General features: G+C 55.8%; 53 protein-coding genes, 4 tRNA genes and 1 pseudogene (1 of these 58 only partly in view). 18 read left to right on the forward strand and 40 right to left on the reverse strand.

Translation table 11 applies throughout. The features are described from left to right. Nucleotides 1-1,231 (reverse strand): annotated as a pseudogene (locus tag DD606_RS05915) (5-methyltetrahydropteroyltriglutamate--homocysteine S-methyltransferase); the annotation flags it as partial. 116 nt (nt 1,232-1,347) lie between these two features. Here DD606_RS05915 and metR point away from each other — a divergent pair. Further along, nucleotides 1,348-2,301 carry an HTH-type transcriptional regulator MetR gene (metR, locus tag DD606_RS05920; protein ID WP_015570000.1) on the forward strand — a complete coding sequence of 318 codons (954 nt, stop codon included), beginning with the start codon at nt 1,348-1,350 and terminating at the stop codon, nt 2,299-2,301. Here metR and DD606_RS05925 read toward each other — a convergent pair. From DD606_RS05925 to pldB, 3 genes are all read right to left on the reverse strand, one after another. Next, nucleotides 2,189-3,088, reverse strand: coding sequence for a carboxylate/amino acid/amine transporter (locus DD606_RS05925; protein ID WP_045342698.1), 900 nt, complete (start codon nt 3,086-3,088; stop codon nt 2,189-2,191). The genes metR and DD606_RS05925 overlap by 113 nt on opposite strands. Nucleotides 3,089-3,170: 82 nt before the next feature. Beyond that, the gene (yigL, locus tag DD606_RS05930) at nt 3,171-3,971 is read right to left on the reverse strand and encodes a sugar/pyridoxal phosphate phosphatase YigL (RefSeq protein ID WP_003860797.1); all 801 of its coding nucleotides are present in this window, start codon (nt 3,969-3,971) and stop codon (nt 3,171-3,173) included. Nucleotides 3,972-4,002: 31 nt separating this feature from the next. After that, nucleotides 4,003-4,995 carry a lysophospholipase L2 gene (pldB, locus tag DD606_RS05935; protein ID WP_015570002.1) on the reverse strand — a complete coding sequence of 331 codons (993 nt, stop codon included), beginning with the start codon at nt 4,993-4,995 and terminating at the stop codon, nt 4,003-4,005. A 111-nt stretch (nt 4,996-5,106) separates the two neighbouring features. Here pldB and rhtB point away from each other — a divergent pair, with 111 nt between their 5' ends. After that, the gene (gene rhtB, locus DD606_RS05940; RefSeq protein ID WP_003860798.1) at nt 5,107-5,727 is read left to right on the forward strand and encodes a homoserine/homoserine lactone efflux protein; all 621 of its coding nucleotides are present in this window, start codon (nt 5,107-5,109) and stop codon (nt 5,725-5,727) included. Here the strand turns inward: rhtB and rhtC are convergent. From rhtC to pldA, 3 genes are all read right to left on the reverse strand, one after another. After that, nucleotides 5,724-6,344 carry a threonine export protein RhtC gene (gene rhtC, locus DD606_RS05945; RefSeq protein WP_023323988.1) on the reverse strand — a complete coding sequence of 207 codons (621 nt, stop codon included), beginning with the start codon at nt 6,342-6,344 and terminating at the stop codon, nt 5,724-5,726. The genes rhtB and rhtC overlap by 4 nt on opposite strands. A gap of 61 nt (nt 6,345-6,405) precedes the next feature. Then, nucleotides 6,406-8,235: an ATP-dependent DNA helicase RecQ gene (gene recQ / locus DD606_RS05950; protein WP_003860800.1), complete on the reverse strand. Its 1,830-nt coding sequence runs from the start codon at nt 8,233-8,235 to the stop codon at nt 6,406-6,408. 90 nt (nt 8,236-8,325) lie between these two features. Beyond that, nucleotides 8,326-9,195 carry a phospholipase A gene (pldA, locus tag DD606_RS05955; protein WP_003860803.1) on the reverse strand — a complete coding sequence of 290 codons (870 nt, stop codon included), beginning with the start codon at nt 9,193-9,195 and terminating at the stop codon, nt 8,326-8,328. Nucleotides 9,196-9,355: 160 nt separating this feature from the next. Between pldA and yigI the strand changes: the two genes are divergently transcribed. Both yigI and rarD read left to right on the forward strand, forming a co-directional pair. Further along, nucleotides 9,356-9,823 carry an acyl-CoA thioesterase YigI gene (yigI, locus tag DD606_RS05960; RefSeq protein WP_006812366.1) on the forward strand — a complete coding sequence of 156 codons (468 nt, stop codon included), beginning with the start codon at nt 9,356-9,358 and terminating at the stop codon, nt 9,821-9,823. 51 nt (nt 9,824-9,874) lie between these two features. Continuing rightward, on the forward strand, nt 9,875-10,771 hold the full coding sequence (rarD, locus tag DD606_RS05965; protein ID WP_017694744.1) for an EamA family transporter RarD: 897 nt from the start codon (nt 9,875-9,877) through the stop codon (nt 10,769-10,771). An 83-nt stretch (nt 10,772-10,854) separates the two neighbouring features. Here the strand turns inward: rarD and corA are convergent, their stop codons facing one another. The 8 genes from corA to DD606_RS06005 form a co-directional block, all read right to left on the reverse strand. After that, on the reverse strand, nt 10,855-11,805 hold the full coding sequence (corA, locus tag DD606_RS05970) for a magnesium/cobalt transporter CorA (protein ID WP_032608220.1): 951 nt from the start codon (nt 11,803-11,805) through the stop codon (nt 10,855-10,857). A 150-nt stretch (nt 11,806-11,955) separates the two neighbouring features. Next, on the reverse strand, nt 11,956-12,012 hold the full coding sequence (ysgD, locus tag DD606_RS26180; protein ID WP_212743980.1) for a YsgD/CorL family protein: 57 nt from the start codon (nt 12,010-12,012) through the stop codon (nt 11,956-11,958). Nucleotides 12,013-12,161: 149 nt separating this feature from the next. Further along, a complete protein-coding gene (uvrD, locus tag DD606_RS05980; RefSeq protein WP_017383586.1) occupies nt 12,162-14,324 on the reverse strand; it encodes a DNA helicase II in 2,163 nt (720 codons plus the stop codon). A 79-nt stretch (nt 14,325-14,403) separates the two neighbouring features. Further along, nucleotides 14,404-15,120, reverse strand: a complete 717-nt coding sequence (yigB, locus tag DD606_RS05985; protein WP_129258356.1) for a 5-amino-6-(5-phospho-D-ribitylamino)uracil phosphatase YigB — start codon at nt 15,118-15,120, stop codon at nt 14,404-14,406. Next, complete coding sequence (gene xerC, locus DD606_RS05990; protein WP_015570006.1) at nt 15,120-16,022, reverse strand: tyrosine recombinase XerC; 903 nt, start codon at nt 16,020-16,022, stop codon at nt 15,120-15,122. The genes yigB and xerC overlap by 1 nt, the downstream gene beginning before the upstream one ends. After that, nucleotides 16,019-16,726, reverse strand: a complete 708-nt coding sequence (locus tag DD606_RS05995) for a DUF484 domain-containing protein (RefSeq protein ID WP_003860814.1) — start codon at nt 16,724-16,726, stop codon at nt 16,019-16,021. The genes xerC and DD606_RS05995 overlap by 4 nt, the downstream gene beginning before the upstream one ends. Further along, nucleotides 16,723-17,547 (reverse strand): diaminopimelate epimerase, encoded by an 825-nt coding sequence (gene dapF / locus DD606_RS06000; protein ID WP_022646661.1) that lies wholly within the window; start codon nt 17,545-17,547, stop codon nt 16,723-16,725. The genes DD606_RS05995 and dapF overlap by 4 nt, the downstream gene beginning before the upstream one ends. A gap of 35 nt (nt 17,548-17,582) precedes the next feature. After that, nucleotides 17,583-17,786, reverse strand: a complete 204-nt coding sequence (locus DD606_RS06005) for a lipoprotein (protein ID WP_003860815.1) — start codon at nt 17,784-17,786, stop codon at nt 17,583-17,585. A 135-nt stretch (nt 17,787-17,921) separates the two neighbouring features. On the opposite strand from DD606_RS06005, the gene cyaY reads away from it, so the two are divergent. Continuing rightward, nucleotides 17,922-18,242 carry an iron donor protein CyaY gene (gene cyaY, locus DD606_RS06010; protein WP_003860816.1) on the forward strand — a complete coding sequence of 107 codons (321 nt, stop codon included), beginning with the start codon at nt 17,922-17,924 and terminating at the stop codon, nt 18,240-18,242. Nucleotides 18,243-18,333: 91 nt separating this feature from the next. Here the strand turns inward: cyaY and cyaA are convergent, their stop codons facing one another. Further along, on the reverse strand, nt 18,334-20,877 hold the full coding sequence (gene cyaA / locus DD606_RS06015) for a class I adenylate cyclase (protein WP_022650172.1): 2,544 nt from the start codon (nt 20,875-20,877) through the stop codon (nt 18,334-18,336). Between the two features lie 350 nt (nt 20,878-21,227). Between cyaA and hemC the strand changes: the two genes are divergently transcribed. From hemC to DD606_RS06045, 5 genes are all read left to right on the forward strand, one after another. Next, nucleotides 21,228-22,169, forward strand: a complete 942-nt coding sequence (hemC, locus tag DD606_RS06025; protein WP_032628002.1) for a hydroxymethylbilane synthase — start codon at nt 21,228-21,230, stop codon at nt 22,167-22,169. Continuing rightward, nucleotides 22,166-22,906, forward strand: a complete 741-nt coding sequence (gene hemD, locus DD606_RS06030; protein WP_045332949.1) for a uroporphyrinogen-III synthase — start codon at nt 22,166-22,168, stop codon at nt 22,904-22,906. Before hemC ends, hemD begins: the two co-directional genes overlap by 4 nt. Before the next feature lie 20 nt (nt 22,907-22,926). Beyond that, nucleotides 22,927-24,120 carry a uroporphyrinogen-III C-methyltransferase gene (gene hemX, locus DD606_RS06035; RefSeq protein WP_006812379.1) on the forward strand — a complete coding sequence of 398 codons (1,194 nt, stop codon included), beginning with the start codon at nt 22,927-22,929 and terminating at the stop codon, nt 24,118-24,120. A gap of 2 nt (nt 24,121-24,122) precedes the next feature. Then, the gene (gene hemY / locus DD606_RS06040) at nt 24,123-25,322 is read left to right on the forward strand and encodes a protoheme IX biogenesis protein HemY (protein WP_026080629.1); all 1,200 of its coding nucleotides are present in this window, start codon (nt 24,123-24,125) and stop codon (nt 25,320-25,322) included. 167 nt (nt 25,323-25,489) lie between these two features. Further along, on the forward strand, nt 25,490-26,701 hold the full coding sequence (locus tag DD606_RS06045) for a hypothetical protein (RefSeq protein WP_050871032.1): 1,212 nt from the start codon (nt 25,490-25,492) through the stop codon (nt 26,699-26,701). Between the two features lie 505 nt (nt 26,702-27,206). Here the strand turns inward: DD606_RS06045 and DD606_RS06050 are convergent. The 17 genes from DD606_RS06050 to trxA all read right to left on the reverse strand — a co-directional run bounded on the left by DD606_RS06050 (nt 27,207) and on the right by trxA (nt 42,363). Further along, nucleotides 27,207-27,283: transfer RNA gene (locus tag DD606_RS06050), tRNA-Pro, on the reverse strand. Between the two features lie 44 nt (nt 27,284-27,327). Next, nucleotides 27,328-27,414 (reverse strand) — tRNA-Leu (locus DD606_RS06055). Nucleotides 27,415-27,435: 21 nt separating this feature from the next. After that, nucleotides 27,436-27,511: transfer RNA gene (locus DD606_RS06060), tRNA-His, on the reverse strand. Between the two features lie 67 nt (nt 27,512-27,578). Beyond that, a tRNA-Arg gene (locus DD606_RS06065) sits at nt 27,579-27,655 on the reverse strand. A 102-nt stretch (nt 27,656-27,757) separates the two neighbouring features. Continuing rightward, complete coding sequence (locus DD606_RS06070) at nt 27,758-29,143, reverse strand: amino acid permease (RefSeq protein ID WP_017693946.1); 1,386 nt, start codon at nt 29,141-29,143, stop codon at nt 27,758-27,760. A gap of 198 nt (nt 29,144-29,341) precedes the next feature. Then, entirely contained in the window at nt 29,342-30,082 is a 741-nt protein-coding gene (wecG, locus tag DD606_RS06075) for a lipopolysaccharide N-acetylmannosaminouronosyltransferase (protein WP_022646653.1), read from the reverse strand. 12 nt (nt 30,083-30,094) lie between these two features. After that, entirely contained in the window at nt 30,095-31,447 is a 1,353-nt protein-coding gene (wzyE, locus tag DD606_RS06080; protein WP_023323983.1) for an ECA oligosaccharide polymerase, read from the reverse strand. Beyond that, nucleotides 31,444-32,523: a TDP-N-acetylfucosamine:lipid II N-acetylfucosaminyltransferase gene (locus DD606_RS06085; RefSeq protein WP_022650167.1), complete on the reverse strand. Its 1,080-nt coding sequence runs from the start codon at nt 32,521-32,523 to the stop codon at nt 31,444-31,446. Before DD606_RS06085 ends, wzyE begins: the two co-directional genes overlap by 4 nt. Beyond that, a complete protein-coding gene (wzxE, locus tag DD606_RS06090; RefSeq protein WP_129258358.1) occupies nt 32,520-33,770 on the reverse strand; it encodes a lipid III flippase WzxE in 1,251 nt (416 codons plus the stop codon). The genes DD606_RS06085 and wzxE overlap by 4 nt, the downstream gene beginning before the upstream one ends. Nucleotide 33,771: 1 nt before the next feature. Continuing rightward, nucleotides 33,772-34,902: a dTDP-4-amino-4,6-dideoxygalactose transaminase gene (gene rffA / locus DD606_RS06095; protein WP_129258360.1), complete on the reverse strand. Its 1,131-nt coding sequence runs from the start codon at nt 34,900-34,902 to the stop codon at nt 33,772-33,774. A gap of 4 nt (nt 34,903-34,906) precedes the next feature. Next, on the reverse strand, nt 34,907-35,584 hold the full coding sequence (gene rffC / locus DD606_RS06100) for a dTDP-4-amino-4,6-dideoxy-D-galactose acyltransferase (protein WP_022650165.1): 678 nt from the start codon (nt 35,582-35,584) through the stop codon (nt 34,907-34,909). Further along, nucleotides 35,581-36,843 carry a UDP-N-acetyl-D-mannosamine dehydrogenase gene (wecC, locus tag DD606_RS06105; RefSeq protein WP_022650164.1) on the reverse strand — a complete coding sequence of 421 codons (1,263 nt, stop codon included), beginning with the start codon at nt 36,841-36,843 and terminating at the stop codon, nt 35,581-35,583. The genes rffC and wecC overlap by 4 nt, the downstream gene beginning before the upstream one ends. Next, nucleotides 36,840-37,970 (reverse strand): non-hydrolyzing UDP-N-acetylglucosamine 2-epimerase, encoded by a 1,131-nt coding sequence (gene wecB / locus DD606_RS06110; RefSeq protein ID WP_006812390.1) that lies wholly within the window; start codon nt 37,968-37,970, stop codon nt 36,840-36,842. Before wecB ends, wecC begins: the two co-directional genes overlap by 4 nt. 56 nt (nt 37,971-38,026) lie before the next feature. Continuing rightward, on the reverse strand, nt 38,027-39,073 hold the full coding sequence (gene wzzE, locus DD606_RS06115; protein WP_017383601.1) for an ECA polysaccharide chain length modulation protein: 1,047 nt from the start codon (nt 39,071-39,073) through the stop codon (nt 38,027-38,029). 13 nt (nt 39,074-39,086) lie between these two features. Beyond that, the gene (gene wecA / locus DD606_RS06120; protein WP_001050933.1) at nt 39,087-40,190 is read right to left on the reverse strand and encodes a UDP-N-acetylglucosamine--undecaprenyl-phosphate N-acetylglucosaminephosphotransferase; all 1,104 of its coding nucleotides are present in this window, start codon (nt 40,188-40,190) and stop codon (nt 39,087-39,089) included. A gap of 242 nt (nt 40,191-40,432) precedes the next feature. After that, nucleotides 40,433-41,692 (reverse strand): transcription termination factor Rho, encoded by a 1,260-nt coding sequence (gene rho / locus DD606_RS06125; RefSeq protein ID WP_001054528.1) that lies wholly within the window; start codon nt 41,690-41,692, stop codon nt 40,433-40,435. Between the two features lie 341 nt (nt 41,693-42,033). Further along, nucleotides 42,034-42,363, reverse strand: coding sequence for a thioredoxin TrxA (gene trxA, locus DD606_RS06130; RefSeq protein WP_006812392.1), 330 nt, complete (start codon nt 42,361-42,363; stop codon nt 42,034-42,036). A 144-nt stretch (nt 42,364-42,507) separates the two neighbouring features. On the opposite strand from trxA, the gene rhlB reads away from it, so the two are divergent. Beyond that, nucleotides 42,508-43,776: an ATP-dependent RNA helicase RhlB gene (rhlB, locus tag DD606_RS06135; RefSeq protein ID WP_045894620.1), complete on the forward strand. Its 1,269-nt coding sequence runs from the start codon at nt 42,508-42,510 to the stop codon at nt 43,774-43,776. Between the two features lie 6 nt (nt 43,777-43,782). After that, nucleotides 43,783-45,267 carry a guanosine-5'-triphosphate,3'-diphosphate diphosphatase gene (gene gppA / locus DD606_RS06140; protein ID WP_032661064.1) on the forward strand — a complete coding sequence of 495 codons (1,485 nt, stop codon included), beginning with the start codon at nt 43,783-43,785 and terminating at the stop codon, nt 45,265-45,267. Between the two features lie 50 nt (nt 45,268-45,317). Here gppA and rep read toward each other — a convergent pair whose 3' ends face one another. Next, on the reverse strand, nt 45,318-47,342 hold the full coding sequence (rep, locus tag DD606_RS06145; RefSeq protein WP_003860830.1) for a DNA helicase Rep: 2,025 nt from the start codon (nt 47,340-47,342) through the stop codon (nt 45,318-45,320). Nucleotides 47,343-47,427: 85 nt separating this feature from the next. On the opposite strand from rep, the gene ppiC reads away from it, so the two are divergent. Next, on the forward strand, nt 47,428-47,709 hold the full coding sequence (ppiC, locus tag DD606_RS06150; RefSeq protein ID WP_006812396.1) for a peptidylprolyl isomerase PpiC: 282 nt from the start codon (nt 47,428-47,430) through the stop codon (nt 47,707-47,709). A gap of 54 nt (nt 47,710-47,763) precedes the next feature. On the opposite strand, the gene cysE is transcribed toward ppiC, so the two are convergent. The 5 genes from cysE to DD606_RS06175 all read right to left on the reverse strand — a co-directional run bounded on the left by cysE (nt 47,764) and on the right by DD606_RS06175 (nt 50,873). Then, nucleotides 47,764-48,585 carry a serine O-acetyltransferase gene (gene cysE / locus DD606_RS06155; protein WP_022646641.1) on the reverse strand — a complete coding sequence of 274 codons (822 nt, stop codon included), beginning with the start codon at nt 48,583-48,585 and terminating at the stop codon, nt 47,764-47,766. Nucleotides 48,586-48,660: 75 nt separating this feature from the next. After that, nucleotides 48,661-49,680: an NAD(P)H-dependent glycerol-3-phosphate dehydrogenase gene (gene gpsA / locus DD606_RS06160; RefSeq protein WP_006812398.1), complete on the reverse strand. Its 1,020-nt coding sequence runs from the start codon at nt 49,678-49,680 to the stop codon at nt 48,661-48,663. Further along, entirely contained in the window at nt 49,680-50,147 is a 468-nt protein-coding gene (secB, locus tag DD606_RS06165) for a protein-export chaperone SecB (RefSeq protein ID WP_003860835.1), read from the reverse strand. The genes gpsA and secB overlap by 1 nt, the downstream gene beginning before the upstream one ends. Before the next feature lie 31 nt (nt 50,148-50,178). Then, complete coding sequence (grxC, locus tag DD606_RS06170) at nt 50,179-50,430, reverse strand: glutaredoxin 3 (RefSeq protein ID WP_003860837.1); 252 nt, start codon at nt 50,428-50,430, stop codon at nt 50,179-50,181. Nucleotides 50,431-50,441: 11 nt separating this feature from the next. Further along, complete coding sequence (locus DD606_RS06175; protein ID WP_003860840.1) at nt 50,442-50,873, reverse strand: rhodanese-like domain-containing protein; 432 nt, start codon at nt 50,871-50,873, stop codon at nt 50,442-50,444. A gap of 248 nt (nt 50,874-51,121) precedes the next feature. On the opposite strand from DD606_RS06175, the gene gpmM reads away from it, so the two are divergent. The 3 genes from gpmM to DD606_RS06190 are packed head-to-tail and all read left to right on the forward strand — an operon-like array spanning nt 51,122 to nt 54,895. Beyond that, nucleotides 51,122-52,666 carry a 2,3-bisphosphoglycerate-independent phosphoglycerate mutase gene (gene gpmM, locus DD606_RS06180; protein ID WP_022650159.1) on the forward strand — a complete coding sequence of 515 codons (1,545 nt, stop codon included), beginning with the start codon at nt 51,122-51,124 and terminating at the stop codon, nt 52,664-52,666. A 33-nt stretch (nt 52,667-52,699) separates the two neighbouring features. After that, nucleotides 52,700-53,959, forward strand: coding sequence for a murein hydrolase activator EnvC (gene envC / locus DD606_RS06185; RefSeq protein ID WP_232933837.1), 1,260 nt, complete (start codon nt 52,700-52,702; stop codon nt 53,957-53,959). Between the two features lie 3 nt (nt 53,960-53,962). After that, the gene (locus tag DD606_RS06190; RefSeq protein WP_032634365.1) at nt 53,963-54,895 is read left to right on the forward strand and encodes a divergent polysaccharide deacetylase family protein; all 933 of its coding nucleotides are present in this window, start codon (nt 53,963-53,965) and stop codon (nt 54,893-54,895) included. An 11-nt stretch (nt 54,896-54,906) separates the two neighbouring features. Here the strand turns inward: DD606_RS06190 and DD606_RS06195 are convergent, their stop codons facing one another. Continuing rightward, a complete protein-coding gene (locus DD606_RS06195; protein WP_023323978.1) occupies nt 54,907-55,707 on the reverse strand; it encodes a glycosyltransferase family 2 protein in 801 nt (266 codons plus the stop codon). A 205-nt stretch (nt 55,708-55,912) separates the two neighbouring features. Here DD606_RS06195 and DD606_RS06200 point away from each other — a divergent pair, with 205 nt between their 5' ends. Both DD606_RS06200 and DD606_RS06205 read left to right on the forward strand, forming a co-directional pair. Continuing rightward, a complete protein-coding gene (locus tag DD606_RS06200) occupies nt 55,913-57,118 on the forward strand; it encodes a glycosyltransferase (protein WP_023315174.1) in 1,206 nt (401 codons plus the stop codon). A gap of 15 nt (nt 57,119-57,133) precedes the next feature. Continuing rightward, nucleotides 57,134-57,159: the 5' end (the start) of a hypothetical protein gene (locus DD606_RS06205; RefSeq protein WP_032608204.1), read on the forward strand. It continues 889 nt past the right edge of the window; only the first 26 of its 915 coding nucleotides appear in the window; its start codon is at nt 57,134-57,136; its stop codon lies off the right edge, out of view.

The raw sequence follows: 57,159 nt of genomic DNA on the forward strand, positions 1-57,159 counted from the left end.
CATACGGGCTCTGGCGCTGGCTGTCCCGGGCGGTGATGGCCGCCAGACGTTTTTCCACCACAGGGTTATGCACGCGCGTCGAGTGACGGCGCGCCTGGATCGGAGCGCTCCAGTCGGTAATCGCTGCCGTGTCGCCGCTGTTTAGCGCGTCGCGCAGCAGAGCCAGCTCCTCACACTTTTGCAGAGCAAAGGCAAACCAGCTTTTCACCTCAGGGTCGAGTCGGGTCTCCACGCTCAGGTCGATCGGGCTGTGCAGCAGGGAACAGGAAGAGGCTACCCACAATTCACGTTTACCGACAATGTCCTTAATTTGTGCATATTTCTCGGTGAGATCGGCACGCCAGACGTTACGACCATTCACCAGACCGGCAGAGAGCAGCCACTCCGCAGGCAGACGCTTGTGCAACTCTGCCACATCGTCTTTGCCGTGAACGAGATCAACGTGCAGACCCTGAACCGGCAGCGCAGTAATGGTGTCGAGGTTAGGCGTTACGCCCTCGAAATAGGTGGTCAGCAGCAGCTTCACCTGGCCCGTGAGCGCGTCATACGCCGGTTTGAAGGCATCCAGCCACGCCTGCGGCAGCTCAAGCACCAGCGCCGGTTCATCGATTTGCACCCACTGAATACCGCGCTTACCCAGCTCAATCAGCACCTGCTTATAAACCGGCAGAATATCGTTCAGCAGGCTGAGGCGGTCGAACTGCTCACCTTTCACTTTGCCCAGCCACAGGTAGGTGACCGGCCCCAGCAGCACGGGTTTCACCTGGTGACCCAGCGCCAGCGCTTCGTCCACTTCATCCAGAAGCTGGGTCCAGGTCAGTTTGAACTGCTGGCCCTTAACGAACTCCGGCACCATATAGTGATAGTTGGTGTTAAACCACTTGGTCATTTCCGCCGCTGCCGCTGGCTCACCCGTTGGCGCGCGGCCACGGCCGATGCGGAACAGGGTATCGATATCCACCGATCCATCGTTGTTCTGATGACGAGCCGGCACGTTGCCAAGCAGCAGGCTGGTGGTCAGAACATGGTCGTACCAGGCGAAATCGCCCACCGGCAGCAGGTCTACGCCCGCCTGTTTTTGCTGATCCCAGTGACGCGCGCGCAGCTCGCGTCCCACCGCCAGCAGTTCTTCGCGGGTGGCGTTACCCGCCCAGTAGCTTTCTTGCGCTTTTTTCAGCTCGCGACGCAGACCAACGCGAGGGAAACCGAGAGTGTGAGTGCGGATTGTCATGGCATACCCCTTGTAGAAATTCGTTATTTAGACGTCCAGATGTTTACACTTCTATAATTGGCAGGTACTGTATATTCCTCAAGCGCAAAATGTTCATGCCGAAGTGAAGGACTTTCATGATCGAGATTAAACACCTGAAAACGCTACAAGCGTTGCGGAACTGCGGTTCTCTTGCGGCGGCAGCGGCCACGCTGCACCAGACTCAGTCTGCCCTTTCTCACCAGTTCAGCGATCTGGAACAACGCCTCGGCTTTCGTCTTTTTGTGCGTAAGAGCCAGCCTTTGCGCTTTACGCCGCAGGGCGAAATTTTGCTTCAGCTGGCGAACCAGGTGCTGCCGCAGATTGCCAGCGCGTTGCAGTCCTGCAACGAGCCGCAGCAGACCACCCTGCGCATCGCCATTGAGTGTCACAGCTGTATTCAGTGGCTGACCCCCGCGCTTGAGAACTTCCGCCAGAAGTGGCCGCAGGTGGAGATGGACTTCAAATCCGGCGTCACGTTTGATCCGCAGCCGTCGCTTCAGCAGGGTGAGCTGGATCTGGTGATGACCTCAGATATTCTGCCACGCAGCGGTCTGCACTATTCGCCAATGTTTGATTTTGAGGTGCGTCTGGTGCTGGCCCCGGACCATCCGCTGGCCGCCAAAACGCGTATCACGCCGGAAGATCTGGCAACGGAGACGCTGCTGATTTACCCGGTACAGCGCAGTCGTCTGGATATCTGGCGCCATTTCCTGCAACCCGCGGGCATCAGCCCACAGCTGAAAAGCGTGGATAACACGCTGCTGTTAATTCAGATGGTGGCGGCCAGAATGGGGATTGCGGCGCTGCCGCACTGGGTGGTCGAGACGGTTGAACGCCAGGGTCTGGTGGTTACCAAAACCCTGGGTGAAGGACTGTGGAGCCGGCTGTACGCCGCCGTGCGCGATGGCGAGCAACGTCAGCCAATTACGGAAGCGTTTATTCGCTCAGCGCGGAACCACGCGTGCGACCATCTTCCGTTTGTGCGGAGCGCGGAGCGACCCAGCGGCGATGTACCCACAGCGAAGCCAGGATCACCGTTCCCCCAATAAGGAAACTCGGCCAGTGCGGCTGCTCCTGCCAGATGGCGAGGTTCACCAGTAGCCCCGCCGGCACGTGCACGTTGTTCATGATCCCCAGCGTTCCGGCGTCTACCTGCGTAGCGCCGTAGTTCCACATAAAATAGCCCAGCCCCGACGCCACCACGCCCAGCCAGACCAGAACGCTCCACTGCACGGAGGTTGTCGGCAGCTTTTGCGGATTGCCGAGCATAAACCATGCCGCAATCGCGACAATCGCCGCGCCCATATAGAACCACGCAAACGCGTTATGCTGCGGCATCGGGCGGGTCTCCATCAGGCGTTTGTAACCCACCATCCCGATGGCAAAGCTGATATTAGCGAGCTGGACGAACATCAGCCCGGTCCAGAAGTGATCGCTTACCTTGTCATAGCGAATAATCGCCGCGCCAATGACTGCCAGCGCAGCGCTCAGCAGATATCCCCAGCGCAGGCGGCGCCTGCTGAGCAGGTCATAAATCAGCGTGATGTAGAGCGGCGTCAGCACGGTGAAGAGCAGAAATTCCGAGACGGACAGGTAAACGTAGGCCCGGAAGCTGAACAGGTACATGATGCCGAGCTGCATCGCGCCTACCAGCATGTACAGCAGAATAGTTTTTAGCGACTGCCCGCGGGTACGCAGGAACGGCAGGAACACCAGCGCCGCCAGCCCCACGCGCATCAGCACCGAAAAGTAGCTGTCGACCGATCCGGCAAGGTATTCGCCAATCAGACTAAAGGAGAAGGCCCACAGGATAGTCGTGATAATGAGTAGCGCCACAATGCTTGTCTCTCAGAAAGAAGGAGAGGCATTGTAGCGAACTCTTTAGTTGACATCTGAATAATAAACAATCAAATGAAGATTATTCAAGGAACAGTTTGCGCAGATACTTAGGTACCGCGTTGTCTGCGTTCGTGCCAATCACTTCCAGCTCCGGGTGCAGATCTTTCAGGCGCTGGTGCGCGTTCTGCATGATGCAGCCTTTACCCGCCATGGAGAGCATCTCGGCATCGTTCATGCCATCGCCAAAGGCGATACAGTCTTTCAGATCAAAACCCAGCCGTTTCGCGACCGCTTCCAGCGCGTGACCTTTGGACACCCCGCCCGCCATCACTTCCAGACAGGTCAGCGTGGAGAAGCTCACGTTCACGCGGTCGCCCCAGCGGGCGTTGATCGCCTGCTCCAGCGGCAGTAACTCCTCATGATTTACACAGGTGAAGAACACCTTACTGATCCCTTCCGGCTCCAGCAGACCCGGCTCGTACAGTGAGTACTGGAATACGGCTTCCTTGAAGAAGCGCATCTCTTCCGGGCGATGGCGGTTCATAAACCACTCGTCGTCGCGGTAAACGTTAGTCACGATATCCGGGTTGTTATGCACAATGCCGAACAAATCGGTGGCGATGTCACGATCGAGATTATGGGTAAAAATCAGGTTGCCGTCCGTGTCATGTACGCGCGCACCGTTAGAGGTGATCATGTACGACTTGATCTCCAGGTTATCGCGGATCTGCCCCACGTCCACGTGGTGGCGACCGGTGGCGAACACGAAGTTCACGCCACGGGCAGTCAGGAGTTTTAGGGTCTCTTTCGCATAAGGCGACAGGGTGTGGTCGGGGGAAAGCAGCGTGCCATCTAAATCAGATGCAACAACCTGGTACATAGGGATTTCAACCTCTGGTGGAAAACAATAATCAGTTATGCCTGTTGAAAAATTCAACAATGGCGTTGAGCGCGACTGAGCGCATAGCGTCCTTTTCAAAAAGGATCTCATGGTACGCACCGTTGATGACCAGCGGTTTACCCCCTTCACAGGGATGGCCCGCAGCGGCGCGAAGTTCACAATAGCGGTCATGCATGCGGTTATCCACCACACGCTCTTCTTCCGCCTGGATCAGGAGCGTCGGCGTGTCATCATCGCCTACGCCTGCCAGCACCTGTTCACCGGCATGAATACCTTCCCGCACCCAGTGCCAGGTGGGGCCGCCGACCCGCAGACGCGGTTCATCGGCATAAAAACGCAGGTTGCGCCGATAACGCTGCCGACTGTGGGTTAACACGTTGATGGCAAACGGTAACGCCCGCCAGCGTCCTGTTCCGATGGCATAGCCTTCTCGAATGCGCTGATGGCCCTCAGCCCAGTCGAGAAGATGGCGCACCATCCAGTCAGGAAAACGTATCACAATGCCGTACATCGGCGCGGTCAGCGCAATGGCGTCGCACTGGTGCTTATGGCGCTGCAAAAACAACGTCGAGATCGCGCCCCCCATGGAGTGGGCAAGAATATAACGCTTGCGCCACGGTCCGGGCTGCACTTCCTGCTGCCAGAACGCGGCCAGATCGTCGACGTAATCGCTGAAGTTATCCACGTGGCCGCGATGGGTATCCGGTAACATCCGGCCAGAAAGCCCCTGCCCGCGATGGTCGATAATTAACACATCAAAGCCCAGATGGAACAGGTCATACGCCAGCTCGGCATATTTGATATAGCTTTCGATGCGCCCGGGGCAGACCACAATCACCCGGTCATTTTTTTCATCACGGAAACGAACGAAGCGTACCGGGATTTCCCCGACGCCCATAAACTCATCTTCCTCACGCTGGCGCCAGAAATCGGTCAGCGGCCCCATGGAGAAAGCAGCAAATGCGTTTTCTCGTGTTTCCCAGTCCTTTTTCTGCTGAAACATTGGGTTTCCACCCCCCGTAATTCAGGGAATATCGTTTTTTTCGTCACCGGTCACAAAATGACTCAACAATAGCGTATTGTGGCATAAAAACAGACGATCCGGGAGTTTCAAATGACCTTCGAGTGGTGGTTCGCCTACCTGCTGACATCCATCATCCTCAGCCTTTCACCTGGCTCGGGCGCAATCAACACCATGACTACCTCCATTAATCACGGCTATCGCGGCGCGGTGGCGTCAATCGCCGGTTTACAGACCGGGCTTGGCATTCATATTGTGCTGGTGGGGATTGGTCTGGGCACGCTGTTCTCCCGTTCGGTGCTGGCCTTCGAGGTGCTGAAATGGGCTGGCGCAGCGTATCTTATCTGGCTGGGTATTCAGCAGTGGCGCGCCGCAGGCTCGATTGATCTGCATACGCTCTCCCGGACGCAAACACGCGGCCACCTGTTTAAGCGCGCGGTGTTCGTTAACCTGACCAACCCGAAAAGCATCGTGTTCCTCGCCGCCCTGTTCCCGCAGTTTATCGTGCCGCATCAGCCACAGGTGATGCAGTACGTGGTGCTGGGCGCAACCACCATTATTGTCGATATCATTGTGATGATTGGTTACGCGACGCTGGCGCAGCGAATTGCGGCGTGGATCAAAGGGCCTAAGCAGATGAAGGCCCTGAACAAAGTCTTTGGTTCGCTGTTTATGCTGGTTGGCGCGCTGCTTGCGTCAGCGCGTCATGCTTAGCGAGAAATGATGAGATGAATGCCGAAGCCGGCGAACAACGCGCCGGCGAAGCCGTCGATCCACTTCGCGATGCGCTGGTAGCCGCGACGCATCGCCGGTAAGGCAAACAGGCTTGCCACAACGGTAAACCAGGCGAACGTTTCCACAACGATCAGCAGGAAGATCCCCCAGCGCGCGCCCGCGCCGACGTTATCCCCCACAAACAGCGAGAATACCGAGCCGAAGTAAATTATTGCTTTCGGGTTCGCCAGGTTGGTCAGCAGCCCTTTCACAAAGCTACGGCCGCCCGTTGCCAGCTCAACCTTTGGCTCTTCCGGCTTGTTCTCTTCTTTCTTCAGCGCCCCGCGCAGCATCTGGTAGCCCATCCAGCACAGGTACAGACCGCCGCCAACCATAATGATGTTATGCAGCCACGCCATTTTCGCCAGGATCAGGTTCAGACCGAGCAGCGCAACCGCCGCCCAGACCATGACGCCCATGGTAATACCGAGCACACCCATCATCGCCTCTTTGCGGGAGCGGCTGACGGCCGTTTGCGACACGAAGAAAAAATCAGGGCCTGGGCTCATCAGCGCAACGATGTGCACTAACGCCACGGTGAGAAATAGCATTAACATAATTAGCTCGCGGGGAAATAATACAGTGAGTCACCATCCTGGCACTTTTTCGCCCGGCTGACTACTCCTCATCATCACCATCAGCGTGGGAACGGATGAGCGCCATAAACTCTTTACCGAAGCGCTCCAGCTTGCGCGTGCCGACGCCGTTGACGCTGAGCATCTCGCTGGCGCTGAGCGGCATTTGCTCGGCCATCTCGATCAGCGTCGCGTCGTTGAACACCACGTATGGCGGGATGTTCTCTTCATCGGCAATAGCTTTACGCAGCTTACGCAGCTTGGCGAACAGCTTGCGGTCGTAGTTACCGCCGTAGGATTTTTGCATCACGCGCGGCTTCAGGGCGACGACGCGCGGAACGGCGAGCTTCAGTTCAACCTCGCCACGCAGGACAGGTCGCGCCGCTTCGGTCAGCTGAAGCGCAGAATGCTGGGCAATATTTTGCGTGGCAAAGCCGAGGTGGATCAACTGGCGGATAATACTCACCCAGTGCTCATGGCTCTGGTCTTTCCCGATGCCGTAAACCGGTAGCTTGTCGTGACCCATATCGCGGATACGCTGGTTGTTAGCCCCGCGCAGCACTTCAACGACGTAGCCCATCCCAAAGCGCTGGTTCACGCGTCCGATAGTCGAGAGCGCTTTGCGCGCGTCCATCAGGCCATCGTACTGCTTCGGCGGGTCGAGGCAGATATCGCAGTTGCCGCACGGCGCCTGACGCCCTTCACCAAAGTAGTTGAGCAGCACCAGACGGCGGCAGGTTTGCGCTTCGGCGAAGGCCCCCATCGCGTTAAGCTTGTGGCGTTCGATATCCTGCAACTGCCCCTGCGGTTTCTCTTCCAGACAGCGGCGCAGCCACGCCATATCCGCCGGGTCGTAAAACAGCATCGCTTCCGCAGGCAGACCATCACGCCCGGCGCGGCCGGTTTCCTGATAGTAGGATTCGATATTGCGCGGAATGTCGAAATGCACCACAAAGCGCACGTTGGGCTTATTGATCCCCATCCCGAACGCCACCGTTGCGACCACAATTTGCAGGTCGTCGCGCTGGAATTTTTCCTGCACATCGGCGCGGATGTGGTTCTCTAACCCGGCATGGTATGCCGCCGCGCTAAAGCCGCGATTTTGCAGACGCGCAGCGGTGTCTTCCACCTTTGCGCGGCTGTTGCAGTAGATGATGCCGGACTTGCCGCGCTGCTCCTGCACGTAGCGCAGGAGCTGATCCAGCGGCTTGAACTTTTCCATCAGCATATAGCGGATGTTCGGGCGGTCGAAGCTGCTGACCTGAATATACGGGTCGTTCAGTCCCAGCAGGCGAACGATGTCCTGACGCGTGGTGTCGTCCGCCGTGGCGGTAAGCGCCATAAACGGCAGCTCGGGGAAGCGCTGACGAAGCTGGCCGAGGGCGGCGTATTCCGGGCGGAAATCGTGCCCCCACTGGGAGATACAGTGCGCTTCATCCACCGCCAGCAGCACCGGGTTCCAGTGCGCCAGGTGGTCGAGGAAGTTGTCCAGCATCAGGCGCTCTGGCGCGATATACAGCAGGCGAACCTGTCCGGTGCGGCACCCGGCCATCACCTCTTGCTGCTGCTCGCGAGTTTGCGTTGAGTTAAGACAGGCCGCCGCCACGCCGTTGGCGAGCAGCTGGTCGACCTGGTCTTTCATCAGGGAAATAAGGGGTGATACCACAACCGTCAGGCCATTAAGCACCAGCGCGGGCACCTGATAGCAGAGCGATTTACCGCCGCCGGTCGGCATGACCACCAGGCAATCGCGGCCTTCCAGCACGGTTTCAATGATGGTTTCCTGGCCAGGACGGAACTGCTGGTAGCCAAAGGTTTCATGCAAAACCTGTTTAGCCAGCGATTCCTGATTCAATACTTCCGCCTGCGCCACGTTAACCCCATATGCCAGAAATGAAACAGGCGCTATTTTCAGCGCCTGAGAGAGAAACTTCAACGTTTAACGCAAAAACATTCGAGCAGCTTAGAAAATATCGTTCAGCATGACGCCCACACCGACGCGGGTCTGGTTGAAGTTGTAGTCGATCAGCGATTCGCCGTAGCCGCTATACACCTGGGTATAGAGACGCACGTGTTTCGTTACCGGGTAGCTCAGGCCCAGCTCTGCACCGCCGTAGCCGGTATTCCAGTTGTACTGGCCTTTGGCGCTCAGCACCGCGTCACCCAGCTGATAGCCCACCTTAAGCTGATAGTATCCCATGTATTTGGTGATATCCGGGTTGTCATCGGTGCTGCCTACTACGTACCACGGCTTCACTTCCACCATGAAATTGCCGTTCTGCGCCATCAGACGCGTATAGATGCGGTTCCAGCTGCGTGAGGTTGGGTCGGAACGACCGTTGGAATCGTGGTTATAGCCCACCTCCACGTCTCGCAGCGTCCAGCCTGCAAACTCATAATCGGTGGCGAAACCGAGGAACAGCTGCGGTTCATAGTTGGTTTCGCGGAACGGTGATGACTCCCCGCTGTTGGAGAGTTGCCACCATGACTTCTGCGTGTAGGACGCGCCAAGTACCGAGTTCGGCCCCAGGATGCCGCGCCAGAACGGGAAGGCGAGGCTGAGCTGGAACTTCACCTCATCTTTACGCGCATTATCAGACCAGTTATAGGAGCTTATCGCCTCTTTGTTGAGATCGCTGGTCTGGGTGTAGATCACGTAGTTTGTGTCATACGGGTACAGCGTGAACGGATTGTCATGCTCCTGAAGCATATTGGCGATGATGCTACCCTTAACGGCAGGTTTGTCATGCACCTCTTTGATCGTCGCTTCCTGCGCATATGCTGTGAGGGGCAGCGCAACCGCCGCCAGTAACCAACCCAGATACGTCCGCATCGGTGGTGTTCTCCTGAAATGGTGACATTTAATGAATAGTTTTGTCCGGGCATTCTACAGACTTCTGCGATAACTTCCGCTTCCTCGTTTCTTAAAGTGGCATTCCTTTATCCTGAAGCATAAAATCAACATTTTGTTAACAACAAGGATGCCACGTCAGATGTCAGCCACACTCACCGCCGAAGAAACCTTAAAGCTCGTGGGCGAGATTTTTGTGTACCACATGCCGTTCAACCGTGCACTGGGTCTTGAGCTGGAGCGATACGAAAAAGACTTCGCTCAGCTGAGTTTCAATAATCAGCCAATGATGGTCGGTAACTGGGCGCAAAGCATTTTGCACGGCGGGGTAATTGCCTCCGCGCTGGACGTGGCGGCCGGTCTGGTGTGCGTGGGCAGCACGCTGACGCGCCATGACACCATTAACGAAGATGAATTACGCCAGCGCCTGTCGCGCATGGGCACCATCGATTTACGCGTCGATTATCTGCGACCGGGACGCGGAAACCGCTTCACCTGTACCAGCAGCCTGCTGCGCGCCGGGAATAAAGTTGCCGTCGCCCGCGTTGAGCTGCATAACGAGGAGCAGGTTTATATCGCCAGCGCAACCGCCACTTATATGGTGGGTTGAGACGGCAAATTCGGGTAAAATTACTTCACTTTTTTGTAACGGATTTTCCCGATGGATGCTAAACAGACGCGGCAGGGCGTTTTACTCGCCCTTGCCGCTTATTTTATTTGGGGTATAGCACCGGCGTACTTCAAACTTATTGCCTATGTTCCGGCGGACGAGATCCTCACTCACCGCGTCATCTGGTCGTTTTTCTTCATGATTGCGCTGATGAGTATCAGCCGTCAGTGGTCAGGCGTCAAAACGCTGCTGAAAACCCCGAAGAAGGTCTTCCTGCTCGCCCTCTCTGCGGTGCTGATTGGCGGAAACTGGCTGCTGTTTATCTGGGCGGTGAATAACCATCACATGCTCGAAGCCAGCCTGGGCTACTTTATTAACCCGCTGGTCAATATTTTGCTGGGGATGATTTTCCTCGGCGAGCGCTTTCGCCGGATGCAGTGGGTGGCAGTGATTCTGGCCTTCTGCGGCGTGCTGGTACAGCTGTGGACCTTCGGCTCACTGCCGGTTATCGCCCTGGGGCTGGCGTTCAGCTTTGCCTTCTACGGCCTGGTGCGTAAAAAAATCGCCGTGGAAGCGCAGACGGGAATGCTGTTTGAAACCCTGTGGCTGCTGCCTGTCGCCGCGATCTACCTGTTCGGTATTGCCGACAGCGCCACCAGCCATATGGGCAGCAACCCATGGTCGCTGAACCTGATGCTGATGGCCGCGGGCGTGGTCACGACGATACCCCTGCTGTGCTTCACCGGCGCGGCAACGCGTCTGCGCCTCTCCACGTTGGGCTTCTTCCAGTACATTGGCCCGACGCTGATGTTCCTGCTGGCGGTGGTGTTTTACGGCGAGGTGCCGGGTGCGGATAAGATGGTGACGTTCGCCTTTATCTGGGTGGCGCTGGCCATCTTTGTTGCGGATGCGATTTATACCCAGCGCAGGGTGCGCAAAGGGCTGTGATGTTGCCCTCACCCTAACCCTCTCCCACAGGGAGAGGGAATTCGATCGTAGGGCGGGTAAGCGCAGCGCCACCCGCCAGATTTTTACAGCCAGTTCCGGCGTTTAAAATAGAGATACGGCGCCAGCCCGGCGAGGATCATAAAGATAATCGCCCCCGGGTAGCCAAAGCTCCACTTCAGTTCCGGCATAAACTCGAAGTTCATCCCGTAGCTGGAGGCTACCAGCGTCGGCGGCAGGAACACCACGGACACCACCGAGAAGATCTTGATGATGCGGTTCTGCTCGATGTTGATGAAGCCCATCGCCGCCTGCATCAGGAAGTTGACCTTCTGGAACAGGGATTCGTTGTGCGGCAGCAGGGATTCGATATCGCGTAAGATCTCACGCGCCTGCTCCAGCTGACCGCCCGGCAGACGCGCCTTGCGCACCAGGAAGTTCAGCGCGCGCTGGGTATCCATCAGACACAAACGCACCTTCCAGCCGATATCTTCCAGCTCAGCCAGCGTGGACAACGCTTCGTCGTACTCATCGCCCTGATGGCCTTCCATGATCACGCGGCTCAGCTTTTCCAGGTCGCTGTAGATGTTTTCGATTTCATCCGCCAGCTGTTCGATTTTGGTTTCGAACAGATCCAGCAGCAGCTCATAGGCGTTACCGTCCATCATCGCCTGGCTGCGGGCGCGCATACGGTAGAGACGAAACGCAGGCAGTTCGCGCTCGCGCAGGGTGAACAGGCGGCCATCGCGAATGGTAAACGCCACGGTGGAGTTCCCCGCGTGGTCTTCGGCATCTTCGAAGAAGAAGAAGGAGTGAATGTGCAGGCCGTCTTCGTCTTCAAAAAAACGGGCGGATGCTTCGATGTCTTCCAGTTCCGGGCGCGTTGCCAGGCTTTGCCCCAGCTCAGATTGTACGCGAAGGCGCTCATCGTCGTCCGGCTCGACCAGATCCACCCATACGGCATCAATGAGGGGCTGTGACTCTTCGGCTTCAAGCCGAGTCAGTCGGTTATTTTCGAGTTGAAATGCGCTCAACATGACCGGGACTCCCAATGCAAAAAATATCGGACAGTTCGGTGGGCACACAGAAACAAATTGGGTTTCAGACCATTAAACAGCCTGACTCAGCGCGACGGGAATGATGCAGTCGCTGACAACCACTAAGGCCATCAGCAAGAGGAGATAGCCTTAGGAGTTGTTCCTGGATGACAGGGAATTGAGCCAGTATCTACTGGGTGTGTCCAAGGCGAATGTCCTCTTAGCGTAATCGTGCGCGCATGTTACGCCAGCAATAACTGTGGCGTCAACACGCAACGGAACGCTGAAGGGCATTAATTGACCTTCAACGTATAAGGCTAGCAGATTATTACAAAATAGTGATATTTTTCTGAAAGTTACACACTTTCCAGCTTGGCATAGGCTGCCACCAGCCATTTGATCCCCTGCCCCTGGAACGCTACCTGCAAACGGCTGTGCTCGCCGCTGCCTTCCAGGTTGACGATGGTGCCTTCGCCAAACTTCGAGTGGCGCACGCGCTGGCCCAGCTTGTAACCGGTGTCGGTTTCAGAGATCGGCGAGCCCATACGCTGATGACTGACCGGACGGCTGATGCTGGCGCGCAGGCGCACCTCTTCCACACACTCTTCCGGCAGTTCGCCGATAAAGCGCGACGGACGGTGATACACCTCTTTCCCGTACAGGCGGCGGGTTTCCGCGTAGGTCAGAGTCAGTTTCTGCATCGCACGGGTCACGCCCACGTAGGCCAGACGACGCTCCTCTTCCAGACGCCCGCCTTCATCCAGCGACATCTGGCTCGGGAACATCCCCTCTTCCATCCCGACGATGAACACCTGCGGGAACTCCAGACCTTTCGCGGAGTGCAGGGTCATCAGCTGAACCGCATCCTGCCAGGTATCGGCCTGCCCTTCACCCGCCTCCAGCGCGGCGTGAGAGAGGAATGCCTGCAACGGCATCAGGTCTTCGTCTTCTTCGTTGTAGCTGAACTGGCGCGTTGCCGTCACCAGTTCCTCTAAGTTCTCAATACGGGTCTGGCCCTTCTCGCCTTTTTCCTGCTCGTACATGGTGCGCAAGCCGGAATCTTTAATCACCCGGTCGGTCTGGACGTGCAGCGGCATGTCGGCCGTTTCCTGCGCCAGTGCGTCGATTAACTCCAGAAAGCGTTGCAATGCGCTGGCGGCGCGCCCGGCGAGGGCTTTTTCCTGTAACAGCTCGCGGCATGCCTGCCACAACGTGAGCTGACGATCGCGCGAGGCCTGACGCACCACGTCCAGCGTACGATCGCCGATGCCGCGCGTCGGTGTGTTCACCACGCGCTCAAATGCCGCATCGTCGTTACGGTTGGCAATCAGACGCAAGTACGAGAGCGCATCTTTGATCTCCTGACGTTCGAAGAAGCGCATACCTCCATAAATGCGGTACGGCATGCTCACCTGCAACAGCGCCTCTTCCAGCACGCGCGACTGGGCGTTGCTGCGATAGAGAATGGCACACTGCTCCAGCGCGCCGCCGTTCTCCTGCCAGGTTTTAATGCGGTTCACAACGAAACGGGCTTCGTCGAGCTCGTTGAAGGCGCAGTAAATCGAAATCGGTTCGCCGTCGACGCCATCGGTCCACAGCTTTTTACCCAGGCGCCCGTTGTTGTTCTCAATCAGGGCGTTGGCCGCGCTCAGAATGTTGCTGGTAGAACGGTAGTTCTGTTCCAGACGGATGGTTTGCGCGCCGGGGAAATCGTTGAGGAAGCGCTGGATGTTCTCCACCTGCGCGCCGCGCCAGCCGTAGATAGACTGGTCGTCATCGCCTACGATCATCACCTTGCCGGTATCCCCGGCCAGCAGGCGGATCCAGGCGTACTGGATGTTGTTGGTATCCTGGAATTCGTCCACCAGGATGTTGGTAAAGCGTTCACGGTAGTGTTGCAGGATATGCGGTTTGTTCAGCCACAGCTCGTGGGCGCGCAGCAGCAGCTCGGCGAAATCCACCAGACCGGCGCGATCGCACGCTTCCTGATAGGCCTTGTAGACGTTCTGCCAGGTCTGCTCGACCGGGTTACCGAAGCTCTGAATATGATGCGGACGCAGCCCTTCGTCTTTTTGACCGTTGATGTACCACATCGCCTGACGCGGCGGCCACTGCTTCTCGTCGAGATTCATCGCCTTGATCAGGCGTTTCAGCAGGCGCAGCTGATCTTCGCTGTCGAGGATCTGGAAATCCTGCGGCAGGTTAGCGTCCATATGGTGCGCGCGCAGCAGACGGTGCGCCAGGCCGTGGAAGGTGCCAACCCACATGCCGCCCTGGCTGGTGCCCATCAGCTGTGCGATACGGTGGCGCATCTCCGCCGCCGCCTTGTTGGTGAACGTCACGGCCATAATCGAGTACGGCGAGCAGTTCTCCACGCTCTGTAGCCAGGCGATACGGTGAACCAGCACGCGCGTCTTACCACTGCCCGCTCCAGCCAGTACCAGCAGGTTTGTACGCGAGGCGGCAACCGCGTCACGCTGTTTATCATTAAGGCTGTCGAGCAGGTAAGAAACGTCCATTGGCACCGTCACGTCATGGCGGGCAGGCAAATGTTTCCACTCGCCAAAACCCTGTTAATTTATACAGAACAATTGATGATTATATCAGCGTCGTGAGGGATGCCAACCGTGAAATTTCCACGTGCGGCAGAAGACGGCTATCCGAGGTAGTCATCAGATCGGCATTTTCCGGCTTGATCCAGCAGGCCTGCATGCCGCAGCGGATCGCCCCGGCGACGTCCGTGGTCAGGTCGTCGCCCACGTGCAGGATCTCACCGAGCGGCAAATCCAGTTTTTCCGCTGCCAGATGATACATATCGTTGAACGGCTTCGAGCGTCCGTGCGGACCCGCGCGCAGAACGAACTGAAAATAGTTCCCCAGACCAAACAGTTCAGGCTGAGCGTTGCCGTTGGTGATGGCCACCAGCGGCCACTTTTCGGCGAGCTTCGCCAGCGTGTCGTGGGTCTCCTGCGGCACGTCGATCCGACTGCGCCATTTGGCAAAGTTTTCCATGGCCGCTTCGGCACCCGTGGCCGCGTCCTGCGCGCTCAGGCCGGCATTGAGCATCGCCTGCTCAACCGCACGGCGGCGCCATTCGGTCACGTCATGATAAATTTCCGGCTCGGTTTCCCGCAGGGACTGACGCAGCTTCTGGAAATCTTTGTTCTGCATTGTTTTCAGCGCAGGATGGTAGTTCTGCACAAACGCCAGCGACTCCTGCTCGGTACGCAGGATCACCGGACGATTGTCGTAAAGGGTGTCATCAAGATCAAACGTCAGGGCTGAGATCTGACCAAGTGGGCGGTAAAAACGCATTATTTCCCCCGTTTGGCGCGTGGATGCGCCGCGTCATACACCGAGGCAAGGTGTTGGAAGTCTAAGTGGGTATAGATTTGGGTGGTCGACAGATTCGCGTGACCAAGCAGCTCCTGTACGCCGCGCAGGTCGCCGCTTGATTCCAGCATGTGCGTCGCAAAAGAGTGGCGCAGCTTGTGGGGGTGAACGTGGCTGTTCAGCCCCTGCTTAATGCCCCACTCCGCAAAGCGCTTCTGCACGTTACGCGCCGAGATCCGCTTGCCGAGTTTCGACAGGAACAGCGCATCTTCGTCGGCGCCAAACAGCCCGCGAAGGTCCAGCCAGTGCTCAATCCAGGAGACCGCATTGCGGCCGATCGGCAGGCGGCGCTCTTTGCTGCCCTTGCCCATCACCCACACCTCGCCGGATTCCAGATCGAGGTGCTTCAAGTCGAGGTTCACCAGCTCAGAGAGACGCAGGCCCGCGCCGTACATCACCTCCAGCATCGCGCGGTCGCGCACGGCCAGCGGATCGTTAAGATCGATATCCAGCAGGCGGTTTACGTCGTCAACGTCGATATTTTTCGGCAGATGACGCGGGGCTTTCGGCGTGGCGATCCCTTTCGCCGGGTTGGCTTTCAGACCGCCCTGACTGACCAGCCAGTCGAAGAAACTGCGCAGGGCAGAGAGCCGGAGCGCCAGGCTCGCCGGGCTGAGATTTTTTTTACGGCTACGCACGACGAACCCGCGTACCGTGGCGGCGTCACATTGTTGCCAGCTTTTCAGGCCGATTTCATCGGCAATCTGCATGATGGCATCAAGCTGACGCTGATAGTTGAGCAGCGTAATAGGGCTGAGCTGGCGTTCTACGCCCAGATAGCGCAGAAAGCGGTTGACGTCAGTGGCGAGCAGTCCGTCCGTCATACGCGCTCAATCCAGCGCTCCAGCAGCTCAGGCAGCATCAGGGCGATCTCCTGCAACAGTTGCGTACCCTGCCCCTGTTCATAGTGATGCGCGTCGCGGCTGGTAAATAACATCACGCCCAGGTCACCATCGCGCCCCATCAGCGACATCGCCACCGAGCCGATAGCTTTGGCTTCCGGCAGCACCACCAGCAGTTCTGGCCCGTTAAGCGGCCCCAGATAGTGGTGCTCATGGCCCAGACGCTGAATGCGCAGCGGCTCAAACGCCTGACGGCTCAGCGCCAGATGGGTAAACCCGGACGGCGCGCCAATGCGCCAGCGGTCAGGGAAGAGGCGGATCGTCGCGCCTGCCAGCCCCAGCTCGCGCGCCCAGCGGTGGAAGCGGTTGAGGAACTCTTCGAGACTGTGTGCGGAAGCCAGACGCGCCTGAAGGTGCAGAAGACGGTAGAACAGGCTTTCGTTATTGCTGGCCTGCTCCATCAGCAGCGTCATGTTCTCTTCGAGCTGATTGATGTGGTTGCGCGAGCGCGCCATGTGCCATTCAACCAGCGACACGGTCTCGCGAACCGGATGCGGCACGCGCATCCGTTCGACGACGCGTGCATTGCGGATAAAAAACTCAGGATTGTGCAGCAGATAATCCACAACAGTGCTGTCGTCCAGCTCTGTTACAGGTTCCCGCAGTTCTTCCCCTGGTTGCTTCATAGATGGATAAACCCGTCATAAACATGTGTCGCCGGGCCAGTCATGTACAGTGGATGACCCGCTCCTTTCCAGGCGATATCAAGCCGACCGCCTGGTAATTCCACGCGAACCTCTTCTGCCAGTAACCCCTGTGAGATACCGACGGCCACCGCCGCACAGGCACCGCTTCCGCAGGCCTGGGTTTCGCCCGCGCCGCGCTCGTAAACCCGCAGGCGAATATGTTCACGCTTCACCACTTGCATGAAACCGATGTTCGCCCGCTCCGGGAAGCGCTCGTGGCTTTCCAGCACCGGGCCGAGCGTTTCAACCGCCGCGGTTTGCACATCATCCACCTGAATCACGCAGTGCGGGTTACCCATTGAGACGACGCCGCACAATACTGTCTGCTCGGCGGCACGCATGATATAGGTCTTTTCCGCTTTGTTGGCGCGAAACGGCACGGCAGAGGGTTCGAAGTTCGGCTCTCCCATGTTCACGCGCACCAGTTCGTCGTCGGTGACGCTGAGCACCATCCGGCCATTGGCGGTGCTGACGCGGATATCGCGCTTGTTGGTCAGCCCTTTCAGCCGAACAAAGCGGGCAAAACAGCGCGCGCCGTTGCCGCACTGGGAAACTTCGCTGCCGTCGGCGTTAAAAATGCGATAGTGAAAGTCCAGGTCAGGATCGTAAGGCGGCTCCACCACCAGCAGTTGGTCAAACCCCACGCCCACGTGTCGATCCGCCAGACGACGGATCAGCTCCGGGGAGAAAAAGACATTCTGCGTAACCGCGTCGACGACCATAAAGTCGTTGCCAAGGCCATGCATTTTAGAGAACTGCATCATTTGCTCCATTGCGCGGGTACAGAACGTAATTGTCAGAGATTGACCTGAGTCGGGCCGCCGTTATTGCCGCGATCGTTGGTATCCGGCGTAGATGACTCGATACCACTTTGCACCGGTTTTGTCGGCGGTGGTGCGTTTTTATCCTCTGGCGGGAAGTACAGTGGTCCCTTCAGTCCACAGCCGGTCAGGCTAAACAGAGTGACAAGAACGACAAGCGTTCGGAAGACGTTTTTCATGTAGAGGTTGCCCGTAAGTTCAAATCTGTTTCTATCATCGCAGGAGAAGACACAAAAGCAAGAGTTTGCCGCTTTCCTGCAACGGGAATTATTTAGCGTTATACTGCCGCCATCACGAAAAACAGGAATAAAACTATGAACGACAGTGAATTTCATCGCCTTGCCGATACCCTGTGGATGACCATCGAAGAGCGTATCGACGACTGGGACGGCGACAGCGATATCGATTGTGAAATCAACGGCGGGATCCTGACCTTAAGCTTCGAAAACGGCAGCAAGATTATTATTAACCGTCAGGAGCCGCTTCACCAGGTGTGGCTGGCGGCGAAACAGGGCGGCTATCACTTTGATCTGAAAGGTGACGAGTGGGTCTGCGACCGCAGCGGCGAAACGTTCTGGGATCTGCTGGAGCAGGCGGCGACCGCGCAGGCGGGTGAGGACGTGAGTTTCAGGTAGTTTTGTTGCCCGGTGGCGGCTACGCCTTACCGGGCCTACAACGGCTCGAACCGTAGGCCGGGTAAGCGATAGCGCCACCCGGCGAAAAGCCTCAGGAAAAATACTGCTGCAACAGCGGCGCAGTTTCCTGGTTAGCGGGCGCCGCAGGGGTAATCGCCTGCGTACGGAACGGGATCACCTGCGCTCGCCCATCCACATTCACAATCTGGTAGAACTGCGGCAGGTTGAAGTTGATAAAGCTTGAGCCGTAGGTAAAGCGATCGTGCGAAGACGAATAGAAGCGGCTGACGTCGCGCACCAGCTCCTCTTTGCTGCCTTCACAGTGGTGATACACCTCGGCACGGTTGGTTTCATCCAGAATGTAGATGTTAAACCCGGCATTATCGCCCGACTCTTCGAAGAAGAACTGAATAATCCCTTCACTCGCAAAGCCATCCACCACTTGCGGCAGCTTAACGTGGTTGGTTTCCACCTGAACCGACAGGCCATGCAGTTTGTTGTGTGAAATCGCGCCGTAGAATTCAATGGCGTTCTCCAGCTTCTGCACCGACACGTTCAGGCGCTCAAAGAACAGGCCCCAGGTCTGGCCGGAGACGCGCAGCGCTTTAAAGCGCCCGGTTTCCTGACGGGTGCTGGAGAGACGCAGTTCGATGCACTCAGACACCAGCTGCTGCACGCGGGTACGAATCAGGCCGCGCAGGTGCTGGCTGTAGCAGAACACCTCCACGCTGTCCGGGGGTGCGGCATCCTGGTGCATCTTGCCGAGGATCGTTTTCAGCGCCTCGATCATCGCCTGCTCGCCGTTAAAGTGTAAGGTACGCACTTCGTTCCACGAGTTGCGGTACAGCAGATCCACGCTACCCACCAGGCAGTTTTGCTGCTCGCCGAAGCTAAAGACGTCCAGCTTGCGGAAGTCAAAGTGAACCACCTGATTGCGGAAGGCCGCCGTCGGGTCGTATTCCAGGTTGACGATGATCGCCAGATGGCGAATCTCACACGGGCTGTAGAGCGCTTTTGGCGTCGGCGCAGGCAGACGCAGCGGGAAGTGGTGCGAGACATCCGCCACCATCTCCTGCAACTTGGCTAAATCGACCACCTCGTTACCCTTGATAAACAACCGGGTGCGTGAGGTGAGAAGGCCGTTAAACCAGGCCCAGGCCACCAGCTTGTTCAGATAGCGGTTATATTCCAGCGGCTGATGGCTGATGATCGAATCCATGCTTGGCGCACGGTTGTACAGATACCACCCGGTGCGGTTTGCGCGGCCCGGCGGCACGTAGATAAAGGTCAGATTCGGCTCAGACAGGTCAGGCGAAATCTGTGGGTTAACCAGCGTAACCTTGCCCGGCAACGCTTCAAACGCGGCGTACAGTTTACGGGTCAGCACCCCGATATCCTGTGGGCTGGCAGAAACGCTAAGGTTGTTACGGCGGGCAAAGCGGATCAGGTTGCGGTAGCTCTGCATCATCGCATCAAGCAGTTCGTTGTGCGCCTCGCGCACCTGATCGATCTTCCAGTTGGCGCGGTTGTCCAGCATGGCGAGACGCGCTTCGTCCCATCCCCACTCTTTGACTAACTGGCTGACGACTTCACGACGCCAGCCCACGCAGGCGCGTTCGCGGCTCAGTTTTTCACAAACTTTGAGATAGAAACATCGACGCACCAGGTCAAGACGCGTGGCGTCCTCAATGGCTGTCAGGTATTCGGTGACGCGTTCCAGCATCATGCAGTAGGCATCAAGCCCGTAGGAGACGATCTCCCCGTCGTGCAGACGCTGTTTAATATCTTTCGCCAGCAGGCGCGGCGTGGGGTATTCCCAGGAGTAAGCTTCCAGCAGCAGGGTTTTCAGCACCGCTTTGTATGGTGAATCAATGCTCTTATAAAGCTGCCAGAGGCTTGCGCCAAAGTACTCTTCGGCGGACAGGGAGCTCAGGCCGCCCAGATCCAGCCACTCGTTTGGCGTCAGAACGCCCTGCGAGTAAAGCGACATGACGTAGTCGTCATAATTCTCTTCTTCATCGCACGGCACCATATTCCACAGAATACGTTTCCCGGCCAGGCGAACGGCAGTACGGTAAAACTCATCCAGCAACAGGATGTGCTGAGTCGAGCCGCAGTCTTCACCACCCAGACTGCCGCTTTCGTTATGGCGGAAACGGTTTTCATCAATCAGGAAGAAGCTCACTTCCACGCCGAGCGACGCCGCCCAGCTCTCCAGCAGGCTGCATTTACGCTGCAACAGCTGGCGCTCTTCATTGTCGAGCCAGGACTGATGGCAGACCCAGATATCCAGGTCAGAAGAGCAGCTTTGCCCAACCGATGATGTGCTGCCCATGGAGTAAACCCCAGTAATCGGTAGCTCGCCTTTCGGCGAATCCTGCGGCGGCATACCACGGTAGAGTTCAAGTTCAGTCAGGTAATGCTGTTGGGTTTCATCAGGCGTGAAGAGGCAAATGCCCTGGGGAACGTTACCATCGAGGTAACCCGGCATTAGCGGATGGTGATAGTGCAACAATGTCGGCAGAAGACTGTATACCTGCTGGAAAGCAGGGCCCATGGCAGCAAGCGCGCGATCCACGCGCAATTGATTGATGGCATCCAGTCTCTGTTTCAGAGTCTCAATATAGAGGTACAAGACGTATCGCCTGATGTTTCCGGGTGTCGCATGCCAGTCAGAACAGAAAAAGCAGCGGACCCGCAGTATTTCAAAAAATAACCGTTACCCTTTTTTCGCCTTTTGCTTTTCTGGTGGTACAGACGAAAAAATGGTCTAAAACGTGATCAATTTAACACCTTGCCGGTTGACCGTAAAGAAAGATGCGCTACATACAAGTGTAGCACCGTTCTGTACGTGTAAATTCCTGAATACGGCGATGGCTGACGAATACGCCGCCCTGTCCCTCTCACTCTTCATCAACCGTAAAACTGCCATCCGAGTGTCAACAATGTTAGGATGGTTAGCGATTGATAATGACGGTAACAAGCATGTTAGACAATGTTTTGAGAATTGCCACACGCCAAAGTCCTCTTGCACTCTGGCAGGCACATTATGTTAAGCAGCGCCTGGAAGCCTGCCACACCGGATTACGCGTTGAGCTGGTGCCAATGGTTACGCGTGGCGATGTCATACTGGATACGCCGCTGGCCAAAGTGGGCGGAAAAGGTCTGTTTGTCAAAGAGCTGGAGCTGGCATTGCTTGAGAACCGCGCCGATATCGCCGTGCATTCGATGAAGGATGTGCCCGTTGAGTTCCCGGAAGGGCTGGGGCTGGTGACCATCTGCGAGCGCGAGGATCCGCGCGATGCGTTTGTCTCTAATCGATATGACTCGCTCGATGCGTTGCCGGCAGGCAGCGTGGTCGGCACGTCAAGTTTACGCCGCCAGTGTCAGCTGGCTGAACGTCGCCCGGATCTGGTGATCCGTTCGCTGCGCGGGAACGTCGGCACACGCCTTGGCAAGCTGGATAACGGCGACTACGATGCCATTATTCTTGCGGTTGCGGGCCTGAAACGCCTGGGGCTGGAAGAACGTATTCGCGTGGCGTTGCCGCCGGAGCTGTCGCTCCCCGCCGTCGGCCAGGGCGCCGTCGGCATTGAGTGTCGTCTGGATGATGTGCGCACTCAGGCACTGCTGGCGCCGCTGAATCATGACGATACCGCCGTTCGCGTAAAAGCCGAGCGCGCGATGAATACACGCCTCGAAGGAGGCTGTCAGGTGCCAATTGGCAGCTATGCTGAATTAACTGACGGTGAACTGTGGCTGCGTGCGCTGGTTGGCGCGCCGGACGGCTCGCATATGGTTCGCGGTGAACGTCGCGGCAAACCGCAAGATGCCGAGGCGCTTGGCGTATCGCTGGCGGAAGAGCTGCTAAATAACGGCGCACGTGAAATTCTGGCCGAGGTCTATAACGGAGAGCCCCCTGCATGAGCATACTTGTCACCCGCCCTTCTCCCGCAGGAGAGCAGTTAGTGAGCCGTCTGCGCGCACTGGGGCAGGTGGCCTGGAGTTTTCCGCTGATTGAATTCTCCCCCGGTCGCGAGCTGCCTGAGCTCGCTGACCAGATGCGTCTCTTGCAGGAAGGCGATCTGCTCTTTGCGCTGTCGCAGCATGCCGTGGAGTTTGCCCATGCGCAGCTGCAACAACAGGGCGTTCGCTGGCCTCACGCCCCCCGCTATTTCGCCATCGGGCGCACTACGGCGCTGGCCTTACATACCGCGAGCGGAATCGATGTTCGTTACCCGTTAGATCGGGAAATCAGCGAAGTCTTGCTACAATTACCTGAATTACAAAACATTGCGGGAAAGCGCACACTTATTTTGCGCGGCAACGGTGGCCGCGAACTGCTGGGCGAGACGCTGCGCGAACGCGGCGCAGACGTGACGTTTGTGGAGTGCTATCAGCGCTGTGCAAAACACTATGATGGCGCGGAAGAAGCAATGCGCTGGCACGCCCGCGGTATTAATACGCTGGTGGTCACCAGCGGTGAAATGTTACAACAGCTTTGGTCGCTGATTCCGCTTTGGTATCGCGAAAACTGGTTACTCCGCTGTCGGCTTCTGGTCGTCAGTGAGCGTCTGGCGAACCACGCCCGGGAACTGGGCTGGCAGGATATTCGGATCGCTGAAAACGCCGACAACGATGCGCTGCTGCGCGCATTACAATAACTCTCAAATGGGAAGCCATAATGACGGAACACGAAAAATCCTCCGCCGTGGTTGAAGAGACCAGGGAGACTGTGGACACCACGTCACAGCCAGAGACGACAGACACAACCGTTGAGAAGAAAAACGGCAGCAATAAAACCAGCCTCACGCTGAGCGTGATTGCCATCGCGATTGCGCTGGCCGCAGGCGTGGGTCTCTACGGACTGGTGAAGAAACAAGGCACCAACCAGACGGCCACCAGCGACGCGCTGGTTAACCAAATCACTGCCCTACAGAAAGCGCAGGAGACGCAAAAAGCTGAGCTGGAAGGTGTGATCAAACAGCAGGCTGCCGCCCTCGCCGACGCGAACAGCAAACGTGAAGAGTTGACCAAACAGCTGAGCGAAGTGCAGGAAAAAGTCGCCACAATTTCGGGAACCGATGCCAAAACCTGGCTACTTTCACAGGCCGATTTTCTGGTGAAACTAGCTGGGCGCAAGCTCTGGAGCGATCAGGATGTCACCACCGCCGCCGCGCTGCTGAAAAGCGCCGACGCAAGCCTGGCTGATATGAACGATCCGAGCCTCATCAACGCACGCCGCGCTATTACGGAAGATATCGCCAGCCTGTCCGCGGTTTCTCAGGTCGACTACGACGGTATCATCCTTAAGGTGAATCAGCTCTCGAACCAGATTGATAACCTTCAGCTGGCCGATAACAACGACGATGACTCTCCGATGGATTCCGACGGTACCGAGCTGTCCAGTTCCCTGAGCGAATGGCGTATCAACCTGCAAAAGAGCTGGCAGAACTTTATGGACAGCTTTATAACCATTCGCCGCCGCGATGAAACTGCCGTGCCGCTGCTGGCACCGAACCAGGACGTCTATCTACGCGAAAACATTCGTTCCCGCCTGTTGGTCGCGGCGCAGGCCGTGCCGCGTCACCAGGAAGAGACCTACAAACAGGCGCTGGATAACGTTTCAACCTGGGTACGTGCTTACTACGATACCAATGATGCAACCACGACCGCGTTCCTCGAGGATATCGACAAGCTGAGCCAGCAAAACATCACCATGAACGTACCGGACAAGCTGGAAAGTCAGCCGATTCTGGAGAAGATCATGCAGACGCGCGTGCGTAACTTGCTGGCCCAGCCGGGCGTTCCGGCAGAGCGTCCGGCTGAAGCACCTGCCGCCGCGCCAGCGCCTGAAAGCGCGCCGCAAGGAGAGTAATGATGCTAAAAGTCTTCTTACTCTTCATCCTGCTGATCGCCGGGATTGTACTGGGGCCGATGCTTGCGGGTCACCAGGGTTACGTATTGATCCAGACCGATAACTACAACATCGAAACCAGCGTAACAGGGCTGGTGATTATCCTGATCCTGGGTGTGGTCGTTCTGCTGGCAGTGGAGTGGCTCCTGCGTCGTATTTTCCGCACCGGCGTACATACGCGCGGCTGGTTCGTTGGCCGTAAGCGCCGTCGCGCCCGTAAGCAGACCGAGCAGGCATTGCTGAAGCTGGCCGAAGGCGACTATCAGCAGGTTGAAAAGCTAATGTCGAAAAATGCCGACCATGCAGAACAGCCGGTTGTTAACTATCTGCTGGCCGCTGAGGCGGCGCAACAGCGAGGCGATGAGGCCCGCGCCAATCAGCATCTTGAACGCGCGTCTGAGCTCTCTACTAAGGATCCGATTCCGGTTGAGATCACCCGCGTTCGTCTGCAACTGGCGCGCAATGAAAACCATGCCGCACGTCACGGCGTTGACCGTCTGCTGGAAATTACCCCTCGTCATCCGGAAGTGCTGCGTCTTGCTGAGCAGGCATATATTCGGACCGGTGCATGGGGCTCGCTGCTGGACATTATCCCTTCCATGGCGAAAGCCGACGTGGGTGATGATGAACATCGTGATGAACTTCAGCGTCTGGCCTGGATTGGCCTGATGGATCAGGCGCGCGCCGATCTCGGCAGCGACGGCCTGAAAACCTGGTGGAAAAACCAGAGCCGCAAAACGCGCCAGCAGGTTCCTCTTCAGGTTGCGATGGCAGAACATCTGATTGAGTGTGACGACCATGACACCGCGCAGGAGATCCTCCTCGACGGTCTCAAGCGACAGTATGATGACCGCCTGGTGATGGTCATCCCGCGTCTGAAAACCAACAATCCGGAACAAATTGAAAAAGCACTGCGCCAGCAGATCAAAACCGTGGGCGATCGTCCGCTGCTGTGGAGTACGCTGGGCCAGTCTCTGATGAAACACGGCGAGTGGCAGGAGGCGAGTCTCGCCTTCCGCGCCGCGCTGAAGCAACGCCCGGACGCATTTGATTACGCCTGGCTTGCTGATTCGCTGGACAAGCAACACAAGCCGGAAGAGGCCGCAGCTATGCGCCGTGATGGGCTGTTATTGACGTTGCAAAATAACGGAACGCAGCAGTAATTAACAGGAGGCCAGATGGCCTCCTTTTTTTATCTCATTTCTCCTGCTACATTCTTTTAACACTTATCTGCAAACGAACCCGCCAATGTAACGATGTCTTTTCCTTAACTTTTTTTTGCACACGCGCTTACCCGCGTGGAATAAACCGTTTCTGAAAGGATATCGTCATGAACTCGCTTTTATATGCGCTTTTCGAAGCGCTGCGGTGCCATCGCTGGCTCCGCCTGCTGGCCTGCGCCTTTATCTTTAGCTCCCTGGGTAATGGCTTAACTCAGGTTGTTGTTTTCGGATTATTGTTACAGTGGTCAGCCCCGTCAGCGCTGTTAACCCTCGCCTTCCTTTTTGCTACGGTGCCCGGTTATATCGGCAGCCTGATTGGTGAAAAGCTGTGCCAGCGGTTTTCACCTCTCTACCTGTTGATGCTGACCGAATGGCTGGGCTTGCTCGCCCTGCTCTTTCCCCTTTCAGGCGCACATTACCACAGCATACCGGCGCTGCTTGCGGTGCAATCCACAGAAGCGTTGCTGAGCGGGATGAGCTGGCCTGCGTTAACGCTTCTGTTTAAACGCGGACTGCATGAGGCAGAACTGCCTGCGGCAACGTGTCTGGAAAATGTGGTTTTTGCCTCCCAGGTTTTGTTAGGAACCGGGCTGGGTGTAGTGTTGTTCCAGCGCATCCCGGTCTTCGCCTTACTGGTCATCGACGCCGCCAGTTTTATGGGATCGCTGGTCATGCTGTTTCTCGCAGAACGCCAGTATGTAGCGCGTCCAGCACCGTTGCCTGTCGGGGACCCTCAACCTGTGGCATTGCGCTGGCAAACTCTGACCCTTCGACAAAAACGCAGTTTGCTGATTTTGCCTGCCCTTGCTGCCGTAGGCTCGCCTGCAATGGCGTTGCTGCCAGCACTGGCGCAGCAGATCAACCCCGAGAATGCCGCTGGGCTTGCGCTGCCCTTGCTTTTTGCCAGAAGTCTGGGACAGCTTTGTGGCCCCTTGCTGCTCAGAAAAGAGAGTCTGACGCGCTTTGCAGCAAGATCGCCTTTGCTACTTAGCTGTCTTGCTCTTTTTCTGGCAGCCTATGGGTTGCTTCCGTTTTTATCCGCATGGGTCGTGCTTGCGCTGGGGATGATCTTTATCGCGCATCTGGCGTCGAATATCGTTTTTGCGGCGGGTACGTTTGGGGTACTGAGTAATTTTCAGGCTATACAGATATCCGCTGCCAGCGGTAAGGCCTGGCGCTGGCAAACGTTGAGCGCTTCCCTTTTTACGGGCCTCGCCGCAATGACGGCGACGATATTGGGAGCGGCTCAGACGCTATATGCTGTCTCTGCTATCGCACTGCTGTTGGTGGCGCTGGTCCTGGCCCATTATCGTGAATAAGGCATAAAAAAACGCCTGCTATAAAAGCAGGCGTTAAAACAGGTCTGTAAGACAACATATTTGGTGCTTCACTCAACGTTGTGTCCATGGTGTCTGATGAGGCCGAAGCGACATCTGTCAGTGGACGATAAGCACCGTAAACGGCTCTGCGTCATTCCTGAGTTTATGAGGCCTTAAGGCGAACATAAGAGATGGAATGAGCATCTACACGCATATTATTGCATGTAATGTGCCAGGTTTACACGCAGAACTTTTACATCGCGCAACATTTTAAGATAAAAGGAAATTATGCTGTTAAGAACCGCCTGAAGCCATACAACATCGCGCTAAAGTCGGTGATCTGTCGCCACAAGGAGACAGGTTAAGAGGTAAAATAATAAATACTTAAATATTAATGGTTTATATGTCGCTGAATCGCGACAAGGATGTGGGGTGTTGTCGGGAAATGACTACAGGATAAAAAAACGCAGAAAACAAAAAACCCCGCCGAAGCGGGGTTCAAAATTGGTCGGCGAGAGAGGATTCGAACCTCCGACCCACTGGTCCCAAACCAGTTGCGCTACCAAGCTGCGCTACTCGCCGATGTACTGCTTTTTTGAATTTTTAGTTCAACTCATTAAAAGTCGTGGTGCGAGGGGGGGGACTTGAACCCCCACGTCCGTAAGAACACTAACACCTGAAGCTAGCGCGTCTACCAATTCCGCCACCTTCGCAATTCACAACTCTTTCAATAATGGGGTGGCTAATGGGATTCGAACCCACGACAACTGGAATCACAATCCAGGGCTCTACCAACTGAGCTATAGCCACCACTGTATTCTTTCACGCGGTTCTGACTACTTCTCAGACCACCGCAGCTCTAGCGCCGGGACTAAAATGGCGCGCCCGACAGGATTCGAACCTGAGACCTCTGCCTCCGGAGGGCAGCGCTCTATCCAGCTGAGCTACGGGCGCTTAGCGCCGTTGCGGGGCTGGATATTACGTACCTCCGTCCCCGCTGTCTAGTGCTTTTTTGAAAAAAATGCGCGTTTGGTTATGGTTTGCACATTTTGCCGCTTATTCCTCCACTTTATGGGCGGAGCCACGGCGACCCAGGCCAAAAAGTTTATATGCAGCTGTGACGGCAGCCAGGAAGATCATCCCGACAAACAGCGACATGCGGGTATCTTCATTAAAGTACATTCCAATTAATACGCAAATCAGGAACGCCATCGTCAAATAGTTCGCATACGGGAACAGAATGGAGCGGAACGGATGGCTGGCGATCGCTTTTTTGTGCGCCTGCCGGAAACGCAACTGGCTAATCAAAATGACAAACCACGGTACCATCCCCGGCAGCACGCTGGCGCTATAGACGTAAACAAACACGCGCTGCGGATTTGGGATGATGTAGTTCAGGCAAGAGCCAATCAGCAAAATCACAATCGACACCGCTACGCCCGCCACCGGTACACCTACGCGGGAGACTTTGCCCATCACAGCCGGCAGCTGTTTGTTTTGCGAGAGCGCGTAAAGCATACGCCCACAGCTGTACATTCCGCTGTTACAGCCGGAAAGCGCCGCCGTCAGTACCACAAAGTTGATAATGGCGGCTGCCGCCGTGATGCCAATCTTAGCGAAAGTTAAGACAAACGGGCTGCCGGTGGTGCCGATCTCGTTCCATGGGAAAATGGTCACGATAACGAAGATCGCGCCCACATAGAAAATCAGGATACGCCACAGCACCTTGCCTACCGCGCTACGCAGTGTGACCTGCGGGTTTTTCGCCTCACCGGCGGTAATGCCGATCAGCTCAACGCCCTGATAGGAGGCGACAACGATACAGAGCGCCGTCAGAAAGCCCTTCCAGCCACCCGCAAAAAAGCCGCCGTGCCCGGTCAGGTTACCGAAACCGATAGCGTGCCCGCCGTTACCGAAGCCAAAGAAGATGACACCCAGACCCACAACAATCATCACGATGATGGTGGTAACTTTGATCATCGCAAACCAGAACTCGATTTCACCGTAAAGACGAACGGCGGCAAGGTTCGCCAGCGCCACTAGCCCTACGGCAATAAGCGCAGGTATCCACTGGGCCATCTCCGGGAACCAGAACTGCACGTAGACCCCGATGGCGGTGATCTCCGAAATCCCGACGGCCATCCACATAAACCAGTACGACCAGGCCGTGAGATAACCAAAGAACGGGCTCATATACCGGTGGGCGTAAACGGCGAAAGAGCCCGTTACCGGCTCCAGGAACAGCATTTCGCCCATTGAGCGCATGATGAAGAAGACGAACAGTCCGGCAATAATATACGCCAGCAGGACGGAAGGCCCCGCCCATTTCAGCGTGCTTGCCGAGCCCATAAACAGGCCAACGCCGATAGTCCCGCCCAGCGCGATCAATTCAATATGTCGAGCTTCCAGCCCACGCTGAAGCTCCGGTTTTTTCTCTGCCATAATTCCTCGGTTGTGTTTGCTGTTTCCCGACTTATTGCCGGGTATTGTTTTTGAGGGGTACTGAAATACGGAGCGAATGGTTTCTTAAATTCTGGCAAATGGCAAACAATGCATTAAAAAAATGAATGCATTGCACAGAAATTCAGCAGCTTTGCAGGGGGCGTTGCAGCGCGAACAGCAGATCGCGCTGCATATTGATTACATTTTACCGGTGTAGTGCCAGGCGAGGTAGCGCAGAAGACGAATCTGTCGTTTGATTCGTGTCGGTTGAGAAAGCAGGCGGTAGAGCCACTCCAGCCCCAGGTTTTGCCAGACTTTGGGCGCACGCTTAACGTGGCCGGTAAAGACGTCGTAGGTGCCGCCGACGCCCATATAGAGCGCATCCGGGCTGACCAGACGGCAATCGCGCATCAGAATTTCCTGCCGCGGCGACCCCATGGCGACAGTGACAATTTTCGCCCCGCTGTCGCGCACGCGCTCATATAACGCCTGGCGATCTTCCGGCCTGAAATAGCCATCCTGACTGCCCACGATGTTAACATTCCACTGGTTACGCAGCTTTTGTTCGGTCTGCGCCAGCACCTCTGGCTTGCCGCCGATCAAAAATACCGGTGTGCCTTCAGCGCCTGCGCGTTCCATAAGCCGCTCCCAAAGGTCAGCTCCCGCCACGCGAGACACATTAGCGTCTGGAAACTTTTTACGAATTGAACGCACCACGCTAATACCGTCTGCGTATTTAAACTCCGCGGCTTCAATCAGGCTTTTCACTTCCGCATTATCTTCAACCGCCAGCATTTTTTCTGCGTTGATGGCCACAAGCGTGCCCGATTTCATCTGCCCGTCCGCGAACAGGAAATCCAGCGCGTGCTGCATGTCTCGCCAGCCAATCAGCTGTAGCCCGCGCAGCGCATAACGCGGGGCTGAAGTTGTATCCGTCATGATAATCCCTACTCAGACTTGCGACAGCGTTGTGCTGCCCTGTGGCTCACGTCTGTGCACAAGCCCTGCACTGTCAAACAACCAGTACAGCAGTTTTGCCAGCAGCAGACAGAGTCCGAAAACGACCATAAAGAACACCACGCGTGAGACGAATGAATCCAGCCCCTCGCGCGCCAGAACGATCATATTGAAAATGGCACCGAAACAGAAACTGTGCAAAACAGCGGCTTTGTAGCGGTTGGTCTCTTCGTTACCCAGCGTATATAGCCAGTCGAACCATTTTATTATCAACCCGACCGCGATCGCGCCCGGCAGGATAAACCACGTTCCGCCCATCACTACCAGCGAGCCAATCAGGGTTGGGGAAATCGCCAGGCCCGAATGGTTGTTCAGCACTTCCCAGGTAAAGTAGTTCGCCGTGTTCAGGACAATACCGGGACGGTCAGGCCACAGCCACGTCGGTATAAAGACATAGAAATCGCGAACAATCGGCGCCAGCCCCTGGAATTCGATTTTGTCGTAGTTTTGCAGCAGCAATGCCAGGTTTTCCCACGGCGAGAAGGTGTCGCGCGTCAGATACAGGAAGGTATAAAACGCTTCGTCGCCCGCCACGTTCAGTCCGTAGCGCTTCAGCGCCAGCCAGAACATCCCCACAATGCCAAAGACGCCTGCCGCCGCCAGCATCCACAGCGAGATCCAGCCGCGAATAATGCCGATAAACAGGAAAATCGCGAAGGCGATAATGATGTTGGCGCGGGTGCCGCCGACGATCATGTAGGTCAGAATGCCAAATGCGACGGTGCTGACCAGGAAGAACAGCCAGGCTTTGCTGTCCTGACGCAGGAAAAAGACCACCAGCATCGCCGGAATGAAGAAATAGAAGAAACGCTTGAGCGCGACACCAGAGACTTCGGCGGAGAAAATCTGGCTATAGGACTGTAACTTAAACAGTAAAAAGCCGTTATGCATGAAGAAGATCGCCACGCTGACGAGGGCGATGGTCATCAGCATAACCCACGTCAGATGGGTTTCTACCCGGTTCATGGTAAACAGCGGACGACGGGGTGCGGTGTCTTTCGCCGCGCGCAGGCGCGTTTTATAGGTGACGTAATACACCGCGTAGAAGCAGGTCGCAGAGAGCAGTGCCTGCAACAAGATTTCCGGCGGAGCGACGCCAACATCAAAGCGGAACACGAGGATGCTGGTCAGCGGGAAGCCAAAGAAAAAGGTCAGCAAAAACAGCAGCGAGAAGAAAACGTTGAAGTTAAAACGTACGCGCCGGAACTCAAACCAGGTGAGCGTGGCGATAAACAGCGTGCTCAGCAGCCAGACCACCAGCAAGCCGCTAAATTGCAACTGGCTCATGCGTTGTCTCCTGAAGCAATACGCAGCGCGTGGTGCCACGGCGTGAGGTAGTTCGGGCTGAAAAAGTCGATGCTATTTTTATCCACCAGCGTGAGCTGACGCTGCGCTTCCCGTACGACCTCGACATTAAGCGTGTCAGAGGTAAACAGCACCGGAATATGCTGTTCGGCCATGTCCTGCCAGAACGGGTTTTCGCGGTTGAGCACGCACGGTACGCCCGCCTGAATCAGCAGACACAGCGTACCAATCCCCTGCTGACGGGCAAAGATGAAATAGCCCAGATCGCATTTTCGCAGGAGCGCGAGATAGTCATCAAATTCCAGCTTATCGTTGAGAATGTGCAGATTTTCCGCGCTAAACAGCGCAAGCCCCTGCTGGCGAACGTCATTGATGTAGGCGTCGTTATTAGCGGGATAGCCCATCGGCACCACTACGTTCACCGTATCGCCAAACTGCTGATGTACCGCCCGCAGCGCCGCGACATGCTCGTTACTGCGATCGCCGGAATTTCCCACCAGGATGGTCAGTTTGCCCTCACGAATCGCGTCATTCGCCAGGGTGTTCAGCGCCGGATCCATACGGGTCGGAAAATAGAGCAGCTCCCCGCGAACCTTCGGGTGCTGTTTAGCAAAATAGTTGAGATCGCCACGGGTAGCAAAAACGCAGCCCACGCGCGCCTGGGCCAGACGACGCAGCGGATAGAAAAGACGGAATTTCCAGCCACGGGAGACTTCGTAGAGATCCGCTCCCCAGATATGCCAGCTGAACTGGGAAGGTTTTATCCCGCCGCTTAACAGCGCCAGCCACAGGCCAGTATTGAACTGTCCGTGGAAGAAGAAACGCTGGCTTCGGTCCGCTTTAGCTTTCGCGACAACGGCTTTGGTCAGCGCCGCTTTGTCTGGCCAGAAGGTGATGTGCAATGCCGGACACGCCGCGCTCAGACCGTTATCGCGTCCAACGACCATAAACTCGCGCGCATCGGGCGTGCCGGATGCCAGTTCATCATTGAAGAAACGTAGAACGGTCTGGTTGTGATGCGGGATATCCGATCCCAGTATGTGTATCAGTGCAGTCATGCGCGTTTACGCCAAAGTAAAAATACGCCGCAACAGGCAGCGAAATAAACGATATAAGTTGCCATATAGGCCTGAGCCGCCCCCAGCGCACCGTGGGTGGGGATCAGCCAGTGAGAAAATGCCGTCAGCAGCGCAAACTGGCCGATCTCTGCCAGGATATACAACCGCAGCGAAGCCTTCGCAATCACCAGATAGCCGAAAACGTATGCCCCCACTTTCAGCACATCGCCGACCAGTTGCCAGGCAAACAGATCGCGCATGGCGGTAAACTTCGCCGAAAACAGCAGCCAGATGGCGAAATCACGCAGTAACCAGACGGTAAAGCTGGCGATCGCAACCGCCGGCAATACAAAAAGCAGGGAGCGAAAAATCTCGCGGGTAATATCCTGCCTGGAAGTCAGGCGCGATAAGGTTGGCAGTAAATAGACGCTAAAGGAAGCCGTAATAAATTGGAGGTAAGCATCTGAAATGCTGCTCACGCCCTGCCAGATCCCCACTTCATCCCAGCTGTAATGCGCTGCCAGCAGGTTTCGCATCATCACGTAGGCAACGGGAAGCGTTACCGAAGTGATGAGCGCCATCAGGGTAAACTTACCGAGCTGCCCCGCCAGCATCTTGTCCCACTGCGGTTTCAGGTAATTCAGCGGGACATTGCCTCTGCGCATCAGCATAAACGCTGCCGGAATGACAACGAGCGCAGGCACCAGCGCCAGCCCCAGCAGCGCGCCTTCATAGCCGCCCAGCCGATAGCAAAAGTAGTAGGCGATAACGCCGATGATGCTGCCGAGGATCAGCGCCAGCGCATTCCCGGCGGCATCACGGAAGCCTTTCATCAGCGCCAGCAGCAGGTTTGCCCAGGCGATCCCCATCTGAACGAGCGCCACCAGGCGCACCAGCCCCTGATAATGCGTGTGTCCGAACAGCCCCTGGCTGATGGGTGCCGCCGCCAGCAAAAAGACGACGGCCAGCAACGTAGAGAAGCCCAGCACCATAGCCGAGGAGGTGCCCACCACCGTGCGGAGCTTTTCGGCATCGTCATGATGCTGCGCGACGTATTTGGTGACGCCATTGAATATCCCGGCTCCCGCCAGCACGCCAAGCACCGTGACCAGCTGGCGGAAGTTCCCTGCCAGCCCAACGCCTGACGGACCAAATGAGACGGCCAGCAGCTTGACGACCAGTAACCCGGCGCCAATTTTTACTAGCGTGGACGCTGCCGTCCACACCGACGCTTTTGCCAGAGACATATCAGGCGAAATAACTCAGAAGCGAATTGATCACCGTACGCTGGTTCACCGGCGCGAGGTTGTAGAACAGGGGGAGGCGGAGCAGACGTTCGCTCTCTTTGGTGGTGTAGCGGTCTTCACCGGCAAACATCCCGAAGGCTTCGCCAGCCGGGCTGGAGTGCAGCGGAATATAGTGGAATACCGCCATAATTTCCGCCTCTTTCAGCCAGGTAATCAGCTTGCTGCGATCGTCGTTATCGCGCAGCTTGATGTAGAACATGTGAGCGTTGTGGATACAGTCTGCCGGAATAGTCGGCAGTTCAATACGTCCGGCTTTTGCCAGCGGCTCCAGCGCGTCGTAGTAGGTTTGCCACAGGGAGAGGCGTTGCAGATTGATTCGCTCTGCCGCTTCCAGCTGCGCCCAGAGATACGCGGCCTGCAAATCCGCCATCAGGTAGCTTGAGCCGATATCGCGCCAGGTGTACTTATCCACCTGACCGCGGAAGAACTGGCTGCGGTTGGTCCCTTTTTCACGGATCACTTCCGCACGCTCCACCAGGGCACGATCGTTAATCAGCGTCGCGCCGCCTTCGCCGCCTGCGGTGTAGTTTTTGGTTTCGTGGAAGCTAAAGCAGCCGATATGACCGATGGTGCCCAGCGCGCGCCCTTTGTAGGTGGACATCACGCCCTGCGCGGCGTCTTCCACCACAAACAGGTTGTGCTTTTTGGCGATGGCCATGATGGTGTCCATCTCACAGGCCACGCCCGCGTAATGCACCGGCACAATCGCCCGCGTTTTGTCAGTGATCGCCGCTTCAATCAGCGTTTCGTCGATGTTCATGGTATCCGGACGGATATCCACAAACACGATTTTCGCCCCGCGCAGGACAAACGCGTTCGCCGTGGAGACGAAGGTGTAGCTCGGCATGATCACTTCATCGCCAGGCTGGATATCCAGCAGCAGCGCCGCCATCTCGAGCGATGCGGTACAGGACGGCGTCAGCAGCACCTTGGCACTGTGAAAACGTTGCTCCATCCACTGCTGGCAGCGGCGGGTAAAACCGCCGTCGCCACAGAGCTTGCCGCTGCCCATAGCCGACTGCATGTAATCAAGTTCAGTGCCCACAACGGGAGGCGCGTTAAATGGAATCATCTTGTCACCTGTATAACCAGTAGGCGGTGGCGTCGATGCTGGCACCACTCGCAATATAACGTTTAAGCGCAGCGGTGTTGCCCATCTGGGTTGCGACCCGCAGCGTCGATACCTGTTGTTGCTCCGCCCAGTGCAGCGCCGCCTGCATGAGTTTCTCGCCCATGCCGCGCCCGGCTAACAATCCGATGCGCGCCTCGTGCTCGGTGAGCCTGCGAAGCGAAACAAAACCCTGAATCTGTCCCCCGTCAGTACGGAACACCAGACAGACGTGGTCAAACGTGCCTTTGACCGCATTCTCTATCCACTGAGCATAAAAGCGACCGCTGTCATCGGGCGCATACCAGGGCGCCCGGAAACGGCTCTGAGCGAAGGCCAGCGCCGCCATCTTGCGCAGCGTGGGGATATCCTGCTCCGTTGCAATTTCCGCGCCCGGTGAGGCGTAGCGAGCCACGGTAACAGAGAGATCAACCTCGCCCTCGACCAGCCGGAATCCGTGCTGCTGGAGGGCGTCCAGCAGATCGGCGCGGTCCGCCGGGATCTTAGCCTGTACGCGCTGCCAGGCGCTGAAGTCTGCATCCTGCAACGCAGGGGCATTGTCGCGCAGACGCACTATCGCTGAGGGACGCGCAAAAAATGCGCTTTCCCACTCAAGAGACTCCAGCACGCCGTTGAGGATACTCAACGCCACACGCCTTTGGTATCAACAACATACTGCTGACGTACGGCATCACCGGAAACCGCTTTAAACGCATTGTGATCCACCAGCAGCACCAGCACATCCGCCGTCGCCAGCGCGTCATCCAGGGCGGTAAGGGTGCAGTGACCGGCAAGTTTTGCCGGCAACGCATGAATATTCGGCTCAACCACCAGCGTTTCACCGCTGTGCCAGGCAGCGATCATTTCGGCAATTTCCATCGCCGGGCTTTCGCGCAGATCGTCAATATTCGGTTTGAATGCCAGACCAAAGCAGGCAATTTTCAGCTCACTGGCGCGTTTGCCGCTGTCGGCCAGGCAATCCGCGACCGTGGCTTTGACCTGGTTGATAACCCAGTGCGGTTTATGGTCGTTTACTTCGCGCGCGGTGCGAATCAGGCGTGCCTGTTCCGGATTTTGCGCCACGATAAACCACGGATCGACCGCGATGCAGTGCCCACCCACGCCCGGCCCCGGCTGAAGGATGTTCACGCGGGGGTGACGGTTGGCAAGGCGAATAAGTTCCCAGACGTTAATCCCCTGATCGGCGCAAATCAACGACAGTTCATTCGCAAACGCGATGTTAACGTCGCGGAAACTGTTTTCGGTCAGTTTGCACATTTCGGCGGTGCGGGAGTTGGTCACCACACATTCGCCTTCAAGGAAAATTTTATACAGCTCGCTGGCGCGCGCGGAGCAGACTGGCGTCATGCCGCCAATCACGCGGTCATTTTTAATCAGTTCCACCATCACCTGGCCTGGCAGTACGCGCTCAGGGCAGTAGGCGATATTGATATCGGCCTGGTCGCCCACCTGCTGGGGGAAGCTAAGATCGGGACGCGCCTCGGCCAGCCACTGTGCCATCTGCTCGGTTGCCCCAACAGGTGAAGTGGACTCAAGGATAACCAGCGCCCCTTTCTTCAGCACAGGCGCAATGGATTTTGCCGCCGCCTCGACGTAAACCATGTCAGGCTCATGATCGCCTTTAAAGGGCGTTGGAACCGCAATCAGGTACGCATCGGCTTCTACCGGCGTGGTGCTGGCGCGCAGGAAGCCACCGTCCACCGCCTTTTTCACCACGCGATCGAGATCGGGCTCCACGATATGAATTTCGCCACGGTTGATGGTTTCCACCGCGTGCGCGTTGATATCTACGCCAACGACCTGCTTTTGACGAGAGGCAAAGGCCGCCGCAGTAGGCAGCCCGATATAGCCAAGACCAACAACAGAGATGGTAGTAAAACTCATAGCGTTACCCGATTGTGTTTAAGTGCGTGCAAAATACGACCACAAGCCTGCCCGTCACCGTACGGATTGTGGGCCCGGCTCATCGCCTGATACTCTTCATCGTCATGCAGTAAGCGCGTGACCTCTTCGACAATACGACGCGGATCCGTTCCCACCAGACGCACGGTACCGGCAGTAACCGCTTCCGGGCGTTCGGTGGTTTCACGCATCACCAGTACCGGCTTACCGAGGGAGGGCGCCTCTTCCTGAATGCCGCCAGAATCGGTTAGGATCAGCCAGGCGTGGTTCATCAGCCAGACAAATGGCAGATAGTCCTGCGGCTCGATCAGGAGCACGTTTTCCACGTGACCCAGGATACGGTTGACCGGTTCGCTGACGTTCGGGTTGAGGTGCACCGGATAGACAATCTGCACATCCTCGTTCTGCGCAGCGATTTCAGCCAGCGCGTGGCAGATTTGCTCAAAGCCACGACCAAAGCTTTCGCGGCGGTGGCCCGTCACCAGAATCGTTTTCTTGCCGTTGTTCAGGAACGGATAGCGCGCAGCAAGTTCTGCCTGAAGCTCGCTGTTAGCCAGCACGCGGTCACGCACCCAAATCAGCGCATCAATGACCGTATTGCCGGTGACGAAGATCTTGCTGTCGCTGATATTTTCGCGCAGCAGGTTTTGGCGTGAGTTCTCGGTTGGCGCAAAATGGTACATCGCCAGGTGACCGGTGAGCGTACGGTTGGCCTCTTCCGGCCACGGGGAATAGAGATTGCCGGTACGCAGACCCGCTTCAATATGACCAACGGGGATACGCTGATAGAACGCGGCCAGGCTGGTTGCCACGGTAGTAGTGGTGTCGCCGTGCACCAGCACTACATCCGGCTTGAACGACTCCAGAATAGGCTTTAATTCTTGCAGAATACGGCAGGTTATTTCCGTCAGTCCCTGTCCCGGTTTCATTATATTGAGATCGTAATCCGGGACGATAGAAAAGAGGGTTAAGACCTGATCGAGCATCTCACGGTGCTGGGCAGTCACGCACACTTTCGCTTCAATATCAGGATCTCTGGCCAGCGCATGAACCAGAGGCGCCATCTTGATGGCCTCCGGCCTGGTGCCAAATACGGTTAGTACTTTCACATCGATTCTCTTCGATTAGACGATGAAGGTCACAGCCTTCATCGTAGACGGCGTTCTTAGTTTGTGCGGCGACGCAATAACGCTACGCCAGCGCCAGTCAGTGCGCCCACAATCCCCCACATGATCATCAGGAATGCGCGACGCGGACTATCGCGTTTTACAGGCTCTTCAGGCGTTCTTAAATAACGATAGGTCTGAAAACGCGGGTCCAGCGTTGGACCGACGTTGAGCGTATTGAGCATGGCGCGGTTTTGGTCGTAATCAAGGTCAAAGTCAGGGCCAACGGCCTGGATATTTTCCAGACGTGCCTGAAGCATTGGGCGACCAAGAAGGAACATTTCTGAATCCGGGAGTTCGTCCGCCGGAACATCCGTTTCGCTACGGGAAATATTGTGCTGTTCCGCAATCTTCAGCGCCTGCTCAAGATTATGCACGCGACGGGCGAAGATGGCCTTAGCGACCTCTTCCTGGCGTTTGACCTGCGCTTTCATCTGGATAGTGCGCGCAGCCCAGGCGCCTTTCAGCTCGTCATTCAAATGACTGGCCGCGCGCTGGCTGGCAAAAGCAACGTACTGACGCAACAGGTTATTGGCGTCCGGCGCCGTTTCCGCAATCAGCTTCACGCTGTCGCTAACGTTACGAAGCACATCGCCAGGCATAAACTGAATGTTATTAATCAGATCATCCAGCAGCGCGGCATCCGCTTTGCTGTTACCGACCATGCGCTGCTTGTAGTAGTCCGTCTGGGACCAGAAATCGCGACGTGTATCCCACGACGCCAGCTGCATCACAAACTCTTTGTAGGATTCATCCATCACCGAGGCCTGATCCGGGGTCGCCAGATTGGCCTTGATATCAAGATTACGCAGGAATTGCTGCTGGGAGTAGTAGCCTCCAAGCATATTCACCGTTGGTCGGTCTGTGATCGCCGTGGCGCTCCACTCTTGTTTTGCAAAGAAGGTGTAAGCAAGCGCTAACAGCGCGAACCCCAGGGCAATCCCTACAATCCACAGTTTGCCCTGCCATAACACGCGAAACAAACCACGAATATCCAGCTCGTTCTCAGTGCCCACTGATTTCGCTCCCGCCAACGGTTGAGTCATCATAGTCCCGGTTTTACTTAGTTAATGTTGTGTTTTTGCCACTGTTCCGACGCATCCTGCGTTTTAAACGTTTAATAAAACGCGCGACTTTCCATGCACGCTTGATGCAGTAACCGTACATGAAAAATGCTAGCAAGAATAATACCAACATTACCCATTCAGGAATGAAATGTGCGTATTCCGCGGCAACGCCAATCGCAGCCAGAATAGCAGCCGCAAGCGTAATCAACACAAATGCCTGACGAGACGTGAAGCCGGCGCGCATAATCAGGTGGTGAATATGCTGCCGATCGGGAGAAAACGGGCTCATCCCTTTACGCAGACGGCGGTACATAATAGCGACCATGTCCATCAGCGGGATGGCGATAATCCAGAGAGCCGTTACCGGGCTGATAGGGTGCGTTTTACCCTGCGTGGTTTCCAGCAGGACCCAGATAACCGTAAAGCCAATCAGGGTACTGCCCGCATCGCCCATAAAGACTTTATAGCGACGCCCTAACACACCCAGGTTCAGGCAGATGTATGGCAGGATGGCGGCAATCATAGCAAAGCACCACATTGACAGGCTGTACTGGCCGTCAAACCATAAGATGATGCCGATCGCGCCAAACGAAACAGAGGACAGCCCACCAAGCAGACCGTCGATACCGTCAACCATGTTAAAGGCGTTGATAGCCGCCCACACGGCAAACAGCGTCAGGAAGAAGCCGAATGGCCCAAGCACCAGCTCCCAGGGACCAAACACGTAGCCCAGGCTTCTGAGATAGAGGCCGCCTACCACCATCATAATGATGCCAATGGCCGCCTGTACCGTCGCGCGGAACTTCACGCTGATATCAAAACGATCATCAAGGGCGCCGACCAGTACCAGCACACCGGCACATGCCAGATAGAGTGCGGCATGGGGGATATAATAATCCGCGATCCCGAATGTGAAACAGATGCCTGCGTATACCGAAATGCCGCCCACCAGCGGAATAAGCCCCTGATGACGTTTACGGAAGTTCGGTTTGTCCACTAACCCAATTCTTTTTGCTACCTTGCGCGCAATGAACAAAAAACAGGTTGTGAATAAAAAAATACTGATCAGCTCAGTTACTGCAGTGAGTAGATTCACAATGGATTGCTCTCAACAAATGTTAGTCCCGGAAGTATAACCATGAAGCCTCTGCCTCAGAAGGATTAAAGATGGCTTCTCACAACTCCCTTTGTATGTTTTTCAATCAATTATTTCTTTGACTGTGCAAACATTCTTATTGTCGCACCGACAGGTCAAAATTGGGAGTGTGTGGTAATAGCGTATAGTCCATAAATAAAAAACGCCACGTAAAAACGTGGCGTTTACTGGGATTATTTGCGTTACGAGCGTTTCATCATGTCGAAGAAATCGTCGTTCGTTTTGGTCATCGCCAGTTTGTTGATGAGGAATTCCATTGCGTCGATTTCGCCCATTGGATGGATGATTTTGCGCAGGATCCACATTTTCTGAAGCTCTTCCTGAGTGGTAAGCAGCTCTTCTTTACGGGTACCGGAACGGTTGTAGTCGATCGCCGGGAAGACGCGTTTTTCTGCGATTTTACGAGAAAGGTGCAGTTCCATGTTGCCTGTACCTTTGAACTCTTCGTAGATAACTTCGTCCATTTTGGAGCCGGTATCGATCAGCGCCGTCGCGATAATGGTCAGGCTACCGCCCTCTTCCACGTTACGCGCCGCACCGAAGAAACGCTTCGGACGATGCAGGGCGTTGGCATCCACACCACCGGTCAGTACTTTACCGGAAGCCGGCACCACGGTGTTGTAGGCACGCGCCAGACGGGTGATGGAGTCGAGCAGGATGATCACATCTTTCTTGTGCTCAACCAGGCGTTTCGCCTTCTCGATAACCATTTCCGCAACCTGAACGTGGCGGGAAGCAGGCTCGTCGAAGGTAGACGCAACCACTTCCCCTTTCACCAGACGCTGCATCTCGGTCACTTCTTCCGGACGTTCGTCAATCAGCAGCACCATCAGCACACAGTCTGGGTGGTTGTAAGCAATGCTCTGCGCGATGTTTTGCAGCAGCATGGTTTTACCGGCTTTTGGCGGCGCTACAATCAGACCACGCTGGCCACGACCAATTGGCGATGCCAGATCCAGCACACGCGCGGTTAAGTCTTCAGTAGACCCGTTACCACGCTCCATGCGCAGGCGAGAGTTCGCGTGCAGCGGCGTTAAGTTCTCGAACAGGATCTTATTGCGGGAGTTTTCCGGTTTGTCGTAGTTAACTTCGTTAACCTTCAACAGCGCAAAGTAGCGTTCACCCTCTTTTGGAGGACGAATCTTACCTGAAATGGTGTCACCAGTGCGGAGGTTGAAACGGCGGATTTGGCTAGGGGATACGTAGATGTCGTCAGGGCCGGCGAGGTAGGAGCTGTCTGCGGAGCGGAGGAAACCAAATCCGTCTTGCAGTATCTCCAGCACACCGTCGCCAAAGATATCTTCGCCACTCTTAGCGTGCTGCTTCAGGATGGCGAAAATGATGTCCTGCTTGCGCATACGAGCCTGGTTTTCCAGTCCCATATTTTCGCCGAGAGTGATCAGCTCAGAAACCGGCGTATTCTTTAATTCGGTAAGATTCATAATGGTGTGGGTTCTTAAACTCGGGGTGATTCTCGAACTTAATGTTGTGAATGGTATGGCAGGGTCATCCATGCCTGTTTAGCGGCCATCACCTCATGTCTGTTCGCTGTCTGGTCACAGGGAAAGAACGCAGAACTGAAACGACAAGACGGATTGAGTGACAAGCCCGGAATCTAGCAACTTCACGCACTGTTTATGTTAACAACGGGAAGTATCGGGTAAAACAAGATTCAAACAACAAGATATGTTTAAAACGTAGTCATAGCTAACTTAGCACGCCTAAAGCCGGGCGTCCAGATCTCGCCGTTAATTAGGCGCTCTGGACGCTCAGCTGAGAAACCTTACGCCAGGTTAGCGTCCAGGAACTCTTTCAGTTGACCTTTGGACAGTGCGCCCACTTTGGTCGCTGCCACGTCACCGTTCTTGAACAGCAGCAGGGTCGGGATGCCACGGATACCGTATTTTGGCGCGGTGCCCGGGTTCTGGTCGATGTTCAGCTTGGCAACGGTCAGTTTGCCCTGATATTCGTCAGCGATTTCATCCAGAATCGGAGCGATCATTTTGCAAGGACCACACCATTCAGCCCAGAAATCAACGAGGATCAGCCCGTCAGCTTTAAGTACGTCCGTGTCAAAACTGTCGTCAGTCAGGTGAATAATTTTATCGCTCATATATAACTCCACAGGAATAAGCCTGGTACGTTGGTTTTGTCTCCACCAACGACGTGTTGATGTCGCATTAACCAACTAAAGGTTGACTTTATTTCACCGGATACGCTTTCGTAAAGCAATAGTAAGCTGATATTCTACCACACTATGAGCAAAACACATTTAACAGAACAGAAGTTTTCCGACTTCGCCCTGCACCCAAAGGTGATCGAAGCCCTTGAAGCTAAAGGGTTTCATAACTGCACGCCCATTCAGGCTCTCGCCCTGCCGCTGACGCTGGCCGGTCGCGATGTTGCAGGGCAGGCGCAAACCGGTACTGGCAAAACGATGGCGTTTTTAACGTCAACGTTTCATTATTTACTTTCTCACCCAGCGATTGCAGACCGCAAAGTTAACCAGCCGCGCGCGCTAATTATGGCCCCGACGCGAGAACTGGCGGTACAGATCCACGCAGACGCTGAGCCCCTGGCGCAAGCCACCGGCCTGAAACTTGGCCTGGCCTACGGCGGCGACGGCTACGATAAACAGCTGAAAGTGCTGGAAAGCGGCGTCGATATCCTGATTGGGACCACCGGCCGTCTTATCGACTACGCCAAACAGAACCATATCAACCTCGGCGCAATCCAGGTCGTGGTGCTGGATGAAGCAGACCGCATGTACGATCTGGGCTTCATTAAAGACATCCGCTGGCTGTTCCGCCGTATGCCTGCGGCAAACCAGCGTCTGAACATGCTGTTCTCCGCAACCCTGTCATACCGCGTACGTGAACTCGCATTCGAGCAGATGAACAACGCGGAATATGTGGAAGTAGAACCGGAGCAGAAAACCGGGCACCGCATTAAAGAAGAGCTTTTTTATCCTTCTAATGAAGAGAAAATGCGCCTGTTGCAAACCCTGATCGAAGAAGAGTGGCCGGATCGCGCGATTATCTTCGCGAACACCAAACACCGCTGTGAAGATATCTGGGGACACCTGGCGGCAGATGGTCACCGTGTGGGTCTGCTGACCGGCGACGTGGCGCAGAAAAAACGCCTGCGCATTCTCGACGAATTTACTCGTGGCGACCTTGATATTCTGGTCGCGACCGACGTGGCGGCCCGTGGCCTGCACATTCCAGCCGTGACGCACGTCTTTAACTATGACCTGCCAGATGACTGTGAAGACTATGTACACCGTATCGGTCGTACTGGTCGTGCAGGCGCAAGCGGTCACTCCATCAGCCTTGCGTGTGAAGAGTATGCGCTGAACCTTCCGGCCATTGAGACCTACATCGGTCACTCTATTCCACAGAGCAAATACAATCCGGAAGCGCTGTTAAGCGAGTTGCCGCCACCTAAGCGCCTTACACGTCCACGCTCCGGCAATGGCCCGCGTCGTTCCGGCGGTGCACCGCGTAATCGTCGTCGTTCAGGTTAAGAAAATATGCTCAGCTCCACCTCGCTTTATGCGGCAATTGATCTCGGTTCGAATAGTTTTCATATGCTGGTTGTGCGCGAGGTGGCGGGAAGCATACAAACGCTGACGCGCATTAAGCGCAAGGTCCGCCTCGCGGCGGGCCTGAGCAGCGATAATCATCTCTCCCCGGAAGCCATGGAACGTGGCTGGCAGTGTCTGCGTCTGTTTGCAGAACGTTTACAGGATATCCCGCTCAGTCAAATTCGCGTTGTTGCCACGGCGACCCTACGTCTTGCGGTTAACGCTGGCGATTTCATTGCCAGAGCACAGGAAATTCTGGGCTGTCCGGTGCAGGTCATCAGCGGTGAAGAAGAAGCGCGTCTGATTTATCAGGGTGTGGCGCATACGACCGGCGGCGACGATCGTCGTCTGGTGGTCGATATCGGTGGCGCCAGTACCGAACTGGTCACGGGCACAGGCGCGCAGGCGACGTCGCTCTTCAGCCTGTCAATGGGCTGTGTGACCTGGCTGGAACGCTACTTTACCGATCGAAACCTTGCCAAAGAGAATTTTGACGAGGCGGAAAACGCGGCGCGTGCGGTCCTGCGCCCGGTCATGGACGAACTGCGCTATCACGGCTGGAAAGTGTGTGTCGGCGCGTCCGGAACCGTGCAGGCGTTGCAGGAAATCATGATGGCACAGGGGATGGACGAGCGGATCACGCTTGCCAAACTCCAGCAGCTTAAACAGCGCGCCATCCAGTGTGGTCGTCTGGAAGAGCTTGAAATAGAAGGGCTGACGCTTGAACGCGCGCTGGTTTTCCCCAGTGGGCTCGCCATACTGATTGCCATTTTCACCGAGCTTAATATCCAGTGTATGACCCTGGCAGGCGGTGCGCTGCGTGAAGGTCTGGTCTACGGAATGCTGCACCAGTCGGTCGATCAGGACATCCGTAGCCGTACGCTGCGTAACGTTCAACGCCGCTTTATTGTGGATACCGACCAGGCGCAGAGAGTGAGTCAACTGGCGTCACAGTTTGCCGATCAGGTGAAAAAAAGCTGGGATATTGAACCGTTAAGCCGCGATCTGTTGCTAAGCGCCTGTGCACTACATGAAATTGGTCTCAGCGTGGAGTACAAGCAGGCACCGCTGCACGCGGCCTGGCTGGTGCGTAATCTCGATTTGCCGGGTTATACGCCCGCCCAGAAGAAGCTGCTGGCCACCCTGCTGCTGAATCAGACTAACGCCGTCGATCTCTCTTCCCTTCACCAGCAGAACGCTGTGCCGCCGCGCGTGGCGGAGCATCTGTGTCGTCTGCTTCGGCTGGCGATCCTGTTTGCCAGTCGGCGTCGAGATGATTTGCTGCCAGCCATTACGCTGGCGGCAGACGAGGAGAAACTGACGCTAACGCTACCGGAAAACTGGCTTGAGGATCATCCGCTTGGGGCGGAACTGATTGAGCAGGAGTACCAGTGGCAGAGCTATGTGCACTGGGCGCTTGATGTGAAGTGACCCTTGAAGCGTGCCGGGTGGCGGCTTCGCCTTACCCGGCCTACAAATAGTTATCCCTTCTCTTTGGCTTTTGCCAGCATCGCGCGAATGTTTGCCACATTTGCCTGCCCTTTATGCATACGCTCTTCAGCGGTAATGACTTTACGCTCCTGCTCCCAGATAAGATCGTCCTGAGGCAACTCCAGCAGAAAACGGCTCGGCTCCGGGCGCACCAGCTCACCATACTGACGGCGCTCTTTGCACAGCGTAAACGTCAACTCTTTCTGCGCACGGGTGATCCCAACGTAGGCCAGACGGCGCTCTTCGTCGACGTTATCTTCATCAATGCTGCTCTGGTGCGGCAATAGGCCCTCTTCCATCCCCACCAGATAGACATAAGGGAACTCCAGCCCTTTCGAGGCATGTAACGTCATCAGCTGAACCTGATCGGCCTCTTCTTCGCTTTCCCCGCGCTCCATCATATCGCGCAGCGTGAAGCGGGTGACCACCTGCGTCAGGGTCATGGGCTCGTCAATCTCAGATCCTTCAAGCATTTCGGTCATCCAGCTGAAGAGCTGGTTAACGTTTTTCATGCGCATCTCTGCCGCTTTCGGGCTGGCGGAGGTTTCATACAACCAAGATTCGTAATCAATGCCGTGGATCAGATCGCGTACTGCCGCCACAGGCTCGCGCTCAGCCAGACGCTGCACCTCACCCAGCCAGTGGGTAAAGCGGGTTAAGGCCTCATAGCCGCGCCCGGTCAGGGTCTGGCTCAGCCCCATATCGAAGCTGGCGGTGAACAGGCTTTTGTTGCGGGTCATCGCCCATTCACCCAGCTTTTGCAGCGTCGCAGAGCCAATCTCGCGCTTCGGCGTATTTACAATGCGCAGGAAAGCGCTGTCGTCATCCGGGTTGGTCAGCACGCGCAGATAGGCCAGCAGATCCTTGATTTCCGGACGCGAAAAGAACGACGTACCGCCGGAGATTTTGTAGGGGATGCGGTTCTGCATCAGCATCTTTTCAAAGACGCGCGACTGGTGGTTACCGCGATAGAGGATCGCGTAATCCTTGTATTCAGTTTTGTTGACGAAGTGATGGGCAATCAGCTCGCCGGTTACGCGCTCCGCTTCGTGCTCTTCGTTATTGGCGCTAAGGACTTTCAGCTCGGTGCCGTAACCCAGTTCGGAGAACAGGCGCTTCTCAAAGACGTGCGGGTTATTGGCAATCAGGATGTTCGCCGCCTTCAGGATACGCCCGGAGGAACGGTAGTTCTGCTCCAGTTTAATCACCTGCAACGCCGGGAAGTCTTTGCTCAGCAGCACCAGGTTCTGCGGACGTGCGCCACGCCAGGAGTAAATCGACTGATCGTCATCGCCTACGACGGTAAAGCGCGCACGCTGCCCTACCAGCAGCTTTACCAGCTCGTACTGGCTGGTGTTGGTATCCTGGTATTCATCCACCAGCAGGTAACGAATTTTGTTCTGCCAGCGCTCGCGCACCTCTTCATTCCGCTGAAGCAGCAGCGTCGGCAGCAGGATCAGATCGTCGAAATCCAGGACGTTACAGGCTTTCATATGCGCGTCGTACAGGCCATAACAGTGGGCAAAGATGCGGTCGCGCTCGCCTTTGGCGCTTGCCGCTGCCTGGGCCGGCGTCATCAGATCGTTTTTCCAGTTCGAGATCGTCGAGATCAGCTGTTGCAACAGCACTTTGTCATCTTCGATCAGCCCTTCCGTTAGCTCTTTAAGCAGCGCCACCTGGTCGGTGTCATCAAAGAGAGAAAAGTTGGACTTCATGCCCAGCGCCGCGTATTCGCGCTTGATAATATCCAGACCCAGCGTGTGGAAGGTGGAGATCATCAGCCCGCGCGCCTCTTTACGGCCCAGCGTCTGGCCGACGCGCTCTTTCATCTCACGCGCCGCTTTGTTGGTAAAGGTGACCGCCGCGATATGGCGCGCCTGGTATCCACAACCCCGAATTAAATGGGCGATTTTGTTGGTGATCACGCGTGTTTTACCGGATCCCGCTCCCGCCAGCACCAGGCAGGGTCCGGTGACGAATTCGACAGCTTGTTGTTGTCCGGGGTTTAAACGCATAAATGATCACTCAATGAAAGTCGGGAGAGGAGGAAAAACGCGTGGTAGTATACCGACCGTAAACTAGTCGACTCAAGGCACGATCATGGCAAAAACAGCAGCAGCACTGCATATCCTTGTTAAAGAAGAGAAACTGGCACAGGATCTGCTCGAACAGATTAAAAACGGCGCCGACTTCGGCAAACTGGCGAAGAAACACTCGATTTGCCCGTCAGGCAAACGCGGTGGTGACTTAGGCGAGTTCCGCCAGGGCCAGATGGTCCCGGCGTTTGATAAAGTGGTTTTCTCCTGCCCGGTGCTGGAGCCAACCGGCCCACTGCATACGCAGTTCGGCTATCACATTATCAAAGTGTTATACCGCAACTAATCAAAAGCCCGGTGCATTGACTCACCGGGCTTTTTTATTTGGCTGTTCCGGCGTTCAGATGCCGTCGCCGTATTCGAAGGTGTGGTGAATACCGTTGAAGTGCTGATCCATATCCATCGACGGCTTATCGCTGTCTGGCTTACCGACGATGCGCGCCGGGACGCCAGCGGCGGTGGTGTGCGGCGGTACAGGCTGGAGCACAACCGACCCCGCGCCAATCTTCGCGCCGCGTCCGACTTCAATATTGCCGAGGATTTTAGCACCCGCGCCAATCATCACCCCTTCACGAATTTTCGGATGGCGATCGCCGCTGGTTTTACCGGTACCGCCCAGCGTAACGGATTGCAGGATCGACACGTCATCTTCGATCACCGCCGTTTCACCGACAACAATGCCGGTGGCGTGGTCGAGCATGATCCCACGGCCAATTTTCGCCGCCGGATGAATATCGACCTGGAAGGTCACGGAAACCTGGTTTTGAAGAAAGATGGCCAGCGCGCGGCGTCCCTCATTCCATAACCAGTGGCCGATGCGGTACGCCTGTAAAGCGTGGAATCCTTTGAGATACAGTAGCGGCGTGGAGTATTTATCCACCGCCGGGTCACGCGTACGCACGGCCTGAATGTCGCAGGCGGCAGAAGCAATCATCTCCGGATCTGCGGCGTAGGCCTCTTCCACCACCTCGCGAATGGCAATAGCAGGCATGATAGGGGAAGCCAGTTTATTGGCAAGCATATAGCTCAGGGCGCTGCCGAGATTTTCGTGCTTAAGTAGCGTCGCGTGATAGAAACTGGCCAGCATGGGCTCACAATCGGCCAAAGCTCGGGCTTCGGCTTTAATATTATTCCAGACGATATCCAGTTCTTCACACGGCATTGCTTGCTCCAGACGATAGTTAATGACCAGCCAGTTCTGCGCTGGCTGGGTCATTCAGGTGACGATACTTCCCGGCTAATTGCTGCTGCGCTCGTCCTTGCGCGCACGACCTAATAAGGTCAATGCTGCCTCGCGCGCATTTTTTCCGCAATACAATACCTGATAAATTTCCTCGGTTATTGGCATTTCGACACCGAAACGGTGCGCCAATTCGCGAACTTCTTTGGTATTGCGATAGCCTTCAACCACCTGACCAATCTTCTCCTGCGCGCTTTTTACATCGCTGCCCTGTCCGAGCATCATGCCAAAGCGGCGGTTACGCGACTGGTTATCGGTGCAGGTCAGCACCAGGTCGCCCAGCCCAGCCATTCCCATAAAAGTGGCCGGATCGGCACCCAGCGCTTCGCCCAGGCGGGACATTTCGGTCAGACCACGGGTGATCAGCGCCGTACGCGCATTCGCGCCGAAACCGATGCCGTCAGACATCCCGGCCCCGATGGCAATGACGTTCTTCACCGCGCCGCCCAGCTGTACGCCGATAAAATCAGGGTTGCTGTACACGCGGAAGCTTTTGCCGCAGTGCAGCAGTTGCTGAAGATCGTCGGAAAATGCCTGGTCGGTGGACGCCAGCGAGATCGCCGTCGGCAAGCCCGCAGCCAGCTCTTTGGCAAAGGTCGGCCCCGAGATCACCGCCAGCGGGATCGCTGTTCCCAGCGCTTCGCGGGCAACGTCCTGCAACAGACGTCCGGTTTCCGCTTCCAGCCCCTTCGTCGCCCACACAATACGCGCATCCGCACGCATCAGCGGCTTAATCTGACGCAGGACTTCGCCAAACACGTGGCTTGGCACCACAATCAGAATATTGCGGCTGGCCGCCAGCGCGGTCGCGAGGTCGCTTTCCAGATAGAGAGAGTCAGGGAACGGAACGTCCGGGAGAAACGCCACGTTGCAGCGGTCGTGTTGCAACGTCGCGATATGTTTTGGATCGTGGCCCCACAGGACCACGTCGTGACCATTTCTTGCCAGCGTGATGGCAAGAGCGGTGCCGTAAGAGCCGGCACCGATCACAGTCATTGACGCATTAACAGTGCTCATCAGGCATCCTGATGTTGTTCGGCACCTTCGCCAGCCTGCTGCTGTAGATAGTTCATGAACAGCGCATCAAAGTTTACTGGCGCGAGGTTCAGTTGCGGGAATGTACCGCGAGAAACCAGGCTGGTGATGCATTCACGCGCATACGGGAACAGGATGTTCGGGCAGTATGCACCCAGGCAATGCGCCATCTGGTTACCTTCGATGCCGCCGATGGAGAAGATACCGCCCTGCTGAACTTCGCACAGGAACGCAGTTTCTTCGCCCAGAGAGGCGGTCACGGTGACACGCAGTACGACTTCATACACATCATCCGCCAGCTGGGTGGATGCGGTATCCAGATCAAGTTTAACCTCTGGCTGCCAGTCTTTCTGGAAAACGTGCGGCGCATTTGGCGCTTCGAAAGAGACATCCTTGGTGTAGATGCGCTGGATCTGGAAAGTCATCTCGGTGTTATTTTGTTCTGACATGGAAAAACCCTTTTTAATTGTCCTAAAGTCTCTAGCTCAGCAGCGGATCGAGTCCACCACGGGCGTCGAGCGCATACAAGTCATCACAGCCGCCAATGTGCTGCGCATCAATAAAAATCTGTGGAACCGTTGTGCGACCACTGCGTTGGATCATCTCTTCGCGTTTAATCGCGTCACCATCGATCGGCAGTTCCTTGAACGTTACGCCTTTGCTGGACAGCAGCGCTTTCGCTCTGTGGCAGAACGGGCACGTTGCTTTGGTGTAGATCTCAATATTGGCCATCACTTAACTCCTTATTTACCGCGCACTAAAGGAAGATTCTCCCCGCTCCAGCCGGAGATGCCTTCTTTCAGCACCGTTACGTTTTCAAAGCCTGCTTTATGCAGTGCGTTGGCAGATTCCTGCGCCTGCATGCCAGTGCCGTCAACAACAATAATCGGCTGGGCTTTATGCTTCTCCAGCTCACCAATGTTGTTCGCTTTAATTTCCGCTGGCAGCAGGTTGATAGCACCTGCAATATGGCCCTTGCGGAAATCGTCGCGCTGACGCAGATCGACAACCACGGCGTCCTCTTTGTTGATCAGACGTGTCGCTTCACCGCGGGTGATCACCTTAATTTTAGACGTCAGTCCCTTAAATGTGGTGAACAGTACAGCGACCAGCAGGCCAATCCACGCGATGCTCAGAACCGGGTGGCGGCTAACGAATTGCATAATTTCTTGCATGGGGGGTAACAACTCCCGACTAAGTGATTAAAAAAACCAGGACAGGAGTATACCTGTGCGCTGTGGCAAATACAGCCAGCGACATAAAGCTAATCTATTTTCTGCGGCATGCCACGTAAAAAAAGCCTCAAAATGGCCTGAGAACAGCCTTGCCCCCGCGCTTTCTTTGATCTTCTGCGGCTATTTTATCGATTCAGCTGTAGTAAAATTACGCAAAATTTTTGTCTCTTGAGCATGAGGTTGTCGCAATGTCGGTTTCTAAAAAACCTATGGTACTGGTGATTCTGGATGGCTATGGCTACCGTGAAGATCAACAGGATAACGCCATTTTCAACGCCAAAACCCCGGTTATGGATGCGCTATGGGCAAAACGTCCCCACACCCTGATTGATGCGTCTGGCCTGGAAGTGGGTCTGCCGGATCGTCAGATGGGCAACTCAGAAGTGGGTCACGTTAACCTGGGTGCGGGCCGTATCGTTTATCAGGACCTGACGCGCCTGGACGTTGAAATCAAAGAACGTACATTCTTTGCCAACCCAACGCTCACCGGAGCGGTTGATAAAGCCGTTGCCGCAGGCAAGGCTGTTCACATTATGGGTCTGCTCTCTGCGGGCGGCGTTCACAGCCACGAAGATCACATCATGGCGATGGTAGAACTGGCCGCTGAGCGCGGTGCGGAAAAAATCTATCTGCACGCCTTCCTGGATGGTCGCGATACGCCACCACGCAGCGCAAAAGGTTCTCTTGAAGCGTTTGAAGACAAATTTGCCGCACTGGGCAAAGGCCGCGTGGCGTCCATCATTGGTCGTTACTATGCCATGGACCGCGACAACCGCTGGGACCGCGTTGAGCAAGCCTATGATCTGCTGACCCTGGCAAAAGGCGAGTTCCAGTTCCCGACCGCCGTTGAAGGCCTGGAAGCGGCTTACGCGCGTGATGAAAACGACGAATTTGTGAAGGCAACCGTGATCCGCGCTGAAGGCCAGGCCGATGCCGCCATGGAAGATGGCGATGCGCTGATCTTCATGAACTTCCGTGCCGATCGCGCGCGCGAAATCACCCGCGCCTTCGTCAACAGCGATTTCGACGGTTTCGCCCGTAAGAAAGTGGCGAAGATTGATTTCATCCAGTTGACCGAATATGCAGCGGATATCAAAGCCCCATGCGCGTATCCACCCGCCTCGCTGGCAAACACCTTCGGCGAGTGGATGGCGAAAAATGACAAAACGCAGCTGCGCATCTCCGAAACTGAGAAGTATGCGCACGTGACATTCTTCTTTAACGGCGGCGTAGAAGAGCCGTTTAAAGGCGAAGACCGCATCCTGATTAACTCACCGAAAGTCGCCACTTACGATCTCCAGCCAGAAATGAGCTCTGCGGAGCTGACCGAAAAACTGGTGGCCGCGATCCAAAGCGGTAAATACGACACCATCATCTGTAACTATCCGAATGGCGATATGGTGGGCCACACCGGCGTGATGGAAGCAGCCGTTAAAGCGGTTGAAGCGCTGGACCACTGCGTTGAGCAGGTTGCGAAAGCGGTTGAATCCGTAGGCGGCCAACTGCTGATTACCGCTGACCACGGTAACGCAGAACAGATGCGTGACCCGGCAACCGGTCAGGCACATACCGCCCATACCAACCTGCCTGTTCCACTGATTTATGTGGGTGATAAATCAGTGAAAGCAGTGGAAGGCGGCAAGCTTTCCGACATCGCGCCAACCATGTTGTCGCTGATGGGTATGGAAATCCCTGAAGAGATGACTGGCAAGCCGCTGTTCATCGTGGAATAATCGCTCCCCATGAGGGGAAAGGCGATTTTTTCAATCACATGGGTCATGAAGCCGCTTCGGTTATCAGTCAGACCTCTGCTTTGCGCCAGCGCACTCAGCGCTGGCGTATTGCTGTGCGCCGCATCCGCCCATGCGGATGACCGCGATCAGCTTAAATCCATTCAGGCCGATATCGCCGCCAAAGAGCGTGCGGTACGCCAGCAGCAACAGCAGCGCGCCACCCTGCTCGCCCAGCTTAAAAAGCAGGAAGAGGCCATTTCCGCCGCCGCGCGTAAGCTGCGTGAAACACAAAACACCCTTGCCCAGCTCAATAAGCAAATCGATGAAATGAACGCGTCGATTGCGAAACTGGAGCGTCAGCGCGATGCCCAGGAGCGGAACCTTGCTGCACAGCTTGATGCTGCTTTCCGTCAGGGTGAACACACAGGCCTTCAGCTGATCCTCAGCGGTGAAGAGAGCCAGCGAGGTCAGCGTTTACAGGCCTATTTCGGCTATCTTAACCAGGCGCGTCAGGAGACCATTGCGCAGCTGAAACAGACGCGCGAAGAAGTCACCACGCAAAAAGCCGAGCTGGAAGAGAAGCAGAGCCAGCAGCAAACGCTGCTCTACGATCAGCAGGCGCAGCAGGAGAAGCTTGAGCAGGCGCGCAATGAGCGTAAGAAGACGCTCGCCGGGCTGGAGTCCTCTATCCAGGCAGGACAAAGCCAGCTGAGCGAAATGCGCGCCAACGAATCCAGACTGCGTAACAGCATTGCCCGGGCAGAAGCCGCGGCCAAAGCGCGCGCCGAAAAAGAAGCGCGCGAAGCGCAGGCGGTGCGTAACAAGCAGCAGGAAGCCTCCCGCAAAGGCACCACCTACAAACCGACTGAAAATGAACGTTCCCTGATGTCCCGTACCGGCGGCCTCGGCTCCCCGCGTGGTCAGGCTTACTGGCCCGTTCGCGGTACGATCCTGCATCGCTATGGCGAACAGTTGCAGGGTGAGCTACGTTGGAAGGGGATCGTTATCGGTGCGTCTGAAGGTAGCGAAGTGAAAGCCATCGCCGATGGCCGCGTGATCCTGGCCGACTGGCTACAGGGTTATGGGCTCGTGGTGGTGGTTGAACACGGTAAAGGCGACATGAGTCTTTACGGCTACAACCAGAGTGCGCTAGTCAGCGTTGGCACTCAGGTGCGCGCGGGTCAACCCATTGCCCTTGTGGGCAGCAGTGGCGGTCAGGGCCGCCCGTCACTCTATTTCGAAATTCGTCGTCAGGGTCAGGCGGTCAATCCACAGCCGTGGTTGGGAAGATAAGTTTTGCTTCAATTTCGTCGAATTGTTTTTTCCGTAGTCAGCGCACTGGCGCTGGCTGCACCGGTTTATGCAGGCAAACTCGCGATTGTGATTGATGACTTCGGTTATCGACCACACTATGAAAATCAGGTGCTGGCGATGCCGTCAGCCATCTCTGTCGCCGTCCTGCCTAATGCGCCTCACGCGCATGAAATGGCGACCAAAGCGCACAATGGCGGCCATCAGGTCCTTATCCATCTGCCGATGGCCCCCCTCAGCAAGCAGCCGCTGGAAAAAGATACCCTGCGCCCGGACATGAGCAGCGACGAGATCGATCGCATCATCCGCGATGCGTACAATAAAGTGCCGTATGCCGTGGGTCTGAATAACCATATGGGCAGCGCGATGACCTCCAGCCTGTACGGTATGCTGAAAGTGATGCAGGCGCTGGAGCGTTACAACCTCTATTTCCTCGACAGCATGACCATCGGCAACAGCCAGGCGATGCGTGCCGCTCAGGGAACGGGCGTGAAAGTCATCAAGCGCAAAGTATTCCTGGATGACTCCCAGAACGAAGCGGATATCCGCGTCCAGTTCAACCGCGCGGTACAGCTGGCGCGCCGTAACGGTTCGGCGATTGCCATTGGGCATCCGCATCCGTCTACCGTTCGCGTTTTGCAGCAAATGTTGCCGGGCTTACCCGCCGATATCACGCTGGTGCGTCCGAGCGATCTGCTCAATGAACCTCAGGTGGATACTTCTCGTCCGGGTAGCGCGCAACCACCCGCAACGCGGCCACGTAATCCATTCCGCGGCGTGAAGAACTGCACGCTGAAACAGCCGCCTGAACCGGTCTATGCAACCCGCTTCTTCACGGTGATTGGCGAAAGCATCAGCAGCAGTACGCTGGTTAAATACGTCCAGCAACAGTGGCAGGGTTGGGGAAAAAAAGCCTGATCGGCTAACGCCTATTCTGCCAGATAAGAGTCCGACTGCTCTTTTGCAACGGACTCTTTCTTTTCCCGATTCTGATACCAGGCCTTGAAATACTTCAAAAAACTGTACGCCGTGGCATAAAACCCTGTCACCACACCCACTTTGCCCTGACGCCAGGCACCACTAAACAGATACCATTTGAAAAATGCGCCGATAGCGCTGATCGCTCCGCGACCAAGAGAGGGACGTATCGTCTGATATTGAACCAGGCGAGTGGTATATCCGTTTAATTTATTGAAAAGTTCATGCAGTGAATAAAATGTATCATGTCTGACATAGCCAGGAATACGTTCAGAATGGAGAAAACCTTCGACCTGATCGTCTACTGGCCGGTTATTAAATCGCGACTGCGTACGGTTAAAAAGACGCACCGGATAATCCGGTGATGAGACGGGATAAATCGTTCGGACATTTTCTCCCAGAACAAACCAGTGACGACATATCCGCCACGCCATATCCGGTTCGGGTTCATCGCCCATTTTTAATTTTAAAATAGCATCAACGGTTTCTTGATCGAGTATTTCGTCGCTGTCCATGCACAGCACCCAGTCGTTGTGTGCATGGGATACGGCATGGTTCATCTGCTCGCCGTGCCAGCTATATTTTTTGAATATGGCCGACAATCCATAACTCTGGCAAATATATATCGTTGCGTCTGTACTTCCGGAATCAACTACAACGAATTCATCCGCTATTTTTAAAAGAGGAGGAATAACATCGTGCAACGTTCTTTCGGAGTTAAACGTTAATAAGCAGACCGTTATTTTAAACATTTTCTCACTCTCTCAATAACAACATAAATACTTTCGCTAATAGTATCTAATTGAGAAGAGGCGATTAAAGTCTTAAATCACACTTTTAAAATAAGCGCGTTTAAAACGTTTTCTTATAAAAAGACAAAGAAATACAAAAAATCTATTTTATTTCAACAAATTCTTTATAATGCGGTCAGATGAAGGGTAGCATACGGATTCAGACATGCCGCAAAAACGTAAAATCCTCCTCCTGGACACGGGCAAAGAATGGGGGGGAGGTACCAACAGTATGCTTGAGCTTCTGAAGCGAATCAACCGCGAAAAATTCGACATTACTTGTTGTTTTTACAGTGATTATAGTCGTGCTGAAGGTGAAACGATAGGCCAGGTGCTCAATAGCATTGGGATACCTCTACTCGTTATCCCTCAACGTAAGCAACCGGCATGGGCAAAACTCCTGAAAGAAGCGGGACGTGGTCTGCTGTTTTTCTCGCGTTCGGCGCGCAAAGCATTTACGCGACATATCGATACCCTGTGGCGCATTCGCCCCAACGTCAGCAAGATCGAGACCATTTTCAGGGAAGGTGGTTTCGATACGCTGTATATGAACAACCAGCCAGGCTCTAACGAAGAAGGGTATCTGGCGGGTGCAAACCTGCATGCGCGGATAATCCAGCACTGCCGGATTGAACCGGTGCTAACCCCGCCGCTGGTGAAGCTGGTGAATACCCATGCCACAAAAATCATCGCCGTCTCGCACGGCGTTGAACGTGTGCTACTTCAGCATGGCGTCCGGCCAGCGCTGTGTACCACGGTCAACAATGCCATCGACATCCACCAGCCTTTGCCCGACCGACGCGCGATGCGCCAGCGCCTGAACATTGATGATGACACGTTTGTGTTCGGCAGCGTTGGCTCGTTAATCCCTCGCAAGGCCAATCATCACACGCTGGAGGCGCTGGCCCAGTTCAACCAGAGGCACCCGCAGGCAAAATGGAAGATGGTGCTGGTCGGTGAAGGGGCTGAGCGCGGCGCGCTGACGGCACAGGCTGACGCGCTGGGGATTGCTGAACACGTGATTTTTACCGGTTTCCAGAACACGCCTTTTGACTACCTTGCTACCTTTGACGCGTTTATTCTGGCCTCGAAGAGCGAAGGTCTGCCGCGCGTCGTGCTGGAGGCAATGCTGCTGAACATCCCAGTGATTGGTTCAAAGGTGACCGGCACGGCAGAATTGATCGACCACGAGTCGACCGGCCTGCTGTTTCCGTGGAGCGACGTGTCGCAACTTGCTCAACATCTGGATAATATCTGGCAGGATCCTGCTCTGCGCGCCCGGCTCGCCGCTGCCGCACACCAGAATGTCTGCAACATGTATGCCATTGAAAGCTATGTTAACGGTGTCGAGGCCGTTCTTGGCGCGCAATAACCAAACGAGAAGAACATGTTTAAATTCCTGAATGCTCGCTA

Origin of the sequence: Enterobacter cloacae complex sp. GF14B (assembly GCF_004136805.1) — a bacterium.
Classification (GTDB): domain Bacteria; phylum Pseudomonadota; class Gammaproteobacteria; order Enterobacterales; family Enterobacteriaceae; genus Enterobacter; species Enterobacter hormaechei_C.

Bases quoted from the DNA above. Each gene is read 5' to 3' on its own strand.
- metR (WP_015570000.1), top strand. From the start codon at position 1,348: ATGATCGAGATTAAACACCTGAAAACGCTACAAGCGTTGCGGAACTGC.
- yigL (WP_003860797.1), bottom strand. From the start codon at position 3,971: ATGTACCAGGTTGTTGCATCTGATTTAGATGGCACGCTGCTTTCCCCC.
- pldB (WP_015570002.1), bottom strand. From the start codon at position 4,995: ATGTTTCAGCAGAAAAAGGACTGGGAAACACGAGAAAACGCATTTGCT.
- rhtB (WP_003860798.1), top strand. From the start codon at position 5,107: ATGACCTTCGAGTGGTGGTTCGCCTACCTGCTGACATCCATCATCCTC.
- rhtC (WP_023323988.1), bottom strand. From the start codon at position 6,344: ATGTTAATGCTATTTCTCACCGTGGCGTTAGTGCACATCGTTGCGCTG.
- pldA (WP_003860803.1), bottom strand. From the start codon at position 9,195: ATGCGGACGTATCTGGGTTGGTTACTGGCGGCGGTTGCGCTGCCCCTC.
- yigI (WP_006812366.1), top strand. From the start codon at position 9,356: ATGTCAGCCACACTCACCGCCGAAGAAACCTTAAAGCTCGTGGGCGAG.
- rarD (WP_017694744.1), top strand. From the start codon at position 9,875: ATGGATGCTAAACAGACGCGGCAGGGCGTTTTACTCGCCCTTGCCGCT.
- corA (WP_032608220.1), bottom strand. From the start codon at position 11,805: ATGTTGAGCGCATTTCAACTCGAAAATAACCGACTGACTCGGCTTGAA.
- uvrD (WP_017383586.1), bottom strand. From the start codon at position 14,324: ATGGACGTTTCTTACCTGCTCGACAGCCTTAATGATAAACAGCGTGAC.
- yigB (WP_129258356.1), bottom strand. From the start codon at position 15,120: ATGCGTTTTTACCGCCCACTTGGTCAGATCTCAGCCCTGACGTTTGAT.
- xerC (WP_015570006.1), bottom strand. From the start codon at position 16,022: ATGACGGACGGACTGCTCGCCACTGACGTCAACCGCTTTCTGCGCTAT.
- DD606_RS05995 (WP_003860814.1), bottom strand. From the start codon at position 16,726: ATGAAGCAACCAGGGGAAGAACTGCGGGAACCTGTAACAGAGCTGGAC.
- dapF (WP_022646661.1), bottom strand. From the start codon at position 17,547: ATGCAGTTCTCTAAAATGCATGGCCTTGGCAACGACTTTATGGTCGTC.
- DD606_RS06005 (WP_003860815.1), bottom strand. From the start codon at position 17,786: ATGAAAAACGTCTTCCGAACGCTTGTCGTTCTTGTCACTCTGTTTAGC.
- cyaY (WP_003860816.1), top strand. From the start codon at position 17,922: ATGAACGACAGTGAATTTCATCGCCTTGCCGATACCCTGTGGATGACC.
- hemC (WP_032628002.1), top strand. From the start codon at position 21,228: ATGTTAGACAATGTTTTGAGAATTGCCACACGCCAAAGTCCTCTTGCA.
- hemD (WP_045332949.1), top strand. From the start codon at position 22,166: ATGAGCATACTTGTCACCCGCCCTTCTCCCGCAGGAGAGCAGTTAGTG.
- hemX (WP_006812379.1), top strand. From the start codon at position 22,927: ATGACGGAACACGAAAAATCCTCCGCCGTGGTTGAAGAGACCAGGGAG.
- hemY (WP_026080629.1), top strand. From the start codon at position 24,123: ATGCTAAAAGTCTTCTTACTCTTCATCCTGCTGATCGCCGGGATTGTA.
- DD606_RS06045 (WP_050871032.1), top strand. From the start codon at position 25,490: ATGAACTCGCTTTTATATGCGCTTTTCGAAGCGCTGCGGTGCCATCGC.
- DD606_RS06070 (WP_017693946.1), bottom strand. From the start codon at position 29,143: ATGGCAGAGAAAAAACCGGAGCTTCAGCGTGGGCTGGAAGCTCGACAT.
- wecG (WP_022646653.1), bottom strand. From the start codon at position 30,082: ATGACGGATACAACTTCAGCCCCGCGTTATGCGCTGCGCGGGCTACAG.
- wzyE (WP_023323983.1), bottom strand. From the start codon at position 31,447: ATGAGCCAGTTGCAATTTAGCGGCTTGCTGGTGGTCTGGCTGCTGAGC.
- DD606_RS06085 (WP_022650167.1), bottom strand. From the start codon at position 32,523: ATGACTGCACTGATACACATACTGGGATCGGATATCCCGCATCACAAC.
- wzxE (WP_129258358.1), bottom strand. From the start codon at position 33,770: ATGTCTCTGGCAAAAGCGTCGGTGTGGACGGCAGCGTCCACGCTAGTA.
- rffA (WP_129258360.1), bottom strand. From the start codon at position 34,902: ATGATTCCATTTAACGCGCCTCCCGTTGTGGGCACTGAACTTGATTAC.
- wecC (WP_022650164.1), bottom strand. From the start codon at position 36,843: ATGAGTTTTACTACCATCTCTGTTGTTGGTCTTGGCTATATCGGGCTG.
- wzzE (WP_017383601.1), bottom strand. From the start codon at position 39,073: ATGACTCAACCGTTGGCGGGAGCGAAATCAGTGGGCACTGAGAACGAG.
- rho (WP_001054528.1), bottom strand. From the start codon at position 41,692: ATGAATCTTACCGAATTAAAGAATACGCCGGTTTCTGAGCTGATCACT.
- trxA (WP_006812392.1), bottom strand. From the start codon at position 42,363: ATGAGCGATAAAATTATTCACCTGACTGACGACAGTTTTGACACGGAC.
- rhlB (WP_045894620.1), top strand. From the start codon at position 42,508: ATGAGCAAAACACATTTAACAGAACAGAAGTTTTCCGACTTCGCCCTG.
- gppA (WP_032661064.1), top strand. From the start codon at position 43,783: ATGCTCAGCTCCACCTCGCTTTATGCGGCAATTGATCTCGGTTCGAAT.
- rep (WP_003860830.1), bottom strand. From the start codon at position 47,342: ATGCGTTTAAACCCCGGACAACAACAAGCTGTCGAATTCGTCACCGGA.
- ppiC (WP_006812396.1), top strand. From the start codon at position 47,428: ATGGCAAAAACAGCAGCAGCACTGCATATCCTTGTTAAAGAAGAGAAA.
- cysE (WP_022646641.1), bottom strand. From the start codon at position 48,585: ATGCCGTGTGAAGAACTGGATATCGTCTGGAATAATATTAAAGCCGAA.
- gpsA (WP_006812398.1), bottom strand. From the start codon at position 49,680: ATGAGCACTGTTAATGCGTCAATGACTGTGATCGGTGCCGGCTCTTAC.
- secB (WP_003860835.1), bottom strand. From the start codon at position 50,147: ATGTCAGAACAAAATAACACCGAGATGACTTTCCAGATCCAGCGCATC.
- grxC (WP_003860837.1), bottom strand. From the start codon at position 50,430: ATGGCCAATATTGAGATCTACACCAAAGCAACGTGCCCGTTCTGCCAC.
- DD606_RS06175 (WP_003860840.1), bottom strand. From the start codon at position 50,873: ATGCAAGAAATTATGCAATTCGTTAGCCGCCACCCGGTTCTGAGCATC.
- gpmM (WP_022650159.1), top strand. From the start codon at position 51,122: ATGTCGGTTTCTAAAAAACCTATGGTACTGGTGATTCTGGATGGCTAT.
- DD606_RS06195 (WP_023323978.1), bottom strand. From the start codon at position 55,707: ATGTTTAAAATAACGGTCTGCTTATTAACGTTTAACTCCGAAAGAACG.
- DD606_RS06200 (WP_023315174.1), top strand. From the start codon at position 55,913: ATGCCGCAAAAACGTAAAATCCTCCTCCTGGACACGGGCAAAGAATGG.